This window comes from Cellulomonas sp. PS-H5 (genome assembly GCF_019265565.1).
Classification (GTDB): domain Bacteria; phylum Actinomycetota; class Actinomycetes; order Actinomycetales; family Cellulomonadaceae; genus Cellulomonas.
Genome location: NZ_JAHVCI010000040.1, coordinates 1 through 41018, shown reverse-complemented (window position 1 = coordinate 41018; position 41018 = coordinate 1). Strand labels below are relative to the sequence as shown.

Annotated in this window: 37 protein-coding genes and 4 tRNA genes; 15 read left to right on the top strand and 26 right to left on the bottom strand. The window is 75.9% G+C overall.

Features of this window, described 5'->3' with window-relative positions; all coding sequences use genetic code 11:
• The coding region (locus tag J5O08_RS14730) for an Rv2578c family radical SAM protein (RefSeq protein ID WP_218707625.1) at positions 1–1077 on the bottom strand (1077 nt) is incomplete at its 3' end.
• A gap of 173 nt (positions 1078–1250) precedes the next feature.
• On the opposite strand from J5O08_RS14730, the gene J5O08_RS14725 reads away from it, so the two are divergent.
• Complete coding sequence (locus J5O08_RS14725) at positions 1251–1814, top strand: TspO/MBR family protein (RefSeq protein WP_218707624.1); 564 nt, start codon at positions 1251–1253, stop codon at positions 1812–1814.
• Between the two features lie 12 nt (positions 1815–1826).
• Here the strand turns inward: J5O08_RS14725 and hisS are convergent, their stop codons facing one another.
• Together hisS and J5O08_RS14715 are read right to left on the bottom strand one after the other, a co-directional pair.
• Positions 1827–3191, bottom strand: coding sequence for a histidine--tRNA ligase (gene hisS, locus J5O08_RS14720; RefSeq protein WP_218707623.1), 1365 nt, complete (start codon positions 3189–3191; stop codon positions 1827–1829).
• Positions 3192–3196: 5 nt separating this feature from the next.
• Positions 3197–3952 (bottom strand): MBL fold metallo-hydrolase, encoded by a 756-nt coding sequence (locus J5O08_RS14715; RefSeq protein ID WP_218707622.1) that lies wholly within the window; start codon positions 3950–3952, stop codon positions 3197–3199.
• Positions 3953–4108: 156 nt separating this feature from the next.
• On the opposite strand from J5O08_RS14715, the gene J5O08_RS14710 reads away from it, so the two are divergent.
• The 3 genes from J5O08_RS14710 (at position 4109) to J5O08_RS14700 (ending at position 7518) form a co-directional block, all read left to right on the top strand.
• Entirely contained in the window at positions 4109–4894 is a 786-nt protein-coding gene (locus J5O08_RS14710; protein ID WP_217616284.1) for a peptidylprolyl isomerase, read from the top strand.
• The gene (locus J5O08_RS14705) at positions 4891–6741 is read left to right on the top strand and encodes a DUF349 domain-containing protein (protein ID WP_308281638.1); all 1851 of its coding nucleotides are present in this window, start codon (positions 4891–4893) and stop codon (positions 6739–6741) included. The genes J5O08_RS14710 and J5O08_RS14705 overlap by 4 nt, the downstream gene beginning before the upstream one ends.
• Positions 6742–6807: 66 nt before the next feature.
• The gene (locus tag J5O08_RS14700) at positions 6808–7518 is read left to right on the top strand and encodes a hypothetical protein (protein ID WP_218707621.1); all 711 of its coding nucleotides are present in this window, start codon (positions 6808–6810) and stop codon (positions 7516–7518) included.
• Here J5O08_RS14700 and J5O08_RS14695 read toward each other — a convergent pair.
• From J5O08_RS14695 to J5O08_RS14600, 20 genes are all read right to left on the bottom strand, one after another.
• On the bottom strand, positions 7478–9799 hold the full coding sequence (locus J5O08_RS14695; RefSeq protein WP_217616281.1) for a bifunctional (p)ppGpp synthetase/guanosine-3',5'-bis(diphosphate) 3'-pyrophosphohydrolase: 2322 nt from the start codon (positions 9797–9799) through the stop codon (positions 7478–7480). The two genes, J5O08_RS14700 and J5O08_RS14695, sit on opposite strands and share 41 nt — an antisense overlap.
• A 178-nt stretch (positions 9800–9977) precedes the next feature.
• Positions 9978–10547, bottom strand: coding sequence for an adenine phosphoribosyltransferase (locus J5O08_RS14690; protein WP_218707620.1), 570 nt, complete (start codon positions 10545–10547; stop codon positions 9978–9980).
• Entirely contained in the window at positions 10544–11650 is a 1107-nt protein-coding gene (secF, locus tag J5O08_RS14685) for a protein translocase subunit SecF (protein WP_218707619.1), read from the bottom strand. Before secF ends, J5O08_RS14690 begins: the two co-directional genes overlap by 4 nt.
• Complete coding sequence (gene secD / locus J5O08_RS14680) at positions 11650–13518, bottom strand: protein translocase subunit SecD (RefSeq protein WP_218707618.1); 1869 nt, start codon at positions 13516–13518, stop codon at positions 11650–11652. Before secD ends, secF begins: the two co-directional genes overlap by 1 nt.
• A 101-nt stretch (positions 13519–13619) precedes the next feature.
• The gene (yajC, locus tag J5O08_RS14675) at positions 13620–14042 is read right to left on the bottom strand and encodes a preprotein translocase subunit YajC (protein WP_217616278.1); all 423 of its coding nucleotides are present in this window, start codon (positions 14040–14042) and stop codon (positions 13620–13622) included.
• A gap of 132 nt (positions 14043–14174) precedes the next feature.
• On the bottom strand, positions 14175–15230 hold the full coding sequence (ruvB, locus tag J5O08_RS14670; protein ID WP_371300468.1) for a Holliday junction branch migration DNA helicase RuvB: 1056 nt from the start codon (positions 15228–15230) through the stop codon (positions 14175–14177).
• Positions 15223–15843 (bottom strand): Holliday junction branch migration protein RuvA, encoded by a 621-nt coding sequence (ruvA, locus tag J5O08_RS14665; protein WP_218707616.1) that lies wholly within the window; start codon positions 15841–15843, stop codon positions 15223–15225. The genes ruvB and ruvA overlap by 8 nt, the downstream gene beginning before the upstream one ends.
• Before the next feature lie 199 nt (positions 15844–16042).
• A complete protein-coding gene (gene ruvC / locus J5O08_RS14660; RefSeq protein ID WP_147793651.1) occupies positions 16043–16615 on the bottom strand; it encodes a crossover junction endodeoxyribonuclease RuvC in 573 nt (190 codons plus the stop codon).
• 190 nt (positions 16616–16805) lie between these two features.
• Positions 16806–17561 carry a YebC/PmpR family DNA-binding transcriptional regulator gene (locus J5O08_RS14655; RefSeq protein ID WP_166938841.1) on the bottom strand — a complete coding sequence of 252 codons (756 nt, stop codon included), beginning with the start codon at positions 17559–17561 and terminating at the stop codon, positions 16806–16808.
• 85 nt (positions 17562–17646) lie between these two features.
• Positions 17647–18264 (bottom strand): pyridoxal 5'-phosphate synthase glutaminase subunit PdxT, encoded by a 618-nt coding sequence (pdxT, locus tag J5O08_RS14650; protein ID WP_147793653.1) that lies wholly within the window; start codon positions 18262–18264, stop codon positions 17647–17649.
• A 9-nt stretch (positions 18265–18273) separates the two neighbouring features.
• Positions 18274–19485 (bottom strand): pyridoxal phosphate-dependent aminotransferase, encoded by a 1212-nt coding sequence (locus J5O08_RS14645; RefSeq protein ID WP_308281637.1) that lies wholly within the window; start codon positions 19483–19485, stop codon positions 18274–18276.
• A gap of 49 nt (positions 19486–19534) precedes the next feature.
• The gene (locus J5O08_RS14640) at positions 19535–20089 is read right to left on the bottom strand and encodes an NUDIX domain-containing protein (protein WP_308281636.1); all 555 of its coding nucleotides are present in this window, start codon (positions 20087–20089) and stop codon (positions 19535–19537) included.
• Positions 20090–20160: 71 nt separating this feature from the next.
• Complete coding sequence (gene pdxS / locus J5O08_RS14635; protein ID WP_168216830.1) at positions 20161–21084, bottom strand: pyridoxal 5'-phosphate synthase lyase subunit PdxS; 924 nt, start codon at positions 21082–21084, stop codon at positions 20161–20163.
• 108 nt (positions 21085–21192) lie between these two features.
• Complete coding sequence (locus tag J5O08_RS14630) at positions 21193–21825, bottom strand: hypothetical protein (RefSeq protein WP_218707615.1); 633 nt, start codon at positions 21823–21825, stop codon at positions 21193–21195.
• A gap of 4 nt (positions 21826–21829) precedes the next feature.
• Complete coding sequence (locus J5O08_RS14625) at positions 21830–23023, bottom strand: glycosyltransferase family 4 protein (protein ID WP_218707627.1); 1194 nt, start codon at positions 23021–23023, stop codon at positions 21830–21832.
• Between the two features lie 32 nt (positions 23024–23055).
• Positions 23056–24051: a phosphatidylinositol mannoside acyltransferase gene (locus J5O08_RS14620; RefSeq protein WP_218707614.1), complete on the bottom strand. Its 996-nt coding sequence runs from the start codon at positions 24049–24051 to the stop codon at positions 23056–23058.
• Positions 24048–24665 carry a phosphatidylinositol phosphate synthase gene (gene pgsA / locus J5O08_RS14615; RefSeq protein ID WP_218707613.1) on the bottom strand — a complete coding sequence of 206 codons (618 nt, stop codon included), beginning with the start codon at positions 24663–24665 and terminating at the stop codon, positions 24048–24050. The genes J5O08_RS14620 and pgsA overlap by 4 nt, the downstream gene beginning before the upstream one ends.
• Before the next feature lie 7 nt (positions 24666–24672).
• Positions 24673–25278 carry an HIT domain-containing protein gene (locus tag J5O08_RS14610; RefSeq protein WP_308281635.1) on the bottom strand — a complete coding sequence of 202 codons (606 nt, stop codon included), beginning with the start codon at positions 25276–25278 and terminating at the stop codon, positions 24673–24675.
• A gap of 4 nt (positions 25279–25282) precedes the next feature.
• On the bottom strand, positions 25283–27298 hold the full coding sequence (gene thrS / locus J5O08_RS14605) for a threonine--tRNA ligase (RefSeq protein ID WP_218707612.1): 2016 nt from the start codon (positions 27296–27298) through the stop codon (positions 25283–25285).
• 156 nt (positions 27299–27454) lie between these two features.
• Positions 27455–27526 (bottom strand) — tRNA-Val (locus tag J5O08_RS14600).
• A gap of 217 nt (positions 27527–27743) precedes the next feature.
• Between J5O08_RS14600 and J5O08_RS14595 the strand changes: the two genes are divergently transcribed.
• A complete protein-coding gene (locus J5O08_RS14595; RefSeq protein WP_147793659.1) occupies positions 27744–28172 on the top strand; it encodes an SsgA family sporulation/cell division regulator in 429 nt (142 codons plus the stop codon).
• 24 nt (positions 28173–28196) lie between these two features.
• On the opposite strand, the gene J5O08_RS14590 is transcribed toward J5O08_RS14595, so the two are convergent.
• Both J5O08_RS14590 and J5O08_RS14585 read right to left on the bottom strand, forming a co-directional pair.
• On the bottom strand, positions 28197–29057 hold the full coding sequence (locus J5O08_RS14590; protein ID WP_255589933.1) for an aminotransferase class IV: 861 nt from the start codon (positions 29055–29057) through the stop codon (positions 28197–28199).
• Positions 29054–30172, bottom strand: coding sequence for a chorismate-binding protein (locus J5O08_RS14585; protein WP_218707610.1), 1119 nt, complete (start codon positions 30170–30172; stop codon positions 29054–29056). Before J5O08_RS14585 ends, J5O08_RS14590 begins: the two co-directional genes overlap by 4 nt.
• 228 nt (positions 30173–30400) lie before the next feature.
• On the opposite strand from J5O08_RS14585, the gene J5O08_RS14580 reads away from it, so the two are divergent.
• The 8 genes from J5O08_RS14580 to J5O08_RS14545 all read left to right on the top strand — a co-directional run bounded on the left by J5O08_RS14580 (position 30401) and on the right by J5O08_RS14545 (position 37044).
• Positions 30401–30472 (top strand) — tRNA-Gly (locus tag J5O08_RS14580).
• A 53-nt stretch (positions 30473–30525) separates the two neighbouring features.
• A tRNA-Cys gene (locus J5O08_RS14575) sits at positions 30526–30596 on the top strand.
• Positions 30597–30612: 16 nt separating this feature from the next.
• Positions 30613–30687, top strand: a tRNA-Val gene (locus J5O08_RS14570).
• A gap of 163 nt (positions 30688–30850) precedes the next feature.
• Positions 30851–31258 carry a phage holin family protein gene (locus J5O08_RS14565; RefSeq protein WP_218707609.1) on the top strand — a complete coding sequence of 136 codons (408 nt, stop codon included), beginning with the start codon at positions 30851–30853 and terminating at the stop codon, positions 31256–31258.
• Positions 31259–31317: 59 nt separating this feature from the next.
• Entirely contained in the window at positions 31318–34956 is a 3639-nt protein-coding gene (locus J5O08_RS14560) for a TM0106 family RecB-like putative nuclease (RefSeq protein ID WP_218707608.1), read from the top strand.
• Between the two features lie 9 nt (positions 34957–34965).
• Positions 34966–35955 (top strand): hypothetical protein, encoded by a 990-nt coding sequence (locus J5O08_RS14555; protein ID WP_218707607.1) that lies wholly within the window; start codon positions 34966–34968, stop codon positions 35953–35955.
• A gap of 98 nt (positions 35956–36053) precedes the next feature.
• Positions 36054–36536: a DUF1269 domain-containing protein gene (locus J5O08_RS14550; RefSeq protein WP_217616262.1), complete on the top strand. Its 483-nt coding sequence runs from the start codon at positions 36054–36056 to the stop codon at positions 36534–36536.
• A gap of 10 nt (positions 36537–36546) precedes the next feature.
• A complete protein-coding gene (locus tag J5O08_RS14545) occupies positions 36547–37044 on the top strand; it encodes a hypothetical protein (RefSeq protein ID WP_218707606.1) in 498 nt (165 codons plus the stop codon).
• A 28-nt stretch (positions 37045–37072) separates the two neighbouring features.
• Here J5O08_RS14545 and J5O08_RS14540 read toward each other — a convergent pair whose 3' ends face one another.
• Positions 37073–39622: a LuxR C-terminal-related transcriptional regulator gene (locus J5O08_RS14540; protein WP_218707604.1), complete on the bottom strand. Its 2550-nt coding sequence runs from the start codon at positions 39620–39622 to the stop codon at positions 37073–37075.
• Between the two features lie 299 nt (positions 39623–39921).
• Here J5O08_RS14540 and J5O08_RS14535 point away from each other — a divergent pair, with 299 nt between their 5' ends.
• Positions 39922–40359: a DUF6325 family protein gene (locus tag J5O08_RS14535; RefSeq protein ID WP_246855118.1), complete on the top strand. Its 438-nt coding sequence runs from the start codon at positions 39922–39924 to the stop codon at positions 40357–40359.
• Between the two features lie 70 nt (positions 40360–40429).
• Positions 40430–40765 carry an SHOCT domain-containing protein gene (locus tag J5O08_RS14530; protein ID WP_147793667.1) on the top strand — a complete coding sequence of 112 codons (336 nt, stop codon included), beginning with the start codon at positions 40430–40432 and terminating at the stop codon, positions 40763–40765.
• Positions 40766–41018 lie beyond the last annotated feature (253 nt).

Sequence of the window (41018 nt, the reverse complement as noted above, 5' to 3'; positions counted from 1 at the left end):
CCGGCCGCCGGTCCGCGCCGACGACCCAGCGCCCGCTCCCGCGCCGACCCCTGCGCCGGCCCCCGCTCCTGCGCCCGCGCCGGCCCCCGCGCCGGCCGGGGACCCCGCGCCCTCGAGCGGCGCCGCGGACGGCCCGTGCAGCCCGTACCGGCGGCGCAGCGGCCGCACCCGCTCGGACAGCCACCGGCGGTACTCCTCGGGCACGTAGGCGCCGTTCGCGTACAGCCGCCGGTAGTTCGGCACCAGCTCCGGCCGGTGCTCGGCGAGCCAGGACAGCATCAGCGGCCGCACCGGCCCGCGCAGGTGCAGCGGGATCGTCGTCACCCAGGACGCGCCGGCCTCGGCGAGGTCGCGGAACAGCCCGTCGAGGTGCGCCGTGGAGTCGGTGAGCCACGGCATGACCGGGGCCACCAGCACCCCGCACTCCAGCCCGGCCTCCCGCACGGCCCGGATCAGCCCGAGCCGGGCGCGCGGCGTCGGCGTGCCCGGCTCCATCGCCTGCTGCAGCGCCTCGTCGCCGATCGCGAGCGACACGGCCACGCTCACCCCGACCTCCCCCGCGGCCTCCGTCAGCAGCGGGATGTCCCGGCGCAGCAGGGTGCCCTTGGTGAGCAGCGACATCGGGGTGCCCGAGTGCGCGAGGGCGCCGATGATCCCGGGCATCAGCGCGTACCGGCCCTCGGCCCGCTGGTACGGGTCGGTGTTGGTCCCGAGGGCGACGTGCTCGTGCTTCCAGGACGGCCGGCGCAGCTCCGCGGTCAGCACGTCGACCACGTTGGTCTTCACGACGATCTGGGTCTGGAAGTCCTCGTCCGGGCCGAGGCCCAGGTACTCGTGCGTCGGGCGGGCGAAGCAGTAGGTGCAGGCATGCAGGCAGCCGCGCATCGGGTTCACGGTCCACCGGAACGGCATCGCCGACGCCTCGGGCACCTTGTTGAGGGCCGACTTGGCGTGCACCTCGTGGAAGGTCACGCCCGCGAACTCCGGCGTGCGCACCGACCGCTGGTGCCCCGCCAGCGCGAGGCCGGGCAGCGCCTGCGCCGCCTCCGCCGCGATCTTCTGCCCGTCCCACCGCATGGCACCGATTCGAACACGTGTTCGACGACTACGCAAGCACCGAGTCCACCGGCCTGGGGACGGGCCGGACCGCCCCGTCGGCCCGGGGCGCGGGGACCCGGAGTCCGCGGCGGGAAACTCAGCATGCTGGCCTTCCGGTTGCCGACCCGGCGCCGCCGCCGCACCGTGGAGGCATGACCTCCGCGAACCCGGCCCAGCCCGCCCCGAGCCACCCTGCCCGCCGCGACGCCGCCGGTGCGGGCGACACCGCGGGCACGGGCGTCGGCCCCACCACCCGCGGCTGGCCCGTGCTCGTCGGCCTGCTGCTGCTCAACGCCGTCGTCGCCTTCGGCGGCAGTCTCGCGTCGACGTCCGGCGTCGACGGCTGGTACGCCGACGCCGACAAGCCCGCGTGGACGCCGCCGAACTGGGTGTTCGGCCCGGTCTGGACGGTGCTCTACGTGGTGATGGCGGTGGCCGCCTGGCTGATCTGGCGGCGGCACGGCCGCGCGGCCACGACCGCACTGGTCCTGTACGGCGTGCAGCTCGTGCTGAACGCCGCGTGGACGCCGGTGTTCTTCGGCGCGCAGCAGCTGGGCCTGGGCCTGGCGATCATCCTCGCGCTCGAGGTGGCGCTGGTCGCGACGATCGTCGCGTTCCACCGCCTGACCCCGTGGGTCGCCTGGCTGCTCGGCCCCTACCTGGCGTGGGTCCTCTACGCCACGACGCTGAACGCGGGCCTCGCCGCCCTGGCGTGAGGCCCCGGGGGGTCAGCCCTCCGCGGGGACCACCCGCGGCCACAGGTCCTCCGCCGGCGGCGCCCAGGCCGCGGCGTCGGCGTCGACCTGCTCGCCCGACCGGATGTCCTTCACCTGGTCCGCGGCGCCATCCTCGCCCGGGAACCACACGAACGGGATCCCCCGGCGGTCGGCGTGCTTGATCTGCTTGCCGAACTTCGCCGCCGTCGGGGCGACCTCGACCGGCACGCCCCGGGCCCGCAGCGCGGTGGCGACCGCGTCCGACGCCGGCCGGCTCTCCTCCGACGTCACGGCGACCAGCACCGCCGCCGGCACGCCGCGGGTCGCGCGGACCAGGCCACCCGACAGCAGCCGGGACACCAGGCGCGACACGCCGATCGACAGCCCGACGCCCGGGTAGGTCTGCTTGCCGTCCGAGGCGAGCGTGTCGTACCGCCCGCCGGAGCAGATCGAGCCGAGCTGCTCGTGGCCGACGAGCACCGTCTCGTAGACCGACCCGGTGTAGTAGTCCAGCCCGCGGGCGATCTTGAGGTCGGCGACGACGACGCCCGGGGCGCGCACGGCGGCGGCCTCGATCAGCTGCCGCAGCTCGCCCAGGCCCTGCTCCATGAGCTCGGACGCGATGCCGTGCTGCGCGGCGAGCGCCCGCACCCGGTCGACGACGCCGGCGTCGCCGCCGGAGATCGCCGCGAGGTCGAGGCACGCCTGCGCCTGCTCGGGCGTCGCGCCGGTCTCGGCGACCAGCAGCGCGGCGACCTTCTCCGGGCCGATCTTGTCGAGCTTGTCGATGCTGCGCAGCACGCCCTCGACGTCGTCGAGGCCGAGCCCGCGGTAGAAGCCCTCGGCCACCCGGCGGTTGTTGACGAGGATGCGCACCGGCGGCACGCCGATGTCGCGCAGCGCGCCGAGCGCCTCCGCCATGACCAGCGGCAGGTCGACCTCGTAGTGGTACGGCAGGTCGCCCGCGCCGACGACGTCGATGTCCGCCTGCACGAACTCGCGGAACCGGCCGTCCTGGGGGCGCTCGCCGCGCCACACCTTCTGGATCTGGTAGCGCTGGAACGGGAACGCGAGGTGCCCGGCGTTCTCCAGCACGTAGCGCGCGAACGGCACCGTGAGGTCGAAGTGCAGGCCGAGCTGCCCGGACCGGTCCTGCTCGGCGTCGGCGTCCTCCTGCAGCCGGCGCAGGACGTACACCTCCTTGGAGGTCTCGCCCTTGCGCAGCAGCTGGTCGAGCGGCTCGACCGCCCGGGTCTCGATCCCGGCGAACCCGTGCAGCTCGAAGGTGCGCCGCAGCGTGTCGAGCACGTGCTGCTCGACCACGCGGCCGTCGGGGAGCCACTCGGGGAAGCCGGAGAGAGGAGTCGGTCGTGCCATGCGGGTCAGTTTGCCAGGTACGGGTTGGTGGCCAGCTCCGCGTCCACCCGCGTGGCGGGCCCGTGGCCGGGCAGGACGTGCGTCCCGGGCCGCAGGGCGCCGACGACGTCGCGCAGGGTGGCCGCCATCGCGACCGGGTCGCCGCCGGGGAGGTCCGTGCGGCCGACCGACCCCGCGAACAGCACGTCGCCGGTGAACGCGACCCGGTCGTCGCCCGCGGCCAGCAGGTAGAGCGTCGAGCCCTCGGTGTGGCCGGGGGCGTGCCGGGCGAGCAGGGTCACCGAGCCGAGGCGGAGCTCGACGTCGGAGGTCCGGCCGGTGCCGCCGGCGGTCCCGGCGTCGCCCGCTCCCCCGCCCTCGCCCCCGAACGGCGCCACCAGCGCCGGGTCGACCCGCCCGAAGGTCGCCGGGTCCAACCCCGCCGCCGCGGCCGCCGACCGCAGCGCGCCCGCCACGCCGGGGTCGGCCGCCGCGCCGAGACCCAGCGTGCCGAGCGGGTCGGCCAGCCGGTACGCGTCCCGGGCGTGCAGCCGGAGCGGCACGCCCGCCTCGGCGGCGAGCACGCCGGCGTCCGCCACGTGGTCCGCGTGCCCGTGCGTCGCGACGACCCCGGCGACGCGCAGCCCGTGCTCGGCGACCGTGCGCCGCACCGCGTCCGCGACGCCGCCGCCGGGGTCGACGACGACGCAGTCCCCGTCGTCGGCCGCCACCACGTAGCAGGCCGCGGCGAACACGGGGGCGGTCAGTCCGAGGATGCGCACCCGGCCACGCTAGCGGCGCCCGCGGGACCCCCGGCACGCACGCGCGGCGCGCGCGTCACCCGCGCGACCACCGGCTGCCTAGACTGTCCGGCGGGCGCGGGCGCTCTGAGTGCCCGCGCACGGGGGACCCGCCGACGCCGAGACCGAGGAGAGTGCGTGCCGTCCAGCAAGCGCGAGCGCGAGTACGAGCGCCGCCGGTACGAGAAGTGGCAGCAGCGCCAGGTGCAGAAGCACGCCCGCAAGCGGCGGCAGCAGATCGTCGCCGGCGGGGTCGTCGGCGTGCTCGTGCTCGGCGTGGGCATCACCGCCGCGCTCCTCGCCACCGGCGGGGACGACGACACCACAGCGGGCTCCGGCGCCACCGACGCCCCCACCGCCACGCAGACCACCGCCGCCGAGCGCCTCGGCAACGGCGGCGTGCTGCCCGACGCCGCCCTCGCCGAGGGCCGCGCCTGGACCGGCACGATCACGACCAGCCAGGGCGAGATCGGCGTCGAGCTGGACGGCGCTGCCGCACCGCAGGCGGTCGCGAACTTCGTGACGCTGGCGCAGGAGGGCTACTTCGACGGCACCGACTGCCACCGGCTGACCACCAGCGGCATCTACGTGCTGCAGTGCGGCGACCCGACCGGCACCGGCACGGGCAGCCCCGGCTACGCGTTCGGCCCGATCGAGAACGCCCCCGCCGACGACGTCTACCCGGCCGGCACCATCGCGATGGCCCGCCAGGGCGGGAACGGCGAGTCGATGGGCAGCCAGTTCTTCCTCGTCTACGAGGACTCGACCATCCCGGCGGACGCCGCCGGGGGCTACACCGTGTTCGGCCGCATCACGTCGGGCCTCGACGTCGTGCAGGCAGTCGCTGACGCGGGCGTGAGCGGGGGTGCCTCGGACGGCACCCCGGCCACCCCCGTCACCATCGAGGGAGTGGAGACCCAGTGACCGAGACGCCCGACGAGCAGCAGCGCGCCCAGGACAGCGACGAGGCCGCCGTGGCCGCGACGCCCGGGGTCGGCGAGGCCGAGGTCCCCGCGACCGACGCCCCCGCGGCCGACGACGCCCAGGTCCCCGCGACCGAGGCGCCCGCGACCGAGGTCCCGACGGCCGACGACGCCGAGTCCCTCGCGGCCGAGGAGCAGCCGGCGGAGGACGCCCCCGCGGCGGCCGAGCAGACCGCTCCCGCCGACGCGGACGCCGCGTCGACCGAGGAGCCGACCGCTCCCGCCGACGAGGCCGCCGCGCAGGCCGCGGAGCCGACCGCTCCCGAGCCCGAGCCCACCGAGCCCGAGGCCGTAGAGCCGGAGGCCGCCCAGCCCGAGGCCACCGAGCCCGAGGCCGAGCCGGCCCCCGCCGCGGCCGCGCCGACCCCCGCGACCGCCCCGCGGCCGAGCGCCCCGAAGCCCAGCGCCATGCGCCCCCGCCCGCGCCCGAGCGCCCCGTCGGCCCCGGCCGGCACGGTCGCGTCCGGCGAGGCCCCGGCCGCCCCCGCGACCCCCGTGGTCCCGGTGCCGGTGGCCGACGACTCGGCGGAGGCGGCCGCCGCGGCCGGCTTCGGCCGGGTCGACGAGGAGGGCACCGTCTACGTCCGCGAGGCCGCGGGCGAGCGCGTCGTGGGCCAGTTCCCCGGCGCGTCGGCCGACGAGGCGCTGGCGCTGTACGTGCGCCGGTTCCTCGACCTGCAGGCGAAGGTCGCGCTGTTCGAGGCGCGGCTCACCGCGACGGACCTCGCGGTCAAGGAGATCGACCAGACGCTCACGCGCCTGACCGAGGAGACCGCCGAGCCGGCCGCCGTCGGCGACCTGGACGGCCTGCGCGCCCGCCTGGACGGGCTGCGCGCGGCTGCCGCCGAGCGTCGCGCGGCCGTCGAGGCCGAGCGGTCCGCCGCCCGCCAGGCCGCGCTGGAGGCCCGCACGCAGATCGTCGAGCGCGCGGAGAAGATCGCCACGACCGACCCGGCGCGCATGCAGTGGCGACCGGCGGGCGAGCAGCTCCGCGCCCTGCTCGAGGAGTGGAAGGAGGCGCAGCGCTCCGGCCCGCGCGTCGACCGCACCTCCGAGGAGGCGCTCTGGAAGCGGTTCAGCCACGCGCGCACCACGTTCGACCGCGAGCGTCGGCACTACTTCGCCGAGCTGGAGTCCCGGAACGCCGGGGCGAAGGCCGCGAAGGAGGAGATCGTCCGCGAGGCCGAGCGCCTGTCCTCCAGCACCGAGTGGGGCCCGACCGCCGGCGCCTACCGCGACCTGATGGCGCGGTGGAAGGCCGCCGGCCGCGCCAGCCGGTCGGACGACGACGCGCTGTGGGCCCGGTTCCGCGCCGCGCAGGACACGTTCTTCCACGCCCGTGACGAGCTCAACGCCGCCACGGACCGGGAGTACGGCGCGAACCTGGAGGTCAAGGAGGCGCTGCTGGTCGAGGCCGAGGCGATCGACCCGGCGAAGGGGCTCGGCCAGGCCAAGGCCGCGCTGCGCTCGATCCAGGACCGCTGGGAGGCCGCGGGCAAGGTGCCGCGCGGCGACATCCAGCGCGTCGAGGGCCGGCTGCGCGCCGTCGAGGCGAAGGTCCGCGACGCCGACCAGGCGGAGTGGCGCCGCACCAACCCGGAGACCCGCGCGCGGGCCGAGGGCGCGCTCGCGCAGCTCGAGAACGCGATCGCGCAGCTCGAGGCCGACCTGGCGAAGGCCCAGGCCGGCGGCGACGCCCGCAAGGTCGCCGACGCGCAGGCCGCGCTCGACGCCCGCCGGTCCTGGCTGGAGCAGGTGCAGCGGGCCGCGGACGAGTCCCGGGGCTGACGCCCGTCCACAGCCGGTGCCGGTCGCCCTCGCCACGCGCGGGGGTCGACCGGCATCGTGCTGCGGGTGACGTCCCGACCGGCTCCCCCGCCCGACCCCGCCGACCCCGACCGCGCCCAGCCCGACCCCGCCGAGCCCGACCACGCCCCGCCCGCACCGCGCACCGCCGCCCGGCTGCCGGCCACCCCCCTCGTCCGCCCCGGCGACGTCGGCCCCGTCGCCTGGCACCTGCTGGTGCGCGACGGGCAGCTCGTGCCGCTCCGCGAGGACGTCGCCCTGCCCGCCGACGTGCGCCCGACCCCGGCGCTGCGGGCCGCGGCCCTGGCCCTGCTCGTCCCCGCGCGGTGCGCCGTCGCGCGGGCCGCAGCGGCCTGGGTGCACGTGGGCGGCACCCCGCCCGGGAGGGTCGACGTCGTCGCTCCTCCCGGCGCCCGCGTTCCCGACCCGGCTCCGGGACGGACGGGCGCGACCGCGAGCCTCCCGGACGCCGACGTCGTGCTGCTCGGCGGCGTGCGCGTGACGACGCCCCGCCGGACGGCCGTGGACCTGCTGAGCCAGGACCCGCCGGCGCTGGCGCTCCCGCTCGTCGCGCGGCTGCGCGCGGCGGGCGTCGACGCGGCGCGGGTGCGCGCCGACGTGGCGGCGGCGTCCGGCCGGCGCGGGGTGCGGGCCGCGGCGGCGCTGCTCCCGGCGCTGGAGGACGCCGGCGCCGGCGCCGACCGGGCCGTCGGCGCCGCTACGCGTCGACGGCCGGCTGCTCCGCCTTCGCGCCCGTGATCCGGTAGACGTCGAACACACCCTCCACCTTGCGCACGGCCGCCAGCACCGACGCGAGGTGCGACGGCTCCGCCATCTCGAACACGAACCGCGACTGGGCGACCCGGTCCCGGGAGGTCGACACCGACGCCGACAGGATGTTGACGTGGTGGTCGGACAGCACCCGGGTGATGTCGGACAGGAGCCGGCTGCGGTCCAGCGCCTCGACCTGGATCTGCACGAGGAACAGCGCGGTGCTCCCCTGGCTCCACTCGACGTCGACCATCCGCTCGGGCTGGGCCCGCAGCGCGGTGACGTTGATGCAGTCGGACCGGTGCACGCTGACGCCCTGGCCGCGGGTCACGAACCCGATGATGTCGTCGCCCGGCACCGGGGTGCAGCACTTGGCGAGCTTCACCCAGATGTCGTCCACGCCCTTGACGACCACGCCCGGGTCGCCGGTGCGGACGCGGCGTGCGGTCTGGCCCGGGCGGGCGACCTCGGCGATGTCCTCCTCGGCGCCCGGCTCGCCGCCCATGGCGTGCACGAGCCGCTGCACGACCGTGGCCGCGGAGACCTGGCCCTCGCCGATCGCCGCGTACAGGGCCGAGACGTCGGCGTACCGCATCTCGTTGGCGAGCGCGACGAGCGACTCGTGGGACAGCAGGCGCTGGATCGGCAGGTTCTGCTTGCGCATCGCCTTGGCGATGGCGTCCTTGCCGTGCTCGATCGCCTCCTCGCGCCGCTCCTTGGTGAACCACTGGCGGATCTTGTTGCGCGCGCGGGGGCTGGTGACGAACCCGAGCCAGTCGCGGGACGGCCCGGCGGTCTCGGACTTCGAGGTGAACACCTCGATGACGTCGCCGTTCTCCAGCGTCGAGTCGAGCGGGACGAGCCGGCCGTTGACCCGGGCGCCCATCGTGCGGTGCCCGACCTCGGTGTGCACCGCGTACGCGAAGTCCACCGGGGTGGCGCCCGCGGGCAGCGCCATGACGTCGCCCTTGGGCGTGAAGACGTAGACCTCGCCGTCGGCGATCTCGAACCGCAGCGAGTCCAGGAACTCCGAGGGGTCCGCGGTCTCCTTCTGCCAGTCGACGAGCTGGCGCAGCCACGCCATGTCGTTGCCGTCGGCGTCGCCGCCCGCGCCCTTGGCGTTCTCCTTGTACTTCCAGTGCGCCGCGACGCCGTACTCCGCGCGCCGGTGCATGTCGTGCGTGCGGATCTGGATCTCGACCGGCTTGCCGCCCGGGCCGATCACCGTCGTGTGCAGCGACTGGTAGAGGTTGAACTTGGGCATCGCGATGTAGTCCTTGAACCGGCCCGGGACCGGGTTCCACCGCGCGTGCAGCGCGCCCAGCGCCGCGTAGCAGTCCCGCACCGTGTCGACCAGGACGCGCACGCCCACCAGGTCGTAGATGTCGGCGAAGTCCCGGCCCCGCACGATCATCTTCTGGTAGATCGAGTAGTAGTGCTTCGGTCGGCCGGTGACCGTCGCCTTGATCTTCGCGCTGCGCAGGTCGGCGCCGACCTGCTCGCGGACCACGGCCAGGTACTCCTCGCGGGCCGGCGCGCGCTCGGCGACCAGGTGCACGATCTCGTCGTAGACCTTCGGGTACAGCGTCGAGAACGACAGGTCCTCGAGCTCCCACTTGATCGTGTTCATGCCGAGGCGGTGCGCCAGCGGCGCGTAGATCTCGAGGGTCTCGCGGGCCTTCTTCTCGGCCGACGCCGCGGGGACGAACTTCCAGGTGCGCGCGTTGTGCAGCCGGTCGGCGAGCTTGATGACCAGCACCCGGATGTCCTTGGACATCGCGACGACCATCTTGCGCACGGTCTCGGCCTGCGCGGCGTCGCCGTAGGTCACCTTGTCGAGCTTGGTGACGCCGTCGACCAGCATCGCGATCTCGGGGCCGTACTCCGTGCGGAGCTGGTCCAGCGAGTAGGACGTGTCCTCGACCGTGTCGTGCAGCAGCGCCGCGGCGAGCGTCGGGGGCGTCATCCCGAGCTCGGCGAGGATGGTCGCGACGGCCACCGGGTGCGTGATGTACGGGTCGCCGCTCTTGCGCAGCTGGCCGCGGTGCGCGGCCTCGGCCGTGACGTAGGCGCGCTCGATCAGGCTGAGGTCGGCCCTGGGGTGGTTCGTCCGGACGGCCTGGAGCAGCGGCTCGATCACCGGCGACTGCTGGGGCCCGCGGATCTGCCCGAACCGGGCGAGGCGCGACCGCACCCGGCTGGTGCCGCCCGTGGTCGCGGGCGCCTCCGGCCGTGCGTCGGGTCCTGCCGAGGTCCGTGGCTCCGCCATGCACGCCTCCCGCCGTGCCGGGTCTCCCCGGCTGTCCGATGACGACGCGGCCCGGACGGACCGGACGCGCTGTCGATCCGCACGATTCTACGGCGTCGACACCGTGCACCGCGTCACGGGCCACCGCAGCACGACGCCGCCGCCACCCGCGGGGGTGACGGCGGCGCCGGGACGCGGATCAGACCGCGAGCAGCGCGTCCACGTGCCGCCCCGCGAGCCGCGACCGGCCGGGCAGGAACGTCAGGTCCATGAGGAAGGACAGGCCCACGACCTCGGCCCCGCACTCCTCCAGCAGCTCGACCGTCGCCTGCGCGGTGCCGCCGGTGGCGAGCACGTCGTCGACCACCAGCACGCGAGAGCCGGCCGGGACCGTGAACGGGTGCAGCTCGACCGAGGCCGCGCCGTACTCGAGCTCGTAGTCCCGCCGGGCGGTGGGTCCGGGCAGCTTGCCGGCCTTGCGCACCGGCAGGAAACCGGCGCCCAGGGCCATGGCGACCGGCGCGGCGAGGATGAACCCCCGCGCCTCCATGCCGGCGACCAGGTCGACCGGGCCCGGGACGCGGGCGGCCATCTCGCGCACGACGGCGTCGAACGCCGGGCCGTCCGCGAGCAGCGGGGTGATGTCCTTGAACACCACGCCCGGCGTCGGGTAGTCGGGGACGCTGCGCACGAGCTCCTCGACCCGGTCGACGAGCGCCTGGCCCGTCAGCCCGCGGGGCTGCCCGCTCACGTCCTGCACGCCGCTCATCGCCGGCCCTTCTTCCTGCGCGGCTGCGCCGCGACTCCCTGGTGACCGCCCGGGCGCACCTGTCCGGTGAACCGCGCGACCGCGACCTCCTCGGCGGAGGCGTCCTGGTCCAGCCCGCCCTGGGCGAGCCGCGCGCGGGCGGCCAGCACCTTCGCGGTGTGCTCGCGGATGGGCTGCTCGCGCAGGCGGAGCACCACCTCGAGCGGCGTGGCCAGGAAGATCGACGAGAACGCGCCGACGATCATGCCGACGAACAGCGCGAGCGCGATGTCGCGCAGCGTGCCGGCGCCGAGGACGAATGCCCCGATGAACAGGATGCCCGCGACCGGCAGCAGCGCCACGACCGAGGTGTTGATCGAGCGGACCAGCGTCTGGTTGACGGCGAGGTTCGCGCGCTCCTCGTAGGTGGCGCGCGTCTGGTCGGTGATGCCGACGGTGTTCTCCCGGACCTTGTCGAACACCACGACGGTGTCGTAGATCGAGTACCCGAGGATCGTGAGGAAGCCGATCACCGTCGCCGGCGTGACCTCCCAGCCGACCGCGGCGTACACGCCGGCGGTGATGACGATGTCGTGGAACAGCGCGACGATCGCGGCGACGGCCATGCGCCAGTTCCGGAAGTACACCGTCATGACGATGCTGACGAGCACCAGGAACACGATCAGCGAGGTCGCGGCCTTCTTCGACACGTCCGCGCCCCAGGTCGGGCCGATGAACGCGCTCGCCACGTCGTCGTCGGACACGCCGTACGCGTCCTCCAGCGCCGTGCGGACCTGGGTCACCTGGTCGTTGGTGAGCTCCGAGGTCTGGATCCGCAGCGTGGACGAGCCGACGTTGCTGACGCGCGGCACCTCCTCCGGCGCGATCTCGGTGACCGCGTCGATGGCGGGCTGCTGGTCCGTGGTCGACACGTTCGACACGGTGAACTGCGAGCCGCCGCGGAACTCGATGCCCGGGTGCAGGCCCGGCTTGAACAGCAGGACGACGGAGAGCAGCACGAGGGTCCCGGAGATCAGGAACCAGGTGCGGCGCCGGCCGACGATGTCGTACGAGCGGCGGCCCGTGTACAGGTCGTTGCCCCACTGGGCGAAGTTGACGGCCATCAGGACTCGCTCCCCTCGGTGCGTCGCGCGGCGGGGGTGCTGCCGTCGGGTGCCTCGTCGGTGTCGGTGGTGCCGGTGCTCCCGGCGTCGTCGGCGTCGGCGGGCGCGTCGGCGCCGGCCTCCGCCTCGGCCTGAGCGGCGCGCGCGGCGGCGCGGCGCTCCGCGATCGTGCCGCCTGCCCCGACCGGGGCCGCGACCAGCGTCGAGGTCCGGGCGCCGAGCTCGGCGGGCTCCTCCGCGGGGGCGTCGGCGTCCGCGCGACGGCCCGTCACCACGCGGCCGCGGCCGACGTAGCGGGTCGACTCCGGCGCGCCGAGCCGGCGCGGGTCGAGGCCGGACAGCGGGTGGCCGCTGCCGAAGAACCGGGTCTTCGCGATCAGCTTCATCACCGGGTGGGTGAAGGTGAACACGATGAGCAGGTCGAGCAGGGTCGTCAGGCCGAGGGTGAACGCGAAGCCGCGCACCGAGCCGACCGCGAGGAAGTAGAGGACCACGGCGGCCAGGAAGTTCACCGCGTCGGACGCCAGGATCGTGCGGCGCGCGCGCTCCCACGCGCGGTCCACGGCGGCGACCAGGGTCCGGCCCTCGCGCAGCTCGTCGCGGATGCGCTCGAAGTAGACGATGAACGAGTCCGCGGTGATGCCGATGGCGACGATCAGACCGGCGACGCCGGGCAGCGACAGCCGGTACCCCTGGGTCCAGGACAGCAGCGTGATCACGCCGTACGTGAGCACCGCCGCGATGACCAGCGACGCGACCGTCACCAGGCCGAGCGCGCGGTACTGGAACAGCGAGTAGATGACGACCAGGATCAGGCCGATGAGGCCGGCGATCAGGCCCTTCTCCAGCTGCTCGGAGCCGAGCGTCGCGGAGATCTGCTCCTCGCTCTGCACCTCGAAGCTCAGCGGCAGCGCACCGAACTTGAGCTGGTTGGCGAGGGCCGTCGCGGAGTCCCGCGTGAACGAGCCGGAGATCTCCGCCTTGCCGTCCGAGATGATGACGCCCGGGTCGAGCGACGGGGCCGAGATGACCAGCCCGTCGAGCACGATCGCGAACTGGTTCTGCGGCGAGGACAGGCCCTGCAGCCGCTCGGTGACGTCCGCGAACTGGCGGGTGCCGGTGCGGTCGAACTCCAGGTTCACGGCCCAGTTGTTGGTGACCGCGCCGGACTGGCTGACCTGCAGGCCGGAGCTGGCGTTCGCGATGTGCGAGCCCTCGACCTCGACGGGGCCGAGGACGTACTTCACGGTGCCGTCCGGGTCGCAGGTGACCATCGCCGCGTCGGCCGCGACCTGCTTGCCACCCGTGAGGTTGGCCGGGTCGGTGCAGTCGAGGGCGTCGTACTCCGCCTGCACGGCGGGGGTGATGTAGTACTCGGCGTCGCTCGCGGAGTCCGGGGCCGCCTTCGTCGGCTGGTCCGAGGGCTCCGTGGCGCCGTCCGTGGGGCTGGCCGACGGGGTCGCCGTGGGCGTCGCCGCGCCGTAGGTCAGGACCGGCCGGAACTCCATCTGCGCGGAGGTGCGGACGAGGTCCAGCGTCTCCTCGCTCGGGCGGCCCGGCAGGGCCACGACGATGTTGGACCCGCCCTGCGAGCTGATCTCCGCCTCGGCCACGCCGGACGAGTCGACGCGCTGCCGGATGACCTCGATCGCCTGGGCGATGGTCTCCGAGGTGACGCGGGACTCGTCCTGGGCGACCGGCGCCAGGATGAGCTGGGTGCCGCCCTCGAGGTCGAGGGCGAGCTTGGGCGTCCAGGTCGCGTCCGACAGCTTGGTGCCGGCGAAGATCGCGCCGAACACGGCGACCGTGATCACGGCGAGCGTGAGCAGGATGCGCGCCGGGTGGCGGCGGCGTGTGGGTGGGGCCAACGGACCGTCTTCTCTCGTGCGCGCACCGCCCGCGGACGGCGGGCGGTGCGGATGAAGGGCGTCCCTCCCCCGCCTGCGGCGGAGGTGGGACGCCCGGTCGACTACTGCTGGGGCTTCTTGGTGCTGTCGGGGCCCTCGTCGTCACGCGGCGGCTGCAGCGAGGAGAGGTCGTCCGGGACGTCGATCCGGCCCGGCGGGATGGCGCCAGGCTCGTCGCGCCACTCGGCGTCGTCGCCGTCGACCTCGTCGGTCTCGTCCTCGTCGGCCACCGGCGGCTCGACGAGGCGCGCGATCGCGGCCTTGATCCACACGGACTGCTGGCCGGGCGTCGACTCGAGGGTGACCTCGTCGCCGTCGACCTCGACGACCGTGCCGTACATGCCGGAGCCGGTCATCACCCGCTGGCCGGGCTGCAGGTTGTCGCGGAAGCTGAGCTGCTCCCGCTGCGCCTTGCGCTGGCGGCTGGACAGCAGCCACATCGCCCCGAGGCCGATGACGAGGATGATGAGGAAGGTCGGGTCCACGAAGAAACAGCTCCTGACTGCGTACGACGTCGGCCGCAGTCTAGGCGCCACGGCTCCGGGCTCCTAACGACCGCGGGCGCGCGCCGGTTCCCTGTGCGGGACCTGTTCGTGCCGCCGCGGCGCGCGGGGGTCTCAGCCGAACAGCGTATCCGCCGGGGTCGGGGCGGACAGCCCCAGGTGCGCCCACGCCTCGGGCGTCGCGACGCGACCGCGCGGGGTCCGGCCGATCAGCCCCTCGCGCACGAGGAACGGCTCCGCCACGGTCTCGACGGTCTCGGGCTCCTCGCCCACCGCCACGGCCAGCGTGGTGAGCCCGACCGGGCCGCCGCCGAACCGGGTGCACAGCGCCGTCAGCACCGACCGGTCGAGCCGGTCGAGCCCGCGCCGGTCCACCTCGTACACCTCGAGCGCCGCGCGCGCCGCGTCGAGCGAGAGCGTGCCGTCACCCCGGACCTGCGCCCAGTCGCGCACCCGGCGCAGCAGCCGGTTCGCGATGCGCGGGGTGCCGCGGGACCGGGAGGCGATCTCGGCGGCCGCCTCGTGCGCCAGCGGCACGCCCAGCAGCCCCGCCGACCGGACCAGCACCCGCTCCAGCTCGTCGTCGGCGTAGAAGTCGAGGTGCCCCGTGAACCCGAACCGGTCGCGCAGCGGCGCCGGGAGCAGGCCGGCACGCGTGGTGGCGCCGACGACGGTGAACGGCGGCAGCGCCAGCGGGATCGCGCTCGCGCCCGCCCCCTTGCCCACGACGACGTCGACCCGGAAGTCCTCCATCGCGACGTACAGCAGCTCCTCGGCGGGCCGCGCGAGGCGGTGGATCTCGTCGATGAACAGCACCTCGTTCTCCTCCAGGGAGGAGAGGATCGCGGCGAGGTCGCCGGCGTGCTGGATCGCGGGGCCGCTGGTGACGCGCAGCGAGGTGCCGAGCTCGGCGGCGATGATCATGGCCAGCGTCGTCTTGCCGAGCCCGGGCGGGCCGGACAGCAGCACGTGGTCGGGAGCCCGGCCGCGGCCGAGGGCGGCCTGCAGCACGAGCGACAGCTGCTCGCGCACGACCTTCTGGCCCACGAACTCGTCGAGGTGCCGCGGGCGTAGCGCCGCCTCGGCGGCACGCTCCAGGTCGTCGGCGCCGGGGCGCACGACCGAGTCCGCCGGGTCGACGTCCACGCCGAGGTCGACCTCGTCAGCCACGGCCGCCGCCCAGGGTGCGCAGCGCCGCGCGCAGCACGCCCGCCACCTCGGCCTCGCCCACGGGCTCGTCGCTGCCGTCGAGCACGGCGGCGACCGCGTCGGCGGCGGCCTTCTGGTTCCAGCCCAGGCCCACGAGCGCGTCGACCACCTGGTCGCGGCGGTCGGCCGGCCCGGCCGGGGCCGTCCCGCCGCCGGCGAGCGCGACCGGGGCCGGGGCGCCGAGCCGGTCGGCGAGCTCCAGCACGATCCGCTGCGCGCCCTTCTGCCCGATGCCCGGCACCCGCTTGAGCGCGGCCAGGTCCTCGGTGGCGACCGCGCGGCGCAGCCCGTCCGGGGTGTGCACCGCGAGCATCGCCAGCGCGAGCCGCGGGCCCACGCCGCTGACCTGCTGCAGCACCTCGAAGACCTCGCGCTCGTCGTCGTCGGCGAAGCCGAACAGGGTCAGCGACTCCTCGCGCACCACCAGCGAGGTGTGCAGCGTGGCGGTCGCCCCGACCCGCAGGCCCGCGAGCGTCGCCGGGGTCGCCTGCACGAGCATGCCGACGCCGCCGACCTCCACGACGGCGGCGTCCAGCCGCACGGCCTGCACGGTCCCGTGCACCGAGGCGATCACTCCGGCTCCTCCCAGTCGCGGCGGGCGCGGGACCGGCGTGGCCGGGCGCCCGCCGTGCAGTCTGCCACGCGTGCGAACAGGTGTACGAACGACACGCGGCCGGCGCGGTCCGCGCGGCCGGGTGGAGACGGGTGGAGCGTTCTGCCCGGCACGCGCGGCGCGTCCCGGCAGATCGCTCCACCCGAGGTGCGGGTCGGGGTCAGCGGGACGGGACCCGGCGGGCCGCCTGCTCGGCCTGGGCCCACGCGCGCTGCGCCGCGGTCATCGACCCCGGGGCCCGCTGCGGGGCGCCGACCGCGCCGGCCGGGCGCCACAGGTGGCAGATCGCCAGGGCGAGCGCGTCGGCGGCGTCGGCGGGCCGCGGCAGCTCGTCGAGAGACAGCAGCCGCTGCACCATCGCCTGCACCTGCGGCTTCTCGGCCCGGCCGCTGCCGGTGACAGCGGCCTTCACCTCGGACGGCGTGTGCATCGCGACCGGGATCTTCCGGCGCGCCGCGGCGAGCATCGCGATGCCGGCGACCTGGGCGGTGCCCATCACGGTGCTGACGTTGTGCTGCGCGAACACCCGCTCGACCGCCAGCGCGTCGGGGGCGTGCTCCTCGAGCCACTCGTCGATGGTCGCGGCGATGACGAGCAGCCGCTGGTCGATGTCGGCGGCCGGCGCGCTCTGCGCGACCCCGACGGCCACCATCCGCACCTTCCGGCCCGGCAGCCCGTCGACCACGCCCAGCCCGCAGCGGGTGAGTCCGGGGTCCACACCGAGTACGCGCACGGCCCCATCCTCGCAGCCCTGTTCAGTGGAAGGTTGTGACGGACACGCCGTGGGCGTGTCCGTCACAACCTTCCACTGTCGAGGTGCCCGGCATGGGGTAGGGGGGCAGGCCTGACGGACCGGGGCCGGCCGGACGCGACGACGCCCCGCACCCGGGGGTCCGGGGCGGGGCGTCGCGCGTGCGCGGGACTCAGTCCTCCTCGAGCTCCGCCATGACCTCGTCGGAGGCGTCGAAGTTCGCGTAGACGTTCTGCACGTCGTCCGAGTCCTCGAGCGCGTCGATCAGCCGCAGGATCTTGCGGGCGCCCTCGGCGTCCACCTCGATCTGCGTGGCCGGGTAGAACACGACGTCGGCCGAGTCGTACTCGATGCCGGCCTCCTGCAGCGCCGTGCGCACCTTGACGAGGTCCGTGGCCTCGGAGAGCACCTCGAAGGCCTCGCCCGCGTCGTTGACCTCCTCGGCGCCCGCGTCGAGCACGGTCAGCATGACGTCGTCCTCGGTGGTGCCCTCCTTGGGGACCATGACGACGCCCTTGCGCGAGAACAGGTACGCCACCGAGCCCGGGTCGGCCATCTGGCCGCCGCTGCGGGTGAACGCGACGCGCACGTCGGCCGCCGCGCGGTTCCGGTTGTCGGTGAGGCACTCGACCAGGAACGCGACGCCGCCGGGGCCGTAGCCCTCGTAGAGGATCGTCTGGTAGTCCGCGCCGCCGGCCTCGGCACCCGAGCCGCGCTTGACGGCACGCTCGATGTTGTCGTTGGGGACCGAGGTCTTCTTGGCCTTCTGGATGGCGTCGAACAGCGTCGGGTTGCCCGCGGGGTCACCACCGCCGGTGCGCGCGGCGACCTCGATGTTCTTGATGAGCTTCGCGAAGAGCTTGCCGCGCTTCGCGTCGATCACGGCCTTCTTGTGCTTGGTGGTGGCCCACTTGGAGTGACCCGACATCGCTTCCCTCTCGTTTCCCGCGCCGCCCCGGCGCTGCCCGGGCCGGCGGTGCGGCGCGCTCCGGCAGCGGAGCGCGCCCCCGCTCTCACAGGGCGTCGCGGACGATCTCGACGAACAGCCGGTGCACCCGCGTGTCCCCCGTCACCTCCGGGTGGAAGGACGTGGCGAGCAACGAGCCCTGGCGCACCGCGACGATCCTACCGGCGGCGGGCCCCGACTCCACGCGGGCGAGCGCGGTCGCGGCCGGGCCGACCTCGTCGACCCAGGGCGCGCGGATGAACACGGCGTGCACCGGGTCCGCCGCGCTGTCCGGGACGCCGTCGATGGTCAGGTCGGTCTCGAACGAGTCGACCTGGCGCCCGAACGCGTTGCGGCGCACGGTGACGTCGAGCCCGCCCAGGGTGCGCTGCCCGTCGATGCCGCCGACGATCCGGTCGGCGAGCAGGATCATCCCGGCGCACGACCCGTAGGCGGGCATGCCTGCCTCGAGCCGCTTCCGCACGGGCACGTCGAGGTCGAACGCGCGCAGCAGCTTGTCGATCGTCGTCGACTCGCCGCCGGGCAGCACCAGGCCGTCGACGGCGTCGAGCTCGGACTCGCGGCGCACCGGGACGGCCTCGGCCCCGGTCGCGCGCAGCGCGGCGAGGTGCTCGCGGACGTCGCCCTGCAGGGCCAGGACACCGATGGTGGGGGTGGCGGTCACCCGCACATCCTACGAATCGGCGACGCCGGCCAGCGCACCGCCGCCGACGGCCGCGACCGGACCCGCGCCCGACCAGTCCGCCACCGCGTCGGCCAGCCGCGACAGGCCCTCGAGGAGCGCGCCGCGCTCGGCGGCCAGCGACACCCGCACCATGCCCTCGCCGCCCGGCCCGAACGCCGACCCCGGGGACACCGAGACGTGCCGGTCGGCGAGCAGCCGCAGCGCGAACGCCTCGGAGTCCCGCATCGCGGCCGACACGTCGACCATGAGGTAGAACGCGCCCTGCGGCCGCACGGACGGGATGGCGCGCGCGTCCAGCAGCGCGACCGCGGCGTCGCGCCGCTCCCGGTACGAGTCGACCGCAGCGGTCACGTCGTCCTGCGGGCCGGTCAGCGCGGCGAGCGCGGCCCGCTGGCTGACCGAGGACGGGCAGGCGACGGTCGCCTCGGCGACCTGGCCGAGCAGGTCGATCACGCCCGGGTCGCGGGACACGACGTAGCCGAGCCGCCAGCCGGTCATCGCGTACGTCTTGGAGAAGCTGAAGAACGTGAGCACCCGGCCGTCGGTGTCGAAGGCGGCGGGGCTGGCGTGCGGGCGGTCGAAGGTGATCGCCTCGTAGCACTCGTCCGAGAACACCCACAGGTCCCGCTCGCGGGCCAGCTCGACGACGCCGGCCAGCAGCTCCGGCGGGTACATCGCGCCGGTGGGGTTGTTCGGCGAGCAGACGACGATCACCCGCGTGGCGGGCGTGATCGCCGCGGCGATGTCCTCGAGGGTCGGCACGAAGCCGTTCGCGGCGTGCGCCGGGTAGGTCGCGACGTCGACCCCGGCGGCCACGGCGGCCATCCGCCAGTTCGGGAACTCGGGGTCGGGCAGCAGCACCTGGTCCCCCGGGCCGGCGAGCGCGTTGATCGCCATGGCCAGCCCGTGCATCGCGCCGTGCGTCACGACCACGTCCGAGGCGGTGACGTCGAGGCCGTTGACCCGGCGCACCTTCTCGGCCAGCGCGGCCCGCAGCTCGGGGGTGCCGGTGCTCGACGTGTACGCGGTGTGCCCCGCGGCGGCGTCCCGGCCCGCCGCGGCGACGACGTGCGCGGGAGTGGGGACGTCGGGCTCGCCGATCTCCAGGCGGATCGCCTCCGGGTCGCGCATGGCGAGCTCCATGAGGGTGCGGATGCCGCTGCGGTGCATGCGGGTCACGGGCGAGGTCGAGATGGGCACCGGCCGACCCTAGCCGAGAACCGGGCCCGGACGTTACTCCCCGGTAACGTCAGTCGTCGCGCTGCAGGCCGAGGTGCCGCACGGACCCGTCCCAGCCGGCCAGCAGCGGCCGGACCAGGTCCGGCAGGCCCTCGGGGAACACCTCGCGCGTCTCGGCGGCCAGCTCGTCCAGGTGCCACCAGCGCAGCTCGTCCAGCACGTCCAGCTCGACCTCGGTCCAGCCGTCTCGGGCGATCGTCGCGGTGTCCACCGCGTCGGCGACCCGCGCCAGGAAGAACTCCTCGTCCTGGCGGCAGTGCTCGGCGTAGAAGTCGAACAGCGCGGACCGGGTGAGCACCGGGCCCACGAGGGCGGCGTCGTCCAGCAGCAGGCCGGTCTCCTCCCGGACCTCGCGCACCGCCGCCTCGCGCGCGGACTCCCCCGGGTCGATCCCGCCGCCGACGGTGAACCACCAGGACCGCTCGGGCTGGTCGACGTCGTGCCCGCGGACCAGCAGCAGGCGGTCCTCGGCGTCGACCAGCAGCACCCGCGCGGCCCGGCGGAACCGCAGGCCGTCCTCCCCCAGCACCCAGTCGGCGCCGAGCGAGGACGCGGTGGTCGTCACCGGCGCCTCCGACGGCGACGGCCCGTCGACCCCCGCGGGGGTCGACGGGCCGTCGCTCGGCACGGGGTGGGTCACCAGCCGCGCTCGGCCAGGCGGTGCGGCACCGGGACGTCGTCCACGTTGATGCCGACCATCGCCTCGCCCAGGCCGCGGGAGACCTTCGCGATGACGTCCGGGTCGTCGTAGAAGGTGGTGGCCTTGACGATCGCCGCGGCGCGCTGCGCCGGGTTGCCCGACTTGAAGATGCCGGAGCCGACGAACACGCCCTCGGCGCCGAGCTGGCGCATCATCGCCGCGTCGGCGGGGGTGGCGATGCCGCCCGCGGTGAACAGCACGACCGGCAGCTTGCCGGCGCGGGCCACCTCGACCACGAGGTCGTACGGCGCCTGCAGCTCCTTCGCGGCGAGGAACAGCTCGTCCTCGGGCAGCGAGGACAGCCGGCGGATCTCGTCGCGGATGGTCCGCATGTGGGTGGTCGCGTTCGACACGTCGCCGGTCCCGGCCTCGCCCTTGGAGCGGATCATCGCCGCGCCCTCGGTGATGCGGCGCAGCGCCTCGCCCAGGTTGGTCGCGCCGCAGACGAACGGCACGGTGAACTGCCACTTGTCGATGTGGTGCGCGTAGTCGGCCGGGGTGAGCACCTCGGACTCGTCGACGTAGTCCACGCCGAGGCTCTGCAGCACCTGCGCCTCGACGAAGTGGCCGATGCGGGCCTTCGCCATGACCGGGATGGACACCGTGTTGACGATGCCGTCGATGAGGTCCGGGTCGCTCATGCGCGCGACGCCGCCCTGGGCGCGGATGTCGGCGGGCACCCGCTCGAGCGCCATGACGGCGACCGCGCCGGCGTCCTCGGCGATCTTGGCCTGCTCGGCGGTGACCACGTCCATGATCACGCCGCCCTTGAGCATCTCCGCCATGCCGCGCTTCACGCGGGCGGTGCCCACCGCGGGGACGTCGGTGCCGGTGGTGGGCTGGGTGGTGTCGGTGGTCACGGAGGTCCTCGCAGTTCGGCTCAGGGGAGTTTCCGGGTCCCATCGTAGTCGCGCCGCGCGACGCCGACGGCGTGCGTCCACACCCGGCGCGCGGGTGCGTCCCGCGCCTCAGGCCGCGGCCGGCGGCTGCCCGGGCCGGCCGAGCGCGGCGGGCCACGCGTCGTCCAGCTCGAGCGTCTGCGGCATGGGCGCGCGCCCCGCCAGCCGGAGGGTGCGCACCGCCCAGCCCCGGCGCATCCGCTGCGCCTGGGCGACGGCCTCGTTGTGGAACCGGCGGGCGAGCTGCACCCGGTACCAGGCGTCCCCGAGCGCGTCGATGAGCTCGGCCGCGCCGGGCTCCTCGCGCAGCGCCGCGACCTCCTCGGGGTCGTCCAGGGCCTCGCGCAGGGTCGCCGACAGCTCGGACTCGACCAGCCCGCGGTCCGCGGTGGCCGGGTCGACCCGCTCCGGCCCGCGGAGCTCGGCGGGCAGCCGGGCCATGCCCTGGGTCTGCGGGCTGCCCGCGGCGATCGACGCCCAGGACGCCTCGCCGACGAGCACCGAGCTCACCGGGTCGAGCACGCCCGACGCCGCCAGCGTGGACGCCGCCGACGCGCGCCGGAGCAGCTGGGTGTCGACCACGGCGCGGGACGCCGCGACCTTGCGGTGCAGCCGGTCGATGCGCGAGGCGGCCACCCAGGACCACCACAGCACGACCAGCAGCACCCCGACCACCAGCACGGCGGTCTCGGACCAGCTCATCGGATCATCCCTCGTCCCCGCGCAGGCGCCGCAGCGCCGTCCGGGCGCCGCGCCGCGAGGTCGGGTCCTCGCCCACCGGCGCCGCGCTGCCCTCGACGGCCATCTCGTACACGGTCAGCACCTGGTGCGTCACCGTCGACCAGTCGTACCGCGCGACGGCGGCCTCGCCCGCCGCCGCGATCCGCGCCCGCTCCCCGCTGTCGGAGAGCAGCCCGACCAGCACGCGCGCCAGGTCGGCGGAGTCGCCGGTCCGGAACAGCGCGCCGGCCTGGCCGTCGTCGAGCACCCGGCGGAACGCGCCGAGGTCCGACGCCAGCACCGCGGTGCCCGCGCTCATCGCCTCGACCAGCACGATGCCGAACGACTCGCCGCCGGTCTGCGGCGCGCAGTACACGTCCGCCGACGCGAGCAGCCGGGCCTTGTCCTCGTCGCTGATCCCGCCGAGGAACTCCACCGCGTCCGCGTCGTCGCCGATCAGCTCGCGCACCTCGGCCGGGCCCGTGTCGCCGCGCCCCGCCACGAGGAACCGGGCGCCGGGGAACGCCCTGCGCACCTCCGGCACCGCGCCGAGCAGCACGGGCAGCCCCTTGCGCGGCTCGTCGAGCCGGCCCAGGAAGACGACCGTGGGCGCCTCGGGGGTGCCGGCCCAGCGCGCGTCGGCCGGCGTGCCGCGGAACGCGTCGACGAACACGCCGTTCGGGATCACCACGGCGTCGCCGCCCAGGTGCTCCACGAGCGTGCGGCGGGCGTCCTCGGACACCGCGATCCGCGCGCCGATCTTCTCCAGCGACTGCCGCACCAGCGGGTAGGCGATCTGCAGCGACCGGGACCGCACCAGCGACGAGTGGAACGTCGCCACCACGGGGCCGTCGGCGATCCACAGCGCGAGCATGCTCAGCGACGGCGTGGCCGGCTCGTGCAGGTGCAGCACGTCGAACTGCCCCGCCTCGAGCCAGCGGCGCACCTTCGCCGCGGTGATCGGGCCGAACGCCAGCCGGGCGACCGAGCCGTTGTACCGGACCGGCACCGCCTTCCCCGCGGACGTCATGTACTCCGGGATCGGGGTGTCGTCGTCGGCGGGCGCCAGCACCGACACGCTGTGCCCGCGGCCGATCAGCGCCTCGGCGAGGTCGCGGACGTGGAACTGCACGCCGCCGGGCACGTCGAACGAGTAGGGGCAGACGATGCCGACCCGCAGCGGCCGGGACGGTCCCGGGGCCAGGCCGGCGATCACCGCGCGGCTCCCCCGGCCTCCGCCGCGAGGGTCTTGGCGTACCGCTCGGGGTCGAGGTCCGCGACGAACACCTTCTGCAGCATGTGCCAGTCCTGCGGGGCCCGGGCGATGCCGCGGCCGAGGTCGTCGACCCAGGCCTGGGTCAGCACCGCGACCCGATCGGCCCTCGGCACGTCGTCGGGCACGGTCAGCAGCCGACCGAACTCGATGACGACGCCCCACGCGGTCCCGGCGGCGCGGCGGCGCGCGCCCGTGAGCCGCTCGTAGGTGATCGACGTGGCGCACAGCGGGGCGCCCGTGGACACCGCCAGCGCGGCCGGGCCGGCGGCGACCCGCGCGCGCTCGCCGAACAGGTCGACCTCGACGCCGCGGGCGGTCAGGTCGCGGTCGGCGAGCAGCGGGATCAGGCCCGCCGTGGGCTGCCGGGCCGCGCGGACCAGCTCGCGGAACACCCCGCCGCCGCCCGCACCCCCGCCGTTGGCCAGCGGGATGATCTCGAGCCCGATGCCCTCGCGGAACCGGAGGAACTCCTGGAAGAGCGCCTCGGGCTTGAGCCGCTCGGCGACGGTGACCGTCCGGCCGAGGTTGCGGGTGGCCCAGGCGCCGGCGAGGTCCCAGTTGCCCAGGTGCCCGAGCGCCATGACGACCATGCGGCCCTCGTTCATCGTCGCGACGACCTCGCCCGGGTCGACCAGGCGAACGCGCGCGTCGATCTGATCCGGCTTCGCGCCCACCAGGGCGAACGACTCGCCGTAGTAGCGCATGTACGAGCGCATGCCGAGCAGGCTCAGCCGGCGCACCTCCTCCGGGCGGGCCTGCGGCCGCACCCGGACGAGGTTCGCCTCCAGCTGCCGGACGCCCGCGCCGCGGCGCAGCCACGCCACGTCGGCGACCAGCCGGAACGCACCGCGCACGACCGGGTCCGGGACCTTGCCCACGACCCGCCACGCGAACGCGAAGAGCCGGGCGACGTCCACCTGCGGGCGCCTCACGCCGCCCCCAGCGCCTGGCGCCGGACCGTCAGCACCCGCTGCACGACCGTCACGAACGACGCCGCGGCGAGCAGGCCCAGCACCACGACCAGCACGAGCTCGGGCACGCCGACGCCGACGAGGGCTGTCGCGACCAGGACCGTCGCGAGCCGGTCGGCGCGCTCGGCGATCCCGACCGCGGCGGTCATGCCGAGCCCCTCGGCGCGGGCCCGGGCGTACGGCACGATCGCGCCGAGCACCAGGCACGCCAGCGCGAGACCGGAGCCCCAGCCCGCCCAGGCCGAGTCGCTGCCGTGCACGAACCACAGCACGAGGCCGGAGAAGATCGCGGCGTCGCCGAACCGGTCGAGCGTCGAGTCGAGGAACGCCCCCCACGGCCCGGACCGGCCGGCGCGGCGCGCCATGACCCCGTCCAGGCTGTCGGTCAGCGCGAAGAACGCGATGACCAGGCTCGCCGCCAGGAAGTGCCCCGCCGGGAACAGCCACAGGGCCGCCGCGACGACGGCGACGGTGCCGGTGATGGTCACCGCGTCCGGGGAGACGCCGCGCTTGAGCAGCGCGTCCGCCACCGGGGTGAAGAGCCGTGTCATGGCTCCTCGCAGTCCGTTCAGCACGGGCCGGTCATCCCTTCTGGTCGCCGGCCGGGCGGTCGTCGCCCGCCGGCCAGGCCGCCGCGAGGCGCGCCCGGGTGTCGTGCAGGAGCTCCGGCAGCGCCCGGGTGCGGCCGACGATCGGCAGGAAGTTGCTGTCGCCCGACCAACGCGGCACCACGTGCTGGTGCAGGTGCGCCGCGATGCCCGCGCCGGCGACGGCGCCCTGGTTCATGCCCAGGTTGAAGCCGTGCGGGCCGCTGACCTCGCGCAGCACGCGCATCGCGGTACGGGTCAGCTCGGCCACCTCCGCGACCTCGGCGTCCGTCAGGTCCGTGTAGTCGGCGACGTGCCGGTACGGGACCACGAGGACGTGGCCGCCGTTGTACGGGTACAGGTTGAGCACGACGTAGGCGACCGCGCCGCGCGCCACGACCAGGCCGTCCTCGTCGGAGAGCGACGGGATGCGGCAGAACGGGCAGCCGTCGCCCTCGGCGCCGTCGGCGGGCTTGTTCTCCCCGCCGATGTAGGCCATCCGGTGCGGGGTCCACAGCCGGCCGAAGCCGTCGGGCACGCCGGGGAGGCCGGCGGCGTCCTCCACCGCCGGCTCCCCCGGGCCGTCGTCGTGCGCCGTCACCGCGTCAGACCTGCGCGTGCTCGCGCACGGCGGTCACGACGCGCTGCACGGCCTCCGCGACCGGCACGCCGTTCTCCTGGCGGCCGTCCCGGTACCGGAACGACACCGCGCCGGCCTCCGCGTCCTCGCCGCCCGCGATCAGCACGAACGGGATCTTCTGCGTGCTCGCGTTGCGGATCTTCTTGCCGAACCGGTCGCTCGACCGGTCGAGCTCGGCGCGGATGCCCTGGGCGCGCAGCTGGGCCACGACGTCCTCGAGGTACGGCTCGAACGGCTCCGCGACCGGCACGGCGAGCACCTGGACCGGCGCGAGCCAGGCCGGGAACGCCCCCGCGTAGTGCTCGGTCAGCACCGCGAAGAACCGCTCGATCGACCCGAACAGCGCGCGGTGGATCATCACCGGGCGCTGCCGGGTGCCGTCCGCGGCCGTGTACTCGAGGTCGAACCGCTCCGGCAGGTTGAAGTCGAGCTGGATCGTCGACATCTGCCAGGTGCGGCCGATCGCGTCCTTGGCCTGCACGGAGATCTTCGGGCCGTAGAACGCGGCGCCGCCCGGGTCCGGGACGAGCTCCAGGCCGGACTCGGTGGCGACCTGGCGCAGCGTCTCGGTCGCCTCCTCCCACGCGGCGTCCTCGCCGACCGACTTCTCGGGGTTCCGGGTGGACAGCTCCAGGTAGAAGTCGTCCAGGCCGTAGTCCTTGAGCAGGTCGAGGACGAAGGTGAGCAGGCTGGTGAGCTCGCCCTTCATCTGGTCGCGCGTGCAGTAGATGTGCGCGTCGTCCTGGGTGAAGCCACGGGCGCGGGTCAGGCCGTGCACCACGCCGGACTTCTCGTACCGGTACACCGTGCCGAACTCGAACAGCCGCAGCGGCAGCTCGCGGTACGAGCGCCCTCGGGAGTCGAAGATCAGGTTGTGCATCGGGCAGTTCATCGGCTTGAGGTAGTAGTTCTGCCCCGCGCGCTTGATGTTGCCCTCGGCGTCGCGCTCCTCGTCCAGCTGCATCGGGGGGTACATCCCGTCCGCGTACCAGTCGAGGTGGCCCGAGATCTCGAACAGCTGCTGCTTGGTGATGTGCGGCGAGTTGACGAACGAGTAGCCGGCCTCGACGTGCTTGCGCCGGCTGTACTCCTCCATCTCCATCCGGATGATGCCGCCCTTGGGGTGGAACACGGCCAGGCCCGAGCCGATCTCGTCCGGGAACGAGAACAGGTCGAGCTCGGTGCCGAGCCGGCGGTGGTCGCGGCGCTCGGCCTCGGCCACGCGCTCCAGGTACGCCTTCAGCTCGTCCTTGGTCGGCCACGCCGTGCCGTAGATCCGCTGCAGCTGCGGGTTCTTCTCCGACCCGCGCCAGTAGGCGGCCGCCGACCGGGTCAGCTGGAAGCCGTTGCCGAGCACCTTGGTGCTGGGCACGTGCGGGCCGCGGCACAGGTCCTGCCACACGACCGTCTCGGACTCCCGGCCCGCGCCGCGCACGTTCTGGTAGTAGGTGAGGCCGCCGGCGCCGACCTCGACGGACGCGCCCTCGCCCGCGGTGTCCGCGGTCGACTTGAGGCCGATCAGCTCGAGCTTGTACGGCTCGTCCGCGGCCAGCGCGCGCGCCTCGTCGTCGGTGACCTCGACCCGGCGGAACGTCTGGTTCTCCTTGACGATCCGGGACATGACCTTCTCGAGGGCCTTGAGGTCCTCGGGGGTGAACGGCTCCTCGACGTCGAAGTCGTAGTAGAAGCCGTCGGTCACCGGCGGGCCGATGCCGAGCTTCGCCTTCGGGTTGACCTCCTGCACCGCCTGCGCGAGCACGTGGGCCGCCGAGTGGCGCAGCACGGCCAGGCCGTCCGGCGAGTCGACCGTGACGGCCTCGACGACCGCGCCGTCGGGCAGCGGGCGGGACAGGTCCCGCAGGTCCCCGTCGACCCGCACGACGACCACGTCGCGGCGAGCGGCGAACAGGTCCGTGCCCGTGGTCCCCGCCTCGGCCGTGGTGCTGGTGCCGTCGACGGTGAGGGTGATGAGCTCGGACACTGCGGGGTCTCCTCCGGTCGGGCCCGCGCCTCGCGCGCGGGGTCCGGGTCGATGCTACCGACCGGTCACCCGGTCGAGGGCCCGCCACGAGGTCGGGCACGAGGTCGGGCACGACGAAGGCCCCGGTCCGCGACGGGACCGGGGCCTTCGAGCCGGTGGGCGATACTGGGTTCGAACCAGTGACCTCTTCGGTGTGAACGAAGCGCGCTACCACTGCGCCAATCGCCCGGCAGACGAGAACATTACCCGACCGGGGGCGCGGAACCGAAATCGGCGCGACGCCCCGCTCGTGGAGCGCCGGCCGGTGCCGCGGGGCTCGCCGCGTCGTCCGGGCCGGTCGCCGGGTGAGGCGTCCGGGTGGGTGAAGTTCGGCCGCGGACCTCCGCTCCTGGCGGCCCGTGCGTCATGATGGTCTTCTCGCGAGACGTGTGTGAAGGAGGATGCGGTGGCCCAGCGCTCGTACGACGTCGTCGAGACCGTCGCCATGCAGCTCATCAGCTCCGATGCCAGCGTCCTGCCTGTCACCGCGGAGCTGTCCTACCGCGTGAGCGACCCCTACACGGTCCGCGCCGTGTTCACCTCGCCGCAGTCCACCTCGGTGTGGCTGCTCGGCCGCGAGCTGCTGCTCCAGGGCATGCTCGCCGACGCCGAGGACCCCGCCGGCTGCGGCGACGTCCAGGTGTGGCGCGACGAGGACCCGATGTTCACCCTCATCTCGCTCACGGGCATCGAGGGCAGCGCGCTGCTCGCGTCCCCGTCCGAGCCCCTCGAGCGGTTCCTCACCGCGACCGAGCAGCTGGTGGCGCTCGGCACCGAGAGCGACCGCATGGAGGGCGAGATCGCCGCCCTCATCGCGGCGCTGCTCACCGCCTGACCCGTCGCCCCCGACGACCCGGGCCTACGGGTCCAGGTCGTCCTCGGCGCGCGCCCGGAACAGCCGCGCCAGCTCGGCCGTGACCGGGCCGACCGACGTCGGCGCGCCCTCGACCGCCTCGACGCCGACGACGCCGCGCAGCGACCCCGCCAGCGCGAGGCCGGCCGCCCCGCGGCGCGCGTCCTCGACGACCGACCACGGCAGCTCGTCCTCGCCCGCCTCCCGGACCGGCAGGCCGGCCTCCCCCGCCCACGCCAGCGCCAGCGCGCGGGTCACGCCGGGCAGGCAGCCCGAGGACAGCGCGGGGGTCAGGAGCTCGCCGCCGCGCTCGACGAGCACGTTGGACGTGGCGCCCTCGCACAGCGCGCCGCGGGTGTTGGCCAGCAGCGCCTCGTTCCCACCTGCGCGGGTCGCCGCCGCCATCGCCAGGACGTCCGCGGCGTAGGAGGTCGACTTGTGCCCGGCCAGCGGGGACCGCTCGTTGCGCACCCAGGCGGACCGGACGACGTGCGCGGGGCCGCGGGCCGGCGCGGGGGCGGCGGTGACGACGAGGGCGGGCGGCGCAGGGGCCTCGCCGTCCGGGCCGGGCGCGCCCGGGCTCACCGTGATGCGGAGCCGGCCCACCTCGGGGCCGCCCACCGCGAGCACCGCCGCGACGGCCTCGCGGACCTCGCGGTCGGGGACGACCGGCAGGCCGAGCGCCGCGCCCGAGGCCGCCAGGCGCGCGAGGTGCCGGGTGAGCGCGAAGGCCCGGCCCCGGACGACCGCGCACGTCTCGAACAGGCCGAGGCCGGTCGCGTACCCGGGGTCGGTGCCCGCGACGACGGGCTCGCGCGGGTCGCGCAGCCGGCCGCCGGCCCACAGGACGCTCGCCACGGCGGTCATCCTGCCACCGGGCCCGCGTCGCCCGAGGCCAGCCCGACGAGCCGCCGGGCCTTGAGCTCCGTCTCCGCCCACTCCGCGTCGGGGTCGCTCCCCCACGTGATCCCCGCGCCGGTGCCGAACCGCAGCACGCCGTCCCGCCACACGAACGTCCGGATGCCGACGGCGAGCTCCGCGCGCACCCCGCCGTCCTCCGCCACCTCGACCCGGCCCACCGCCCCGCAGTACGGCCCGCGCGGCACCGGCTCCAGCCGCCGGATCAGGTCGAGCGCCGACGACTTCGGCGCCCCGGACACCGACCCGGGCGGGAACGTCGCGCCCAGCAGCAGCGCCCACAGGTCCGCGCCGTCCCGCACGTCGGCGCGCAGCCGCCCGCGCACCGTCGACACCAGGTGCACCAGCCCGGGGTGCTCCTCGACGCCGAGCAGCGTCATCACCTCGACCGTCCCCGGCTCGCAGACGCGCTGCAGGTCGTTGCGCACCAGGTCCGTGATCATCACGTTCTCGGCCCGGTCCTTGGCGGTCAGCCCGTCGGCGGTGGGCGCGGTGCCCTTGATCGGCGCGGAAATGACCCAGCCGTCCTCGACCTTGAGGTAGAGCTCCGGCGAGGCCGTGACCACCCAGACCGGCGGCACCGCTCCCCCGGCCGGCACGTGGACGCCGCCGGCGTAGGGCGCGGGGTTGCCGACGGCCAGCCGGGCGCCGAGGGCGCGAGCGTCGGGCTCGCGACCCCCGTCGGTCGGCAGCGGGGCCGCCAGCACGCGGCAGAGGTTCGCCTGGTAGACGTCGCCCTCGCGCACGGCGTGACGGACCGCGGCCACGGCGGCGACGTAGGCGCGCTCGTCCAGCGAGGTCGCCCACGCGGCCGGGTCGGGGCCGCGCCAGGCGCGTGCGCCGGCCGCCCCGGCGGCGTCCTCCGCGACGCGGAACCGCCACGCGGCGACCGGACCCTCGAAGTCACCCACGAGCACCCAGTGCCCCGGGGCGCGCAGCCGCGCGGGCTCCAGGGCCACGTCGGCGACGTGCTCGACCGGGTCGCGCAGCAGCCGCCCGCCGAACCAGGCGACGCCGGGGGCGGGTGTCGGCGGCGCCGCGGGGGCGGCGGGAGGAGTCGGCACGGGGCCACGCTAGCCAGCCGCGCGCCCGGTCCGTGGGAAGGCGTGTGGCGCAGGTCGCACGACCCGGTCCCGGCCGTCCGGAGCCCCCGACACCCCTGCTGAGAGGCCCGATCCGCGTCATCACGCGGGACTTCGGGCCCCTGGTCAGCCAATTGGACTCCCGCCTCGGAAGTCGGCTAATGTTCTCGACGCACCAGGAACGCCGGTGAGAACCGGCAGGACAGGCGCGCGGACGTGGCTCAGTGGTAGAGCATCACCTTGCCAAGGTGAGGGTCGCGGGTTCGAATCCCGTCGTCCGCTCGGAGGCAGACACTCCCGGCCGGCCTTTCGGTCGCTGAGGACTGAGGTCTCAGGGTGGAGTGGCCGAGAGGCGAGGCAGCGGCCTGCAAAGCCGTATACGTGGGTTCGAATCCCATCTCCACCTCGTAGTAGCAACACCCGGGCGATTGGCGCAGCGGTAGCGCGCTTCCCTGACACGGAAGAGGTCACTGGTTCGATCCCAGTATCGCCCACCAGCACGAAGGCCCCCGCGGAGAGATCCGCGGGGGCTTTCGTCGTCCCCGGGGTCCACCCGCGTCGAACTGGTCACCCCCCGGAGGTGATGCCGCCGCCGGACGCCGCCGCCACGGTGGAGGGGCCGCCGCACCCGCGCGGCCCGCCCGGACGCTGGAGCCCGCCATGATCATCTTCCTGATCCGGCTGCTGATCTTCCTCGGCTCGGCGGCCCTCGGGCTGTGGGTGGCTTCGCTCCTCCTCGACGGCTTCCACCTGACCGCGAGCGGGTTCCTGGCCGCGGTCCTGGTGTTCACCGTCGCCCAGGCGGTGCTGTCGCCGTTCATCGCGAAGATGGCCGACCGGTACGCGAGCGCGTTCCTCGGCGGCGTCGGGCTCGTCTCCACGTTCGTCGCGCTGCTCGTCGCCTCGACCTTCACCGGCGGGCTGACGATCGACGGCGGGGCGGCGACCTGGATCGCGGCGGTCGTGATCGTCTGGCTGGTCACGGCGCTGGCGACCTGGCTGCTGCCGTTCCTGCTCCTGCGGCGTCGGCTCGAGGAGCGCCGAGCGGGCGGGCCGCGCCCGGCCTGACGACCTCTGCGCCCCGCGGCGGGCGGTGTCGTGTCCCCGGCGCCCCGTAGCCTCCTGGCGTGCAGATCCTCGACGACGGCGCGCTCGCCCTGAGCGCGAGCGACCTCGGCGCGGCGGCGGCGTGCCAGTACGCCGTGGCCCGCGCGCTCGACGCGGCGCTCGGCCGAGGCCCCGCGGTCCCCCGCGCCGTCGACGCGACCGCGGCCCGCGCCGGCCGGCTGGGGGCCGCGCACGAGCGGCGCCTGCTCGACGCGCACCTGGCCGCGCTGGGCCCCTACGACGGAGGCACCGGGCGCGGGGTGCTGGTGCTCCCCCGGCCCGAGGACCGCACGGCCGCCGGCCTCGCCGCCGCCCACGACCGCACGCTGGGCCTCCTGCGCCGGGGCGTGGACGTGCTCGGCCAGGCCGCGCTGTTCGACGGGACGTTCACCGGGTACGCCGACTTCCTGGTGCGCGACCCCGCCGACCCCGAGCCGCGGTACACGGTCGTCGACGCCAAGCTCGCCCGGCACGAGCGGCCCACGGCGCTGCTCCAGGTCGCGGCGTACGCGGACCAGCTCGAGGCGGCCGGGATTCCCCTGACCGAGCACGCGGAGCTCGTGCTCGGCGACGGCCGCACCACCCGGCACCGGCTCCGGGACCTCCTTCCGGTCTACCGGGACCGCCGTGCCCGGCTGCAGCGGCTGCTCGACGAGCACCGCGCCGGCGACGCGCCCGCCGCGTGGGGCGACCCGCGGTACCGGGCGTGCGGGCGGTGCGCCGTGTGCGCCCCGGAGCTCGAGGCGCGCCGCGACGTGCTGCTGGTGGCGGGCGTGCGCACCACCCAGGCCGCGCGGCTCCGGGACGCCGGCGTGCGCACGATCGAGGACCTGGCCGCGCGGACGGAGCCCGTCGACGGGGTCGGCACCGGGACCCTCGCGACGCTGCGGGCGCAGGCGGCGCTGCAGTCGCGGCAGGACCACGGGGACGGGTCGGTCCTGGCCGACGTGTTCGACACGGGACCGATCGCGGCGCTGCCGGCCCCCGACCCGGGCGACGTGTTCTTCGACTTCGAGGGCGACCCGCTGTACTCCGCCGGGGAGGTCGGTCCCGACGGGCAGCCCGCGACCTGGGGCCTGGAGTACCTGTTCGGGCTCGTCGAGGCACCCGCCTCCCCCGGCGCCGACGCGCCGTTCCGGGCGTTCTGGGCGCACGACCGGGCGCAGGAGAAGCAGGCGCTCGTCGACTTCCTCGCCTACGTGCGCGAGCGCCGGGCCGCGCACCCCGGGATGCACGTCTACCACTACGCCCCGTACGAGAAGACCGCCCTGCTCCGGCTGGCCGCGCGGCACGGCGTCGGCGAGGCGGACGTGGACGACCTGCTGCGGGCGGGGGTGCTCGTCGACCTGTACGCGACGGTGCGCGGGTCGCTGCGCACCGGGCAGCGCTCGTCGTCGCTGAAGAAGCTCGAGCCGCTGTACCTGCCCGCGGCGCGCACGGGCGAGGTCACCACCGCGGGCGACTCGATCGACCAGTACGCCCGGGCCTGCGCGCTGCGGGACGCGGGCGACGACGCCGGGTGGCGCGCGGCGCTGGCGGCCATCGCCGACTACAACGCGGACGACTGCGAGTCGACGCGCCTGCTGCGGGACTGGCTGCTCGCGCGCGGGGCCGACGCCGGGGTGCACCCGCGGCCGCACGTCCCGGCGGTCGCCGCGCCCGGCGATGGGGCGGCCGACGACGGTGCGGCCGACGACGCCCCCGAGCACGACGCCCTCGTCGCGGCCCTGGCGGCGTTCGCCGACGACCCCGCGCAGCGCACCGGGACGGCCGACCCCCACCGCCGCACCCCGGACCAGCAGGCCGTCGCCCTGCTCGGCGCCGCCCTCGGCTACCACTGGCGCGAGCAGAAGCCGTTCTGGTGGGCACACTTCGACCGGCTGTCCGCCGACCCCGCCGACTGGACCGACCCGCGCTCGACGTTCGTGGCGGAACGGGTCGAGGTCGTGACGGACTGGCACACCCCGCCGCGCGCCCGCACGCAGCAGCGCGTCCTGCGGCTGACGGGGCGGCTGGAGCCCGGCAGCGAGCTGCGCGCGGGCGCGACGTGCTTCGGCCTGTTCGACGCCCCCGCGCCCGAGCACGCGCAGGTCCCCCGGCACGCGACCCGCGGGTACGCCCCGGGGTTCACCGTCCTCGACGTGACCTCGGCCGGCGACGGCGCCGCCGCGCGCGACGAGCTGCTGGTGTCCGAGCGGCTCCAGGCGGCGTGGGCGCCGCACGACCGGCTGCCGATGGGCCTCGGCCCGACGCCGCCCCCGCCGACCGGGACGATCACGGCGGCCCTGCGCGGCCTGGCGGAGCGCGTCGCGGCGGGGCTGCCCGCCGTCCCCCACCAGGCCGCCCTCGACCTCGCGCGCCGGCTCCCGCCGCGCACCCGGTCCGGCCGACCGCTGCCCGTCCCGGCGGACGGACCGGGCGGCACCGTCGCCGCGATCACCGCCGCCCTGCGGGACCTCGACGGCTCCTACCTGGCGGTGCAGGGCCCGCCGGGGACCGGGAAGACGTACACCGGGTCGCACGTGATCGCCGCGCTGGTCGCCGACGGCTGGCGGGTCGGCGTCGTCGCGCAGTCGCACGCCGTGGTCGAGAACCTGCTGGCGAAGGTCGTCGAGGCGGGGGTGGACCCGGCGGCCGTCGGCAAGAAGCCCCGCCCGGGCGCGACGGCGGCCCCGGCGTGGACCGCGCTGACCGGCTCGGGCGCGTTCGGGCGGTTCCTCGCCGCCCAGCGCGGGGGCTTCGTCCTCGGCGGCACCCTGTGGGACGTCACGCACCCCGACCGGCTCCCGGAGGGCGGGTTCGACCTCCTCGTGGTCGACGAGGCGGGCCAGTTCTCGCTCGCGAACACGTTCGCGGCGTCCGCCGGTGCCCGGAACCTGCTGCTGCTCGGCGACCCGCAGCAGCTGCCGCAGGTGTCCCAGGGGCACCACCCCGAGCCGGTCGACACCTCCGCGCTGGGCTGGCTCACCGACGGGCACGACACGCTGCCCGCGGAGCTCGGCTACTTCCTCGACGCCACCTGGCGGATGCACCCGGAGTTGTGCGCGCCGGTGTCGGAGCTGGCCTACGACGGGCGGCTGCACGCGGTGCCCTCCGCCGCGGCGCGGCACCTCGACGGCGTGCCCGCGGGAGTGCGCACCGTGCTGGTCGACCACGACGGCAACGCCGTGTCGAGCGTCGAGGAGGCCGAGCGCGTCGTCGCGGAGGTCCGCGGGATGGTCGGGCGCGCCTGGACCGAGGACGGGGCCACCCGGCCGCTGGCCCCGGAGGACGTCCTGGTCGTCGCCGCGTACAACGCGCAGGTCTGGACGCTGACGCGCGCCCTGGCGGCGGCGGGGCTCGACGGCGTGCGGGTGGGGACGGTCGACCGGTTCCAGGGGCAGGAGGCCCCGGTCGTGCTCGTGTCGCTCGCGGCGTCGACGCCCGAGGACGTGCCGCGCGGCATGGAGTTCCTGCTGTCCCGCAACCGGCTGAACGTCGCGCTGTCCCGGGGGAAGTGGGCCGCCGTGGTCGTGCGGTCCCCGCGGCTCACCGACTACCTGCCGGCCGCGCCGGCGCAGCTGGCCGAGCTGGGGGCGTTCCTGCGGCTGGGCGCGCCGCCGCCCGGCCCCGCCCGCAGCCCGTCCGGCGCGGACGCGGCTGTCGGGACCCGCGCCTAGCCTGACCGCATGGACGTCCTGGCGTGGCTGCTCGACGGCGACCCGGCCATCCGCTGGCAGGCGATGCGCGACCTGGCCGGCGCACCTCCGGGCGCGGTCGCCGCCGAGCGCGCGCGGGTGGCCCGGGAGGGCTGGGGCGCCCGGCTGCTCGCCGCCCGCGACCCCGACGGGCTGTGGGCCGGCGGCGCGTGCTTCCCCGCGGGGTACCGGGGCGAGGCACCCGGGCAGCCCTGGACCGCCACGATGCACGCGCTCCAGACGCTCGGCCTGCTCGGGCTCGACCCGGCGTCGCCCGAGGCGCGGGAGGCGATCGCGCTGGTGGACCGGAACGGGCGGTGGGAGCACGACGGCCAGCGGTACTTCGACGGCGAGGTCGAGCCGTGCATCAACGGCCGCACGGTCGAGGCCGGTGCGGTGTTCGGGGTCGACGTCTCCGGCGTGGTGGACCGGCTCCTCGGGGAGCAGCTCGCCGACGGCGGGTGGAACTGCGAGGCCGAGAACGGCTCCGTGCGGTCGTCGTTCGACACCACGGCGTGCGTGCTGGAGGGGCTGCTGGCGTACGAGCGCGCGGCCGCGGACCCCGGCACCGCCCGGGTCACCGCCGCTCGCGAGGCCCGGCTGCGCGGCGAGGAGTACCTGCTGGCGCGGGGTCTGCTCCGCCGGCTCAGCATCGGCGAGGTCGTCGACCCGGCCTACCTCGACCTGGCGTTCCCGTTCTACTGGCACTACGACGTGCTCCGGGCACTCGACCACCTGCGCGCCACCGGCGCCCCGGCGGACCCGCGGACGGCCGAGGCGGTCACCCACGTGCGGTCCCGGCGCCGGGCGGACGGGCGGTGGGCGCTCGACCGGGTGCACCCGGGGGCGGTGCACTTCGCCCTGGAGGGCGGAGTCGGCGTGCCGAGCCGCTGGATCACGCTGCGGGCGCTGCGCGTGCTGGCCTGGGCGGACGGGGCCCCGGTCGCGCACCGCTCGGGGACTCTCACCCCGCCCGGGTGAGCCGGTCGCCACGCGGCCCGGGGGACAGTGCAGTGCGGGCACGCCGTGCCCGGACCCGGACCGGCGCGCCGCACGCCGCCGCACGAGGAGGACGAGCGATGACGACGTTCACGGCCTGGAAGTTCGACACCCCCGAGGGCGCCGAGCGCGCGCGGGGCGCCCTGCGCGACGCCCAGGGCGAGGGGATCGTCACGGTCGTCGACTCGGCGGTCGTGTCCTGGCCCGAGGGCGAGAAGCGCCCCGAGCTGCACCACCACCACGAGGGCGGGAAGCACGCGGCGGGCTGGGGTGCCCTGTGGGGCCTGCTCGTCGGCGGGCTGTTCTTCGTGCCGCTGCTCGGCGCGGCCGCCGGCGCGGGCATCGGGGCCCTGGCCAAGTCGGTCGAGGGCGTCGGGATCGACGAGAAGGACCTGATCAAGCTCCGCGACGAGACCACCGAGGGCACGTCCGTGCTGCTGGCGGTCACGCAGGACGGCGACCTCGACCGGCTCGGCGAGCGGTTCCACGGTCTCGGCTCCCGGCTGGTCGCGACGAACCTGACCGAGGCCGAGAAGAGCCTGCTGCTCGAGACGTTCGGCTGAGCGGCCCGCCGTGGCCGGCACCGAGGCGCTGACCCGGCCCCGGCTGGTCCGGCGCCGGGCGGGGCACCTGTACGGCCTGGTCGTGACCGGGTCGGTGCTCGCGGCCGCCCCGGACTCGATCGGGCTGGCGCGACTGGCGCTCGCGCTGCTGGGCACGCTCCTCGTGTACTGGGCGGCGGAGAGCTACGCGCACTGGACCGCGACCCGGACGCTGCTGGGGCGCAGCCTGCACGGCGAGGAGCGGCGGGAGGTCGTCACCGACGGCCTCCCGCTCGTCGCGGCGTGCCTGGTGCCGGTCGCGGTGCTGCTGGCGGAGGCCCTGCTCGACGTGCCGACCGGCACCGGGGTGCGGGTCGCGCTGCTCACGAACACGGCACTGCTCGTCGGCGTCGGCTGGCGCATGGCCACCTCCGGCGGTGTCCGGGGGTTCGCGCGGGTGGCCAATTCCGTGGGCATCGGGCTGCTGGGCGTCGCGATGGTGGCGCTGAAGTACGCGCTGCACCACTGAGCCCCCGGCGCGTCCGCTGCGGGTCCGGTCAGCTCAGCAGGCCCAGCGACCGCCCCCGCGCCACCGCCGCCCGCCGCGTCTGCACGTCGAGCTTGCGGTACAGCGACTTCAGGTGCGCCTTGACCGTGTTCACCGAGACGAACAGCTCCTCGGCGATCTCGGTGTTGCTCGCCATGCTGGGGAGCGCGGCCAGCACGCTCAGCTCGCGGTCGGTGAGCGGGACCGGCAGCGGCTCCGGCTCCGGGGCGGCCGGCGCGGGGGCACCGAGGTGCTCCACCAGGGCCTCGGCCAGGGCGTCGGACCGCTCGGGGAGCACCCGCGTGAGGGCGGCGCGCCCCGCCGCGCCCGGGACGACGAACGGCCGCAGCACCCGCTCCGCGCCGGCGACCGCGAGCGCCCGCCGCACCAGGTCGTCGGCGAGGCGCGGGGCGCCGCGCTCCTCGGCGAGGTCCGCGAGCAGCAGGCACGCCTCGGTCTGGGTGAGCACCTGCCCGGTGTCCGCCGCCCACCCGGCGGCGACCCGCGCGTGCCGGAGGGCCGCCGGGGCGTCGCCGCGGGCGCGCGCGCGGCGCGCGGCCACGAGCGCGTCGAGCGGGGAGGCGATCCGGGGGTCCGCCGGGGCCACGGCCGCGTCGGAACCCGTGAGGGCCGCGAGCTCGGCGGCGGCCCGCAGCCGCAGCCCGGCGACGAGTGCCGGCACCGGGCCGGGGGGCCGCTCGGCCGCGAGGGCCTGCGCGGCGGCCCGCACCCGGCCGCGCGCCAGGGCCGCGAGCGCCTGCACGGCGTGCAGCGTCGCGACGCACCAGGGGTCGTCGCCCGCGTCGGTCGCGGCGAGCCCGTACGCGACGGCCCGGTCGGCGTCCGCCCAGCGGGCGCGGAGCAGCGCGACCCACGCGAGCGCGGCGTACGCGGGCCGGACGTGGGCGTACCCGGTCCAGCCGGACGCCACCGCGACGTCGACCGCCTCGCGGGCCGCCCGCTCGGCGGCGTCCAGCCGGCCCAGCACGCCGAGCGCCATCGCGAGGCCGGCGCGCGCGCTCAGCGAGGTCAGGTCGACGGCGTCCGGGTCCTCGGCGACCGACGCGGCCAGCTCCCGGTGCGCGCCGACCGCGTCGCCCTGCCAGAGCAGCGAACCGCCGCGCAGGTCGTGGGCCGAGCGCAGGTACGGCAGGTACGCCGGGAAGGGCCAGGGCGCCTGCGCGAGCGACTCGAGCGCGGCGACGGCGCCGCTCCCCTGCCCGGCGATGTCGCCGGTTCCCCGGGCGGCCGCGGCGTCGAGCAGGTCGGCCAGGACCCGGGCGGCCACCGGCGGTCGACCCGCGTGCGCGGCGTCGTGGGACGCCAGGGTCCGCAGCCGCGCCACGTGTGCCCGGCACGCCGGGTACGCGCGGTCGACCAGCGCGAGGGCACCGGCGCACAGCTCGGACCACGCGGCGGGCGGCGCCTCGTCGTACGGCAGCCGGAGCAGCGCCTGCCGCACGGCCTCCCGGTTGGGCGTGACGAGCAGCGGCGCGGCCGCCTCGGCGACCACCCGGCCGACCAGCTCGCCGTCCTCGGCCTCGGTGGCGTGGTCGAGCGCCGCGACCGGGTCGCCGTGCCGCAGCAGCCACCGGGCCGCGCAGGCGTGCGCGTCCTCGTGCCCCTCGGGGTCCCGGACCCGGAGCGTGGTGTGCAGGATCTCCCGCAGCAGCGGGTGGTAGCGCAGCGCGGCGCCGGCGGGCGCGACCGGGCCGACGAAGTCGTGCGCGGCCGCGAGCGCGTCGTGCAGCCGCCCGGGCGGGGCGCCGGGGCTCAGGGCACGCGCGAGCTCCGGGCTGAACGTCGGGACCACGCTGGACCGGAGCAGGAACGCCCGAACCGGGTCGGGCTGGCGGTCCACCACCTCGTCGACGAGGTAGTCGGCGACCGCGCGGTCGTCGGCCAGCGCGTCCGCCACGTCCTCCTCGGTGGGCGGCTCGCCGACCCCCTGCAGCCGCGCGAGCCGGCCCAGCGCGATCCGCACGCCCGTCGGCCAGCCCTGGGTGCGCTCGAGGACCAGCCGGGCCTGCTCCGGCGTCACGTCGACGCCCTCGACCTCGCCGAGGGCGCGGACGTCCGAGGCGGTGAACGCGAGGTCCTCCGCGGCGATGAGGGTCGCGCCCCGGCGGGCCACCGGCGGCTCCGAGCGGCTCAGGATGAGCAGCCGGAGCGGGACGTCCGCGGCGAGCAGGTCACGGACCGTCTGCACCACGGTGTGGTGCCGCACGACGTCGAGGTCGTCGACCACGAGGGTCGACTCGGCGGGCAGGCTCTCCAGGCCGCGCATCCAGCGCGCGACGAACGCCGGGGTGCTCGTCGGCGGCACCCGCAGCCGGGCGAGCGCGTGGTCCGCGGGCACGGCGCCGCTCGTCCGCAGCGCGTCCAGCACCCGGCTGGCGAGCGCCTGCGGCACGGTGTCCCGCGGCTCGAGCGACAGCCACGCCACCGGGCCCGGCCGCGCCGCCGCCCAGGTCGCCACCGCGGTGGTCTTGCCCCAGCCGGCGCCGGCCGCCACGACGGTGAGCCGGGCGTCGCCGTCCCCGTCGAGCAGCTTGTCCACGGCGGGGCGCCGCACCGTGCGCGCAGCAGACGGTCGCAGGGTGCGCTGCTCCGGCGTCCGGACGGCGAGTCTCCCGGTTCCCCTGCCCGGTGGCTCGCGCAGTTCTCGTCCGGCGCCCCTCCCCGGGGAGCCCATGGCGGCAACGTATACCCCCGGGTCGCCTCGGCGAAGGCGGTTTCCGGGCGCCCACCCGCGGCGGGTGATGCCCGTCCGACCAGCACCGACGAGCGTAGGCACCGGGTTCGCGGGGGCGGCCCCGCCCGGGGTGTCCCGGGCGCCGCGGAGCGCAGGAGGCAGTCGTGGAGACCGCGATCGAGGACATGGGCCCGGTGGACTACCTGGTCGTCGAGTTCCCGGAGAACCGCCTGGACGGCGAGGCGTTCCCGCTGCTGATGGACCTGGTCGACCGCGGGGTCGTCCGGGTCCTCGACCTGGCGTTCGTCGCGAAGGCCGACGACGGCACCGTGACGGGCATCGACCTGCACGAGCTGGACGCCACCGGCGACTTCGACGTCACCGTGCTCGAGGGCGCGTCGTCCGGTCTCCTCGGCGACGACGACCTGGCGGAGGCGGCCGCGGCGCTCGCCCCCGGGGCGGCGGCCGGGGTGCTCGTGTACGAGAACGCGTGGGCGGCGCCGTTCGCCTCGGCGCTGCGCCGCGGAGGCGGGCAGCTCGTCGCCAGCGGGCGGGTGCCGGTGCAGGCGCTGCTCGCGGCGCTCGACGCGACGGACGCGTGAGGCGGCGCCGGCGCGGCCGGCGACCGGACCACGGGGGCACGACCAGGACACGAGGGACGAGGAGGGGACCATGCCCGGACTGCTGCGAGGGGTGGCCAGGACGGCCGTGATCGCCGGGACCGCGAGCGCGGTGTCGGGGCGGGTGCAGCGGCGCCAGCAGGGCCGGTGGGCGGAGCAGGACGCCCGCGCGGCCCAGGCCCAGTACGGCGCCACGGTGCCGGCCGGCTACGGCCCGCCGGGGTACAGCCAGGAGCCGCCCTACCCGGCGGTGCCCGCGGGGTCGCCGGCGCAGGACGCCGCGGACGCGCGGATCGCGCAGCTGCGCGACCTGGCGCGGCTGCGGGACGAGGGCGTGCTGACGGCGGAGGAGTTCGCCGACCAGAAGGCGCGCATCCTGGCGAGCTGACGGCAGGCCGCGACGGACCCACCCGCACCGACGCCGGCGCGGGTGGGTCCGTCGTCGTTCGCCCAGGCGCCCCGTCGCCGAGATGGCAACTCTCGGCTGTCGCGAGGCCCTCCGACGCAGCCGAGAGTTGCCATCTCGGTGGGGACGCGCGCGGGGGTGGGAGCGACGGGGGGCGGCGCGGGCGCGGGCGGCGCGGGCGCGGGCGGTGGGCCCGGGGGTCACCGGGCGCGGGCGCCCGCCGGCGGGGCGACCG

Bases quoted from the DNA above. Each gene is read 5' to 3' on its own strand.
- J5O08_RS14725 (WP_218707624.1), top strand. From the start codon at position 1,251: ATGACCTCCGCGAACCCGGCCCAGCCCGCCCCGAGCCACCCTGCCCGC.
- hisS (WP_218707623.1), bottom strand. From the start codon at position 3,191: ATGGCACGACCGACTCCTCTCTCCGGCTTCCCCGAGTGGCTCCCCGAC.
- J5O08_RS14695 (WP_217616281.1), bottom strand. From the start codon at position 9,799: ATGGCGGAGCCACGGACCTCGGCAGGACCCGACGCACGGCCGGAGGCG.
- J5O08_RS14690 (WP_218707620.1), bottom strand. From the start codon at position 10,547: ATGAGCGGCGTGCAGGACGTGAGCGGGCAGCCCCGCGGGCTGACGGGC.
- secF (WP_218707619.1), bottom strand. From the start codon at position 11,650: ATGGCCGTCAACTTCGCCCAGTGGGGCAACGACCTGTACACGGGCCGC.
- J5O08_RS14655 (WP_166938841.1), bottom strand. From the start codon at position 17,561: ATGTCGGGTCACTCCAAGTGGGCCACCACCAAGCACAAGAAGGCCGTG.
- J5O08_RS14630 (WP_218707615.1), bottom strand. From the start codon at position 21,825: ATGAGCTGGTCCGAGACCGCCGTGCTGGTGGTCGGGGTGCTGCTGGTC.
- J5O08_RS14590 (WP_255589933.1), bottom strand. From the start codon at position 29,057: ATGACCGCCGTGGCGAGCGTCCTGTGGGCCGGCGGCCGGCTGCGCGAC.
- J5O08_RS14565 (WP_218707609.1), top strand. From the start codon at position 30,851: ATGATCATCTTCCTGATCCGGCTGCTGATCTTCCTCGGCTCGGCGGCC.
- J5O08_RS14555 (WP_218707607.1), top strand. From the start codon at position 34,966: ATGGACGTCCTGGCGTGGCTGCTCGACGGCGACCCGGCCATCCGCTGG.
- J5O08_RS14550 (WP_217616262.1), top strand. From the start codon at position 36,054: ATGACGACGTTCACGGCCTGGAAGTTCGACACCCCCGAGGGCGCCGAG.
- J5O08_RS14530 (WP_147793667.1), top strand. From the start codon at position 40,430: ATGCCCGGACTGCTGCGAGGGGTGGCCAGGACGGCCGTGATCGCCGGG.